The sequence below is a fragment of the Winogradskya consettensis genome, assembly GCF_018332715.1.
Lineage (GTDB): Bacteria > Actinomycetota > Actinomycetes > Mycobacteriales > Micromonosporaceae > Actinoplanes > Actinoplanes consettensis.
Map to the genome: position 1 here is coordinate 1 of NZ_BOQP01000070.1, position 53946 is coordinate 53946.

The 53946-nt window shown below is 70.0% G+C and carries 56 protein-coding genes and 1 pseudogene (1 of these 57 only partly in view); 34 read left to right on the forward strand and 23 right to left on the reverse strand.

What is annotated here, in order from left to right:
* Positions 1–366: 366 nt before the first annotated feature.
* The 3 genes from trpD to Aco04nite_RS46060 all read right to left on the reverse strand — a co-directional run bounded on the left by trpD (position 367) and on the right by Aco04nite_RS46060 (position 3050).
* Entirely contained in the window at positions 367–1431 is a 1065-nt protein-coding gene (trpD, locus tag Aco04nite_RS46050; RefSeq protein WP_213003509.1) for an anthranilate phosphoribosyltransferase, read from the reverse strand.
* Between the two features lie 69 nt (positions 1432–1500).
* Positions 1501–1947, reverse strand: a complete 447-nt coding sequence (locus tag Aco04nite_RS46055; RefSeq protein WP_203834946.1) for a hypothetical protein — start codon at positions 1945–1947, stop codon at positions 1501–1503.
* Between the two features lie 53 nt (positions 1948–2000).
* A complete protein-coding gene (locus Aco04nite_RS46060; protein ID WP_213003510.1) occupies positions 2001–3050 on the reverse strand; it encodes a cytochrome c oxidase assembly protein in 1050 nt (349 codons plus the stop codon).
* Between the two features lie 109 nt (positions 3051–3159).
* Between Aco04nite_RS46060 and ctaE the strand changes: the two genes are divergently transcribed.
* The 5 genes from ctaE (at position 3160) to Aco04nite_RS46085 (ending at position 7900) form a co-directional block, all read left to right on the forward strand.
* Positions 3160–3759 carry an aa3-type cytochrome oxidase subunit III gene (gene ctaE, locus Aco04nite_RS46065; protein ID WP_213003511.1) on the forward strand — a complete coding sequence of 200 codons (600 nt, stop codon included), beginning with the start codon at positions 3160–3162 and terminating at the stop codon, positions 3757–3759.
* A 51-nt stretch (positions 3760–3810) separates the two neighbouring features.
* On the forward strand, positions 3811–4659 hold the full coding sequence (gene qcrC / locus Aco04nite_RS46070) for a cytochrome bc1 complex diheme cytochrome c subunit (RefSeq protein WP_213003512.1): 849 nt from the start codon (positions 3811–3813) through the stop codon (positions 4657–4659).
* Complete coding sequence (qcrA, locus tag Aco04nite_RS46075; protein WP_213003513.1) at positions 4656–5759, forward strand: cytochrome bc1 complex Rieske iron-sulfur subunit; 1104 nt, start codon at positions 4656–4658, stop codon at positions 5757–5759. Before qcrC ends, qcrA begins: the two co-directional genes overlap by 4 nt.
* Positions 5756–7375 carry a cytochrome bc1 complex cytochrome b subunit gene (qcrB, locus tag Aco04nite_RS46080; protein WP_203834835.1) on the forward strand — a complete coding sequence of 540 codons (1620 nt, stop codon included), beginning with the start codon at positions 5756–5758 and terminating at the stop codon, positions 7373–7375. Before qcrA ends, qcrB begins: the two co-directional genes overlap by 4 nt.
* Positions 7376–7468: 93 nt before the next feature.
* Positions 7469–7900, forward strand: a complete 432-nt coding sequence (locus Aco04nite_RS46085) for a hypothetical protein (RefSeq protein WP_213003514.1) — start codon at positions 7469–7471, stop codon at positions 7898–7900.
* Between the two features lie 459 nt (positions 7901–8359).
* Here the strand turns inward: Aco04nite_RS46085 and Aco04nite_RS46090 are convergent, their stop codons facing one another.
* From Aco04nite_RS46090 to Aco04nite_RS46110, 5 genes are all read right to left on the reverse strand, one after another.
* Entirely contained in the window at positions 8360–8647 is a 288-nt protein-coding gene (locus Aco04nite_RS46090) for an Lrp/AsnC family transcriptional regulator (protein WP_203834833.1), read from the reverse strand.
* A 55-nt stretch (positions 8648–8702) separates the two neighbouring features.
* Positions 8703–9716 (reverse strand): sugar phosphate nucleotidyltransferase, encoded by a 1014-nt coding sequence (locus Aco04nite_RS46095; RefSeq protein ID WP_213003515.1) that lies wholly within the window; start codon positions 9714–9716, stop codon positions 8703–8705.
* The gene (locus tag Aco04nite_RS46100; protein ID WP_244876794.1) at positions 9713–10219 is read right to left on the reverse strand and encodes an NUDIX domain-containing protein; all 507 of its coding nucleotides are present in this window, start codon (positions 10217–10219) and stop codon (positions 9713–9715) included. Before Aco04nite_RS46100 ends, Aco04nite_RS46095 begins: the two co-directional genes overlap by 4 nt.
* 21 nt (positions 10220–10240) lie before the next feature.
* The gene (locus Aco04nite_RS46105) at positions 10241–12013 is read right to left on the reverse strand and encodes a RelA/SpoT family protein (RefSeq protein ID WP_203834831.1); all 1773 of its coding nucleotides are present in this window, start codon (positions 12011–12013) and stop codon (positions 10241–10243) included.
* Between the two features lie 82 nt (positions 12014–12095).
* Positions 12096–13895, reverse strand: a complete 1800-nt coding sequence (locus tag Aco04nite_RS46110) for a DEDD exonuclease domain-containing protein (RefSeq protein WP_213003516.1) — start codon at positions 13893–13895, stop codon at positions 12096–12098.
* Positions 13896–13999: 104 nt separating this feature from the next.
* Between Aco04nite_RS46110 and Aco04nite_RS46115 the strand changes: the two genes are divergently transcribed.
* From Aco04nite_RS46115 to Aco04nite_RS46155, 9 genes and pseudogenes are all read left to right on the forward strand, one after another.
* The gene (locus tag Aco04nite_RS46115) at positions 14000–15412 is read left to right on the forward strand and encodes an NYN domain-containing protein (protein ID WP_213003517.1); all 1413 of its coding nucleotides are present in this window, start codon (positions 14000–14002) and stop codon (positions 15410–15412) included.
* Between the two features lie 109 nt (positions 15413–15521).
* A complete protein-coding gene (locus Aco04nite_RS46120; RefSeq protein ID WP_213003518.1) occupies positions 15522–15746 on the forward strand; it encodes a hypothetical protein in 225 nt (74 codons plus the stop codon).
* A gap of 31 nt (positions 15747–15777) precedes the next feature.
* Positions 15778–17034, forward strand: a complete 1257-nt coding sequence (locus Aco04nite_RS46125; RefSeq protein ID WP_213003519.1) for a M48 family metalloprotease — start codon at positions 15778–15780, stop codon at positions 17032–17034.
* A complete protein-coding gene (locus tag Aco04nite_RS46130; protein ID WP_213003520.1) occupies positions 17034–18167 on the forward strand; it encodes a glycosyltransferase family 4 protein in 1134 nt (377 codons plus the stop codon). Before Aco04nite_RS46125 ends, Aco04nite_RS46130 begins: the two co-directional genes overlap by 1 nt.
* Positions 18168–18291: 124 nt before the next feature.
* Positions 18292–20178 carry an ABC transporter ATP-binding protein gene (locus Aco04nite_RS46135; protein WP_213003521.1) on the forward strand — a complete coding sequence of 629 codons (1887 nt, stop codon included), beginning with the start codon at positions 18292–18294 and terminating at the stop codon, positions 20176–20178.
* A gap of 389 nt (positions 20179–20567) precedes the next feature.
* Positions 20568–20903 carry a TlpA family protein disulfide reductase gene (locus tag Aco04nite_RS46140; RefSeq protein ID WP_213003522.1) on the forward strand — a complete coding sequence of 112 codons (336 nt, stop codon included), beginning with the start codon at positions 20568–20570 and terminating at the stop codon, positions 20901–20903.
* A 161-nt stretch (positions 20904–21064) separates the two neighbouring features.
* Positions 21065–21250 (forward strand): annotated as a pseudogene (locus Aco04nite_RS46145) (ester cyclase); the annotation flags it as partial.
* A gap of 76 nt (positions 21251–21326) precedes the next feature.
* Positions 21327–21740 (forward strand): DUF4395 domain-containing protein, encoded by a 414-nt coding sequence (locus Aco04nite_RS46150; protein ID WP_213003523.1) that lies wholly within the window; start codon positions 21327–21329, stop codon positions 21738–21740.
* A gap of 278 nt (positions 21741–22018) precedes the next feature.
* Positions 22019–22639, forward strand: coding sequence for an NADPH-dependent FMN reductase (locus tag Aco04nite_RS46155; RefSeq protein WP_213003524.1), 621 nt, complete (start codon positions 22019–22021; stop codon positions 22637–22639).
* A 112-nt stretch (positions 22640–22751) separates the two neighbouring features.
* On the opposite strand, the gene Aco04nite_RS46160 is transcribed toward Aco04nite_RS46155, so the two are convergent.
* Both Aco04nite_RS46160 and Aco04nite_RS46165 read right to left on the reverse strand, forming a co-directional pair.
* Positions 22752–23420 carry a response regulator transcription factor gene (locus Aco04nite_RS46160; protein ID WP_023359837.1) on the reverse strand — a complete coding sequence of 223 codons (669 nt, stop codon included), beginning with the start codon at positions 23418–23420 and terminating at the stop codon, positions 22752–22754.
* Positions 23421–23427: 7 nt separating this feature from the next.
* Positions 23428–25119 (reverse strand): sensor histidine kinase, encoded by a 1692-nt coding sequence (locus Aco04nite_RS46165; protein ID WP_213003525.1) that lies wholly within the window; start codon positions 25117–25119, stop codon positions 23428–23430.
* Between the two features lie 174 nt (positions 25120–25293).
* Between Aco04nite_RS46165 and Aco04nite_RS46170 the strand changes: the two genes are divergently transcribed.
* The 6 genes from Aco04nite_RS46170 to Aco04nite_RS46195 are packed head-to-tail and all read left to right on the forward strand — an operon-like array spanning position 25294 to position 30619.
* Positions 25294–25746 carry an SRPBCC family protein gene (locus Aco04nite_RS46170; RefSeq protein ID WP_213003526.1) on the forward strand — a complete coding sequence of 151 codons (453 nt, stop codon included), beginning with the start codon at positions 25294–25296 and terminating at the stop codon, positions 25744–25746.
* A 34-nt stretch (positions 25747–25780) separates the two neighbouring features.
* Positions 25781–26800, forward strand: a complete 1020-nt coding sequence (locus Aco04nite_RS46175) for a hypothetical protein (RefSeq protein WP_213003527.1) — start codon at positions 25781–25783, stop codon at positions 26798–26800.
* 59 nt (positions 26801–26859) lie between these two features.
* Positions 26860–27810 (forward strand): ROK family glucokinase, encoded by a 951-nt coding sequence (locus tag Aco04nite_RS46180; protein ID WP_203834818.1) that lies wholly within the window; start codon positions 26860–26862, stop codon positions 27808–27810.
* Between the two features lie 10 nt (positions 27811–27820).
* Positions 27821–28498 carry an endonuclease/exonuclease/phosphatase family protein gene (locus Aco04nite_RS46185; RefSeq protein WP_213003528.1) on the forward strand — a complete coding sequence of 226 codons (678 nt, stop codon included), beginning with the start codon at positions 27821–27823 and terminating at the stop codon, positions 28496–28498.
* A gap of 25 nt (positions 28499–28523) precedes the next feature.
* Positions 28524–29858 carry a flavin-containing monooxygenase gene (locus tag Aco04nite_RS46190; protein ID WP_213003529.1) on the forward strand — a complete coding sequence of 445 codons (1335 nt, stop codon included), beginning with the start codon at positions 28524–28526 and terminating at the stop codon, positions 29856–29858.
* Entirely contained in the window at positions 29855–30619 is a 765-nt protein-coding gene (locus Aco04nite_RS46195) for an alpha/beta hydrolase (RefSeq protein WP_213003530.1), read from the forward strand. The genes Aco04nite_RS46190 and Aco04nite_RS46195 overlap by 4 nt, the downstream gene beginning before the upstream one ends.
* 9 nt (positions 30620–30628) lie before the next feature.
* Here the strand turns inward: Aco04nite_RS46195 and Aco04nite_RS46200 are convergent, their stop codons facing one another.
* Both Aco04nite_RS46200 and Aco04nite_RS46205 read right to left on the reverse strand, forming a co-directional pair.
* Positions 30629–32044 carry an alpha,alpha-trehalose-phosphate synthase (UDP-forming) gene (locus Aco04nite_RS46200; protein ID WP_213003531.1) on the reverse strand — a complete coding sequence of 472 codons (1416 nt, stop codon included), beginning with the start codon at positions 32042–32044 and terminating at the stop codon, positions 30629–30631.
* Positions 32045–32113: 69 nt separating this feature from the next.
* On the reverse strand, positions 32114–32965 hold the full coding sequence (locus Aco04nite_RS46205) for a DUF308 domain-containing protein (protein ID WP_213003532.1): 852 nt from the start codon (positions 32963–32965) through the stop codon (positions 32114–32116).
* A gap of 149 nt (positions 32966–33114) precedes the next feature.
* Between Aco04nite_RS46205 and Aco04nite_RS46210 the strand changes: the two genes are divergently transcribed.
* The 3 genes from Aco04nite_RS46210 to Aco04nite_RS46220 are packed head-to-tail and all read left to right on the forward strand — an operon-like array spanning position 33115 to position 35074.
* Positions 33115–33804, forward strand: coding sequence for a lysophospholipid acyltransferase family protein (locus tag Aco04nite_RS46210; RefSeq protein WP_213003533.1), 690 nt, complete (start codon positions 33115–33117; stop codon positions 33802–33804).
* Entirely contained in the window at positions 33804–34631 is an 828-nt protein-coding gene (locus Aco04nite_RS46215; protein WP_344646509.1) for an oxygenase MpaB family protein, read from the forward strand. Before Aco04nite_RS46210 ends, Aco04nite_RS46215 begins: the two co-directional genes overlap by 1 nt.
* A gap of 5 nt (positions 34632–34636) precedes the next feature.
* Positions 34637–35074, forward strand: coding sequence for a MaoC/PaaZ C-terminal domain-containing protein (locus tag Aco04nite_RS46220; RefSeq protein WP_244876795.1), 438 nt, complete (start codon positions 34637–34639; stop codon positions 35072–35074).
* Here the strand turns inward: Aco04nite_RS46220 and Aco04nite_RS46225 are convergent.
* From Aco04nite_RS46225 to Aco04nite_RS46240, 4 genes are read right to left on the reverse strand one after another with little or no spacing between them, the layout of a single operon-like run.
* The gene (locus Aco04nite_RS46225; RefSeq protein WP_213003536.1) at positions 35071–35631 is read right to left on the reverse strand and encodes a DUF2087 domain-containing protein; all 561 of its coding nucleotides are present in this window, start codon (positions 35629–35631) and stop codon (positions 35071–35073) included. The two genes, Aco04nite_RS46220 and Aco04nite_RS46225, sit on opposite strands and share 4 nt — an antisense overlap.
* 41 nt (positions 35632–35672) lie before the next feature.
* A complete protein-coding gene (locus Aco04nite_RS46230) occupies positions 35673–36176 on the reverse strand; it encodes a hypothetical protein (RefSeq protein ID WP_213003537.1) in 504 nt (167 codons plus the stop codon).
* Positions 36177–36208: 32 nt separating this feature from the next.
* Positions 36209–36697, reverse strand: coding sequence for a polyadenylate-specific 3'-exoribonuclease AS (locus tag Aco04nite_RS46235; protein WP_203834807.1), 489 nt, complete (start codon positions 36695–36697; stop codon positions 36209–36211).
* Positions 36698–36713: 16 nt separating this feature from the next.
* The gene (locus Aco04nite_RS46240) at positions 36714–37616 is read right to left on the reverse strand and encodes a phosphotransferase enzyme family protein (RefSeq protein WP_213003538.1); all 903 of its coding nucleotides are present in this window, start codon (positions 37614–37616) and stop codon (positions 36714–36716) included.
* 192 nt (positions 37617–37808) lie between these two features.
* Here Aco04nite_RS46240 and Aco04nite_RS46245 point away from each other — a divergent pair, with 192 nt between their 5' ends.
* The 4 genes from Aco04nite_RS46245 to proC all read left to right on the forward strand — a co-directional run bounded on the left by Aco04nite_RS46245 (position 37809) and on the right by proC (position 41078).
* Positions 37809–38501, forward strand: a complete 693-nt coding sequence (locus Aco04nite_RS46245; RefSeq protein WP_203834805.1) for a Crp/Fnr family transcriptional regulator — start codon at positions 37809–37811, stop codon at positions 38499–38501.
* A 62-nt stretch (positions 38502–38563) separates the two neighbouring features.
* On the forward strand, positions 38564–39067 hold the full coding sequence (locus Aco04nite_RS46250) for a pyridoxamine 5'-phosphate oxidase family protein (protein ID WP_213003539.1): 504 nt from the start codon (positions 38564–38566) through the stop codon (positions 39065–39067).
* Between the two features lie 73 nt (positions 39068–39140).
* The gene (locus Aco04nite_RS46255) at positions 39141–40169 is read left to right on the forward strand and encodes a 6-phosphofructokinase (protein WP_203834803.1); all 1029 of its coding nucleotides are present in this window, start codon (positions 39141–39143) and stop codon (positions 40167–40169) included.
* A 102-nt stretch (positions 40170–40271) separates the two neighbouring features.
* Complete coding sequence (proC, locus tag Aco04nite_RS46260; RefSeq protein ID WP_213003540.1) at positions 40272–41078, forward strand: pyrroline-5-carboxylate reductase; 807 nt, start codon at positions 40272–40274, stop codon at positions 41076–41078.
* On the opposite strand, the gene Aco04nite_RS46265 is transcribed toward proC, so the two are convergent.
* A complete protein-coding gene (locus Aco04nite_RS46265) occupies positions 41079–41756 on the reverse strand; it encodes a DUF429 domain-containing protein (protein WP_213003541.1) in 678 nt (225 codons plus the stop codon). It abuts the gene before it with no gap.
* Between the two features lie 10 nt (positions 41757–41766).
* Entirely contained in the window at positions 41767–42237 is a 471-nt protein-coding gene (locus tag Aco04nite_RS46270) for a glutathione peroxidase (protein ID WP_213003542.1), read from the reverse strand.
* Positions 42238–42435: 198 nt separating this feature from the next.
* Here Aco04nite_RS46270 and Aco04nite_RS46275 point away from each other — a divergent pair, with 198 nt between their 5' ends.
* The 3 genes from Aco04nite_RS46275 (at position 42436) to Aco04nite_RS46285 (ending at position 46425) form a co-directional block, all read left to right on the forward strand.
* Entirely contained in the window at positions 42436–43923 is a 1488-nt protein-coding gene (locus Aco04nite_RS46275; RefSeq protein WP_213003543.1) for a glycosyl hydrolase family 18 protein, read from the forward strand.
* An 86-nt stretch (positions 43924–44009) separates the two neighbouring features.
* Entirely contained in the window at positions 44010–45416 is a 1407-nt protein-coding gene (locus Aco04nite_RS46280) for a class II 3-deoxy-7-phosphoheptulonate synthase (protein ID WP_213003544.1), read from the forward strand.
* Positions 45409–46425 (forward strand): threonine aldolase family protein, encoded by a 1017-nt coding sequence (locus Aco04nite_RS46285; protein WP_213003545.1) that lies wholly within the window; start codon positions 45409–45411, stop codon positions 46423–46425. Before Aco04nite_RS46280 ends, Aco04nite_RS46285 begins: the two co-directional genes overlap by 8 nt.
* Here Aco04nite_RS46285 and Aco04nite_RS46290 read toward each other — a convergent pair.
* Both Aco04nite_RS46290 and Aco04nite_RS46295 read right to left on the reverse strand, forming a co-directional pair.
* Entirely contained in the window at positions 46422–47075 is a 654-nt protein-coding gene (locus Aco04nite_RS46290; protein WP_213003546.1) for a hypothetical protein, read from the reverse strand. The genes Aco04nite_RS46285 and Aco04nite_RS46290 overlap by 4 nt on opposite strands.
* Positions 47076–47078: 3 nt before the next feature.
* Positions 47079–47744, reverse strand: coding sequence for a Panacea domain-containing protein (locus Aco04nite_RS46295; protein ID WP_213003547.1), 666 nt, complete (start codon positions 47742–47744; stop codon positions 47079–47081).
* A 204-nt stretch (positions 47745–47948) separates the two neighbouring features.
* On the opposite strand from Aco04nite_RS46295, the gene Aco04nite_RS46300 reads away from it, so the two are divergent.
* From Aco04nite_RS46300 to Aco04nite_RS46310, 3 genes are read left to right on the forward strand one after another with little or no spacing between them, the layout of a single operon-like run.
* The gene (locus tag Aco04nite_RS46300) at positions 47949–48545 is read left to right on the forward strand and encodes a hypothetical protein (RefSeq protein WP_213003548.1); all 597 of its coding nucleotides are present in this window, start codon (positions 47949–47951) and stop codon (positions 48543–48545) included.
* The gene (locus tag Aco04nite_RS46305; protein WP_213003549.1) at positions 48538–49086 is read left to right on the forward strand and encodes a TetR/AcrR family transcriptional regulator; all 549 of its coding nucleotides are present in this window, start codon (positions 48538–48540) and stop codon (positions 49084–49086) included. The genes Aco04nite_RS46300 and Aco04nite_RS46305 overlap by 8 nt, the downstream gene beginning before the upstream one ends.
* A gap of 21 nt (positions 49087–49107) precedes the next feature.
* Positions 49108–49500 (forward strand): DUF3224 domain-containing protein, encoded by a 393-nt coding sequence (locus Aco04nite_RS46310; protein ID WP_213003550.1) that lies wholly within the window; start codon positions 49108–49110, stop codon positions 49498–49500.
* Here the strand turns inward: Aco04nite_RS46310 and Aco04nite_RS46315 are convergent.
* A complete protein-coding gene (locus Aco04nite_RS46315; protein ID WP_213003551.1) occupies positions 49476–50162 on the reverse strand; it encodes a cytidylate kinase family protein in 687 nt (228 codons plus the stop codon). The genes Aco04nite_RS46310 and Aco04nite_RS46315 overlap by 25 nt on opposite strands.
* Positions 50163–50218: 56 nt before the next feature.
* Here Aco04nite_RS46315 and Aco04nite_RS46320 point away from each other — a divergent pair, with 56 nt between their 5' ends.
* Positions 50219–51427, forward strand: coding sequence for an NAD(P)H-binding protein (locus Aco04nite_RS46320; RefSeq protein ID WP_213003552.1), 1209 nt, complete (start codon positions 50219–50221; stop codon positions 51425–51427).
* Between the two features lie 9 nt (positions 51428–51436).
* Here Aco04nite_RS46320 and Aco04nite_RS46325 read toward each other — a convergent pair whose 3' ends face one another.
* Entirely contained in the window at positions 51437–52303 is an 867-nt protein-coding gene (locus tag Aco04nite_RS46325) for a deoxyribonuclease IV (RefSeq protein ID WP_213003553.1), read from the reverse strand.
* Positions 52294–53946, reverse strand: partial view of a Stk1 family PASTA domain-containing Ser/Thr kinase gene (pknB, locus tag Aco04nite_RS46330; protein ID WP_213003554.1) — the 3' portion only. It continues 336 nt past the right edge of the window; only the last 1653 of its 1989 coding nucleotides appear in the window; its start codon lies off the right edge, out of view — the gene reads right to left on this strand; it ends in the stop codon at positions 52294–52296. The genes Aco04nite_RS46325 and pknB overlap by 10 nt, the downstream gene beginning before the upstream one ends.

Here is a 53946-nt window from a genome sequence, read left to right on the forward strand (position 1 = left end):
TAGACACCCAGGCCTCCACCCGTCCACCGCAAGAATCAAGCGGCCCGTCGCTGCAAAGGAGCCACCCGCCCACCACCAGGACGAAGCCAAACCCGAATCTCCAACGGCGCAAGAATCTCAGCCGCACCACACCGGGTACACAACAGCTCGGGGCACTCGTCCTCATGCCCGTCGTCGCACGGAGGCGTCAAGAACGGGAGTTCCGTATCGCAGAGGACGCAGCGCAAATCGCGTTCCTTCACGGGTGGCTCCTCTTCGTCGGAAGGTGGAATTACCCGAATGTCATTCAAACGTTGTCATGACGGACGCGAGGAGCGTTGGAGGTGCGTCGGCGTGTTGTGCCGGGTTTCCGGGTGGGGCCGGGGGTCAGGGGAGCTCGGCGGCCTTGGCGGTCCTGGCGGCTTCGACCCAGCGGTTGAGCAGGGTTGTTGCTGCTCCTGAGTCCACTGTTTCGGCGGCGCGGGCGATGCCGGCGCGCATGGTGTCGGCGAAGGTGCCGGGGAAGCCCGCGTGGGCGGCGAAGGCGGCGGCTGCGTTGAGCAGGACCGCGTCGCGGATCGGGCCTTTGGCGCCGGCGAACATGTCGAGGGCGGCTGCGGCGTTGAAGGGGGCGTCGCCGCCGCGGAGGTCGCCGGGGGCGCTGCGGGGCAGGCCCAGGTCGACGGCGTCCACGACGGATTCGGTGACTGTGCCGTCCGACACGAGCCAGACGCGGGTGGGTGCGGCGGTGGTGAACTCGTCGAGGCCGTCCTCACCCCGCATGACCAGGGCGGAGTCGCCTCGGCGGGCGAAGACCTCGGCCATGACCGGGGCCATGCGCAGGTCGAAGCAGCCGACCGCGGCGTTACGGGGGCGGGCCGGGTTGGTGAGGGGGCCGAGGAAGTTGAAGAACGTGGGGTGGCCGAGCTCGCGGCGGGTGATCGCCGCGTGCCGCATGCCGGGGTGGTAGCGGGCCGCGAAGCAGAACGCGATGCCCGCCTCGGCGACCGTGGCGGCCACGCCGGCGGGGCCCAGGTCGAGCGGAATGCCGAAGTGTTCGAGCAGGTCGGCGGTGCCGCACGCGGAGGATGCCGCGCGGTTGCCGTGCTTGACGACCTTGACCCCGGCCGCCGCGGTGACGATCGCGGCCATCGTGGAGATGTTCACGGTGTGAGCCTGGTCGCCGCCGGTGCCCACGACGTCGACGGCGTCCTCGCGGATCCGCTCGGGCAGGTCGACGACGGTCGCGTTGGCGAGCATGGCCTCGACCAGGCCGGAGAGCTCACCGGGTGTCTCACCCTTGGCGCGCAGGGCGACGGCGAAACCGGCTACCTGTACGGGGGTGGCGTTGCCCGCCATGATCTCGCCCATCGCCCAGGCCGTGTCCTGCGCCGAGAGCTCCTCGGTGCGCAGCAGGGCGCTGAGCAGTTTGGGCCAGGTGCGTGCGCCCATGGGGGCCTCCGTTGTCGCTTGCCGGGATGAGGTGGGCCGGCCCCCGCTGAGGCCGGCCCGGGGGGATCATCAGCCCAGGGTGCCCATGGTGCCCAGTGCGACGGCGCCGCCGCGGCGGGCGCGGAGCATGCCGGCGATCGTCTGGCCCGTGGTCACCGGGTCGAGGGGGTAGATCAGCGTCTCGTCGACCTGGGCGAACGCGGCCAGCCACCGGTCCGCCGCGCGGGCGATCACGACGCAGGTGGGCGGCGGGTCGGCGTACTCGTCCTTGGTCTGGCGGGCGATGCCCAGGCCGCCGGCCGGGGATGCCTCGCCGTCGAGGACCATCAGGTCGATCTCGTAGTCGTCGAGCAGGCGACGGCACTCCTCCCAGGTGGAGGCGTCGGTGAACTCGACCTTCAGGTCGGCCGCGGGGCGTACGCCGATCGCGAGCCTGATCTTGTCGCGGACCGCGACGTCGTCGCTGTAGAGCAGGACCGTGTAGGTGTCCGGCTCGGGCTTGGTGCTGTCGCTCATGATCTGCCCCGGCTTTCCCAGCTCGTAGGTGCCCGCTGATGCTACCGAACCGGTCATTCGGCGTCGGTCCGCGGTCGTGCCGACGCGACCTCCGTTGTGATCTTGGTCGCCGCGTCCTCGGCGTCACCATTGTTACCGGCGTCACTGTCGGTCATGTCTCCGGGCGGGGGTGTCGCTGTGGCCGCCGCGGCAGCTGCCTCCTCCGCCTCCTGACGGTCCAGTGCACGGTCGATCCGTTTGGCCTCGCGTTCCGACTGACGGATCCACTGCAGCACCAGGATGCCGAGCATGGTGACGCTGACCAGTTCGCCGCCGGCCCAGAGGATGCCGCCCGCCGTGACCTGGTCGGATTCCGGGGTGACCCAGGTCAGGTGCAGGTTCGGGTACCAGTCGCCGCCGAGCAGGGTCTTGCTCTGCATGATCGTCAGGCCCAGGACCGTGTGGAACGGCACCGACAGGACCATGAGCAGGGCACGAGCAGGGTACGGCCACCTGTTCGGCAACGGGTCGAGCCCCAGCAGCGGCCAGAAGAACAGGCATCCGGTGACGATGAAGTGGATGTGGATGAACTCGTGCAGCCAGGCATGCGCGAGCGTCTCCCGGTAGAGACCCGTGAAGTAGAGGACGAACGGGTTCGCGATGAAGATGCCAAACGCGACCAGCGGAAACGTCAGCAGCCGGGCCGGGCCGCTGTGCACGATCGCGAGCACCACCTTGCGGCTCTGCTTCGGCAGTGTTCGCAGTGCCAGGGTCACCGGGGCGCCGAGCGCCAGGAAGATCGGGCCCACCATGGCAAGAACCATGTGTTGCACCATGTGCACGCTGAGCAGGGTTGTGTCGTACGCCTCGATGCCGGTCACGGTCACCAGGGCGATCGAACCGAGGCCACCGGCGACGAAGGCCACAGTCCGGCCCCGCGGCCAGTGGTCACCACGCTGCTTCAGGCGGTGCACGCCGTACAGGTAAAGGGCCGCCGCGATCAGCAGGAAGAGTGCGATCAGGCTGGTCAGACGGATCTGCGTGAAGATCTCGGCCGGGCTGAACGGCGGGGGGACAGTATCCTCCGCCGCCAGGACGCGGGCGGCCGTTTCAACGTGTTGCACCCCCCGAGGCTAGGCCTATGAGCTGCTTGCGCGTTCTACCGGGACCCGACACGTACCGGATTCGACCCCCCGCCACACGTTGAGGTGATCGCGGGGCAATAATGAGCCGGTGACAGCGGCCCCAGCCATCGACAAGAGCCGGATCCACTCGCTGACCAGACCCAACATGGTCAGCGTGGGAACCATCGTGTGGCTCTCCAGTGAGCTCATGTTCTTCGCGGCTTTGTTCGCCATGTACTTCGCGATCCGCGCGGCGGATTACAGCATGTGGGAAGAGCACACCAAAGAGCTCGACGTCCCCTACGCGACGACGTTCACGGTGATCCTCGTGCTCTCGTCGGTGACCTGCCAGCTCGGCGTGTTCGCGGCGGAGAAGGGTGATGTGCACGCGCTCCGGCGCTGGTTCACCATCACCTTCGTCATGGGCCTGATCTTCGTGCTCGGCCAGGCGAACGAATACCGCAACCTCGTCCACGAGGGCGTCAAGCTCAACGGCGACGGTTACGGCTCGATGTTCTACCTCACGACGGGGTTCCACGGCCTGCACGTGACCGGCGGTCTGATCGCCTTCATCGTCTACATGATCCGCACGACCATGGGCCGGTTCACGCCGGCTCAGGCCACGTCGGCGATCGTCGTGTCGTACTACTGGCACTTCGTCGATGTGGTGTGGATCGCGCTGTTCGCCATGATCTATTGGCTTCAGTAGATCCGCCGCCGTCCGTGAGTTCGAAGGTCACGACCCAGAGGGACACAACCCATGACTTCTGACACCCCCGCCGGACGGCGCTTCCGGGTGTTCAACCGGCGTCGGTCCGCGCCGAGCCGGGTGCGCAGGCGCCTCGGCGCCGCGGCCCGCATGCTTGCCGCGCTCGCCCTCGCCGGAGGCATCTACACCGCCTTCGCCCCGGGTGCGTTCGCCGAGGACGACACACAGTTGTCCACGGCGGCGCAGGAGGGCCAGGCACTCTTCAACAACAGCTGCGTCACCTGCCACGGCCTCAACGCTGAGGGTGTCGAGGGACGCGGACCGAGCCTGATCGGCGTCGGCTCCGCCTCGGTCGAGTTCCAGGTCGGCACGGGCCGCATGCCCATGACGCGCCAGGAAGCCCAGGCCGAGCAGAAGCGCCCGGTCTTCGACGAGACGCAGACCAAGCAGCTGGGTCAGTACATCCAGGAGCTCGGCGGCGGCCCGCAGATCCCGGCCGGCGACCTCACGGACAACGTGAAGACCAACCCGGAGGCGCTGGCCAAGGGCGGTGAGCTCTTCCGGCTCAACTGCGCCCAGTGCCACGGCAACGTCGGCGCCGGTGGCGCGCTCTCCTCCGGCAAGTTCGCGCCCAGCCTGCACGACGCGACACCCTCGCAGATCTACGGCGCCATGCTCACCGGCCCGCAGAACATGCCGGTGTTCGGCGACAACGAGCTGACGCCGGAGCAGAAGACCGAGATCATCACGTACATCAACACTCAGATCCAGAACGACAAGGACCCGGGCGGCATCTTCAACCTGGGTGGCTACGGTCCGGCGACCGAGGGTCTCGCGATCTTCGTGGTCGGCATCACCATCCTGGTGTTCACGTCGCTGTGGATTGCGGGGAAGTCATGACCGTTACGCAGGACGGGGCGCACGGGGCCGGCACCGAGCCGGTCGACGTGAACGACCCCAAGCTCTCCCGCTTCGACATCGTCCGTGAGGGCGCGCGGCGTGACGACATCGAGATCGTCACGTACGAGTCGCAGTTCCAGGGCACGAACTCCAAGGCGGAGAAGCGGGTCGTCCGCAACATCGCCCTGCTCTTCATGATCTCGGGTGTCGCGGCGGCGGCGTTCGTGGTGTTCTTCATCGTCTGGCCGTGGGAGTTCGAGCTCGGCCACACGATGAGCGACTACTACACGCCGATCCTGGGCATCTCGCTCGGCATCTCGCTCTTCGCGCTCGGCATCGCGATCCTGGCCTGGGCCAAGAAGCTGCTGCCGCACGAGGTCTCGATCCAGGACCGGCACAACAAGCCGTCCAGCGACGAGGACCGGCTCATCACCGGTCAGACCATGGCCTACCTGGTGGACGAGCTCGGCGTGCAGCGCCGGCCGCTGCTCAAGGGTGCGATCGCGCTCGGCCTGGCTCCGCTCGGGGTGGCCGCGGCCGCGCCGCTGCTCGGTGGCCTGATCGAGAACCCGCACAAGGACTCCGAGCCGTTCATGTACCACACCGGCTTCGACCCGGTGCCCAACAACGGCCAGCTGGTCCGCCTCACCCGTGAGGACGGCAGCCCGGTGCGGCCCGAGGACGTCAGTGTCGGCGGTCAGATCACCGTCTTCCCCGGCATCCCCGAGGGTGCGACCAACAAGTACGCCGACTCGCCCACGCTGCTGGTGCACCTGCGTGCCCAGGACGCCCAGGACGCCCGCGAGGCGACCGAGGCGGACAAGATCAACAAGGGCGGCATGTGGGGCAACTACGTGGCGTACTCGAAGATCTGCACGCACGCCGGCTGCCCGGCCAGCCTGTACGAGCAGCAGACCAACCGGCTGCTCTGCCCGTGTCACCAGTCGCAGTTCCTGATCACCGATAACGCGCGCCCGATCTTCGGACCGGCCAGCCGCCGCCTGCCCCTTCTGCCTCTCGAGGTGGACGACGAGGGCTTCTTCGTGGCAGCGTCTGACTATCCCGAGGTAATCGGACCCGACTTCTGGGAGCGGCCATGAAACGTCGAAGGCTGGACCTCGCTCAGGTCCCCGCTAACGTCGGTAAGGGTGTGGACGACCGTTACAAGGTCGCCACTCCGCTGCGCGGCCTGCTGAACAAGGTTTTCCCTGATCACTGGTCGTTCCTGCTCGGTGAGATCGCGCTCTTCTCCTTCGTCGTGCTGCTGCTGAGCGGCGTCTTCCTGACGCTGTTCTTCGACCCGTCGATGAAGGAAGTCACCTACGACGGCCCCTACACCGCCCTGCGCGGCGTGGACATGTCGGCGGCGTACGCGTCCTCGCTGCACATCTCGTTCGAGGTGCGCGGTGGTCTGTTCATGCGCCAGATGCACCACTGGGCAGCGCTGCTGTTCATGGCATCAATCGTCATCCACATGGCGCGGATCTTCTTCACCGGCGCGTTCCGCAAGCCGCGTGAGGCCAACTGGACCATCGGCATCATCCTGTTCCTGCTCGGGTTCTTCGCCGGCTTCACCGGCTACTCGCTCCCCGACGACGGACTCTCCGGCACCGGCCTGCGGATCGCCTCGGCGATCATGCTCTCCATCCCGGTCATCGGCACCTGGATGTCCGCGGCGGTCTTCGGCGGCGAGTACCCGGGCGAGTTCATCATCGGGCGCTTCTACATCGCGCACGTGCTGCTCATCCCCGGTGGCCTGCTCGCCCTGATCAGCGTCCACCTGGGCCTGGTCTTCGCGCAGAAGCACACCCAGTGGCCCGGCCCGCTGCGGACCAACGACAACGTCGTGGGCGAGCGCATGTTCCCGCGGTACGCCCTCAAGCAGGGCGGCTTCTTCATGGCCGTCTTCGGCACGATCGCGCTGCTCGCCGGCCTGTTCCAGATCAACCCGATCTGGCTCTTCGGCCCGTACCTCGCCTCGGCGGTCTCCTCCGCGAGCCAGCCCGACTGGTACGTCATGTTCATGGACGGCCTGGTCCGCCTCATGCCGGCCTGGCAGATCGACTTCCCGATCGGCGACGGCTACGTGCTGCCGCCGCTGTTCTGGCCCGCGGTGGTCGGCCTCGGCGCGCTGTTCACGCTGCCGATGCTCTACCCGACGATCGAAGCCCGGCGCACCAAGGACAAGGGCTCTCATCACCTGCTCCAGCGCCCGCGGGACGCGCCTGAGCGTACGGGTGTCGGCGCCATGGCCTTCACGTTCTTCACCATCGCGACGCTGTCCGGTGCCAACGACGTGATCGCCGACAAGTTCCACATCAGCCTCAACGCGATGACCTGGGCGGGCCGCATCGGTCTGCTGGTCCTCCCGCCGCTGGCCTACTACATCTCGGTCCGCGTCTGCCTCGGCCTGCAGCAGCACGACCGCGAGGTCCTGGCCCATGGCGTCGAGACGGGCATCATCCGGCGCAACCCGGACGGCCGTTTCGAAGAGGTCCACCAGCCCCTCGGCCCGGTCGACGACCACGGCCACCCCATCCCGCTCGACTACATCGGCTGGGTGGTCCCGAAGAAGATGAACAGGGTCGGCGCTCTCGCCCCGGCCATCAAGGGCTTCTTCTTCCCCGTCGAGACCCTGCCGGAGGCCCCGGTCTCCCCAGCCGTCCCGTCGGTGACCGGCCCCAGCGCCCGCGAGGAAATCACCTCCGGCCGCTGACCCAGAACCACGAAAAAGGGAGTCCCGCCCGGGGCTCCCTTTTTCGTGCGCTGATATCTCCCTCGCTGGTGGCCGGGTAGTACGTTCGCGGCCGTGCAGACACCCGAGGGAGCACGAGACACGACGATCCTGCGATGGGCTGCGCTGGGAATGCTCCTGTCCGCTGCCTTCATCGGGTCGGTCGTGTTCGTGCTCATCCAGCGGTTCTTCCGATACGGGACCTGCTACGACGTCCAGACACCCGAGGAAGAACTCACCTGCGACGACTACTCCGCGACCATCGCCACCGGGGAGCGGCTCATCCTGATCGTCGCGCTGGCCAGTGCGGCCGTGATGGCACTGCTCGGCGTGGTGGACGGTGCGCGGCGGCGGTTGGTCGCGCCGGGGTCGTCCTGGCCGGTGCTGCTTCTCATGGGCGGTAGTCCGCCGGGGTTGCTGGGATACCTGGTGGGGTGGCTGGCCGGGTGGGGCGTGCGCGGGCGCTATCGGCCGCCGGTCACCGCAGCAGGCGAGCGGGAAGGCTGACCAGCGACAGCGACGCACGGGTTGCCGCCGCAGCGAGGCTGCCCGCGCTCACAACCCGGGGACCTGGGGCGATTCCGCCTGCCATCGGTCACGGCCGGGGTTGGCGCTGCCTTCGATTGCGCGCGCTTATGGCCGGGGGACTGGTGGTGCCGTTCCGACTGGCCGCGGTCACGGCCGGGGTTGGCGCTGCCTTCGATTGCGCGCGCTTACGGCCGGGGGCTGGCGTCGCCGTCGCGACTGCCCGCGGTTGCGGCCGGGGCTGGCGTTGTCGTCGCGACTGGCCGCGGTCACGGCCGGGGTTGGCGCTGCCTTCGATTGCGCGCGCTTACGGCCGGGGGCTGGCGTCGCCGTCGCGACTGCCCGCGGTTGCGGCCGGGGCTGGCGTTGTCGTCCCGACTGCCCGCGGTTGCGGCCGGGGGCTGACGGTGCCTGCGGCTGCCCGCAGGGAGTCGGGGTGGGTCAGTCGGCGTCGGGGAGGCCGATGGCGAAGGCGTCTTCGAGGTCGTGGCGGGAGTAGGCGCGGAAGGCGATGTGGGATTCGGTGTTGAGGACGCCGGGGGTTTTGGAGATGCGGCCGGCGATGACTTCGGCGATGTCGTCGAAGTGGGGGACTCGGATGATGGCGATGAGGTCGACGTTGCCCGCTACGGAGTAGACCTCGCTGACGCCGGGGAGGGCTGCGAGGGCTTCCGCTACCTCTGGGATCGAGTCGGTGGCGCAGTCGATGTGCACGATTGCGGTGTTCACTCGGGGGCTCCTCTGGTCGGCGTCGCGGTTCATGCTAATCAGGGGGTGGTTCGGGTCAGGCGGCAACCGTCAGGTCTTTGCCCGCGCGGATGACGTCGGTCAGGGTTTCGCCTGCCGTCACGGTTGCGCCGGGCCAGATGACGCAGCGTGTCACGTCCCCGGACACCGTTGCGCCCGCGCCGATCACTGACTCGGTAACGCTGCCCGTAACGGTCGCCCCCGCGCCGATCAGAGACCCAGCGCTGACCGGAGACCCAGCGCTGACCGGAGACCCAGCGCTGACCGGAGACCCAGCGCTGACCGGAGACCCAGCGCCGACGAGAGACCCAGCGCTGACCGGAGAGTCGGCGCCGGTCAGGGAGGCGGGGGTCGGAGAGGCTGCGGTGTGGAGGTTGGTGGCCAGGGAGGCGGGGGCCGGAGAGGCCGCGGCGTGGAGGTTGGCGGACAGGTAGTCACGGGGGGTGCCGGTGTCGATGTAGGTGCCGGCGTACGGGATGAGGGTCAGGTGGCCGGCGGCCTCGGCGGGGCGCCAGACGGTGCGGACCAGGTCGGAGAAGGTGGGCGTCAGGTCTTTGACGTAGTGCCAGGGGAGCAGCGAGAGGCCGGCGAAGCAGGCGTCGCTGAATTCGCCGCGGCGGGTGGGGGTCGGGGCAGTGGTGAGCATGCGGACCGTGGTGCCGTCCCAGCCGTCCAGGAGGGCGGCGATGTCCTTGCCGGGCTCGCGGTCGGGGTCGGACAGGTAGGCGTCCGCGTTGCCGACGAGGACGCCGCGGCCGCTGATCCAGTCGCGCAGGTTGGCGACGCCGCCGGAGGTGCCGAGAGGGCCGCCCGGTTCGACGGAGAGGTGGGCTCGGGTGCCTACGTGGGACACGATCTGGTCGGCGAGGTAGGCGGCGTTGACGGCCACCGTGGACGGATCGCGGAAGCCCAGGGCGGACACGCGCTGGAGGGCGCGGTCGAGCAGGGCGATGTTGCCGACCGGGCACAGGGCCTTGGGGAGCAGGTTTGTGAGGGGTCGCAGGCGCCGGCCTTCGCCTGCGGCGAGGATGAGGGCGCAGATCTCGGTCATCGGGTCGCGTCGGGGCCGATGCCGTAGACGGCAAGGACGCGGGCGGTGTTCACCGAGAGCAGGGGGAGGTCGTCGTAGGGGAACCAGGCCGCTTCGAGGACTTCGCCGCCGTCGACGATCAGTTCCGTGGTGGAGGCGGGGACCTTGCCCATGAACATCATGTCGACCCAGCCCTTGGTGTGGACGATCGCGTTGGGGACCGCGGGGACGAGGTCGTCGGGGTCGAGGCGGACGCCGGATTCCTCGTGGAGCTCGCGGGCGGCGCCGACGTGCGGAGGCTCGGCCTTCTTCAGCAGGCCTGCGGGGAGGCCCCAGCCGGGGCGGCCGGGCTGGCGCAGGAGGAGGAGTCTGCCGGGGTCCTCGGCTTCGGCGTCGCTGATGATGCAGACCGCCCCGACGAGATATTTGGGGACGATGAGCCGGACGGCGCGGCGGCGCATCGCGTGCGGCATCCGGTAGAAAGCCTTGTACGCGGCACCGCGGATCCGCCGAGGAATTTTCACGCCCTCAAGGCTATCGGGGGCTCAGTCCGGGTGGTCGACGAGGGCGATGAGCTGTTCGACGACCTGGTCGGGCTCGAGGTTGCGCTCGGTGACCGCTACGAGCATGGTTTCGAGGTCGGGGTAGCCGAGCTCCTCGGCGAGGCGGCGCAGGGGCACCTCGCTGGCCAGGCCGCGGTCGTGCTTACGCAACGTGAGGCCGATGGTCGCGCGCCCGAGGCGTACCTTGTCCTGGATGCTGATGCCGGGCGCGTTGTCCTCGGCGAAGTAGCGGTTGATCTGCATCTGGGCCTGGGTCGACTTGACGAAGCCGAGCCATTCCTTGCGGGGGCCACGCGGGGCGGTGGATTCTTCCGGGTCGATCGGGCCGTCGCTCTCGGTGAAGATCTCGACGACGTCGCCGTCGCGGAGCTCGGAGCCGAGGGGGGCCAGCCGGCCGTTGATGGTCGCGGCGAGCGTCTGGTCGCCCTTGCCGGGGTTCAGCTCGTACGCGAGGTCGACCGGGGTGGACGCGGCGGGGAGCTCGAACGTCTGGCCCTTGGCGAAGACGGTGATCTGGGCCTCGGCGAGGTCGCAGCGCAGCGAGGCGAGGAACTGGCCGGCGTCGGTGGCGTCCTCCTGCCAGTCGAGCACCCGCTTGAGCCAGGTCAGCTGGTCCTGGCCGGGGGATTCCGCCTCGGACTTGGGGTAGCGGTAGCCGGTCGCGACGCCGAACTCGGCGCACCGGTGCATGGAGACCGTCCGGATGAGCACCTCGACCAGGCGGCCTTCCGGGCCGGTGACCGTCGTGTGCAGGGAACGGTAGAGGTTGTTCTTGGGAGAGGCGATGAAGTCCTTGAAGCGGCCGGCCACCGGGCGCCACTGGCCGTGGATCGCGCCGAGCGCGGCGTAACAGTCGGTCTCGGGGCCGTCGACCACGACCACGATCCGGGGCAGGTCGAACGGGACCTGATGGCCGCCGGCGACGGTGTCTTTCCAGATGGAGTAGTAGTGCCGGGGCCGGGGTTGCACGTCGCCGTAGACCTTCGTGCGGCGCAGTGCCCCGCGGGCCTTGCCGACGACCTCGTTGAGGTATTCGTTCCAGCCGGGGCGGTTCTTGACGTGCTCCTCGATGCGGGCGAAGGAGTCCGGCTCGAGGTGGTAGAGCACCACGTCGTCGAGGTCGCGCTTGAGGGCCTGGATGCCGAGCCGGTCGCAGAGCGGGACGAGCACGTCGAGCGTGGCCGTGGCGATGCGGGCGCGGGAGGCGGGGGAGCGGGCGCCGAGGGTCCGCATGTTGTGCAGCCGGTCGGCGAGCTTGATCACCAGGACCCGGACGTCCTTGCCGGCGGCGACGATCATCTTGCGGATGGTCTCGGCCTCGGCGACCTTGCCGTAGAACGCCTTGTCGAACTTGGTCACGCCGTCGACCAGGTGGGTCACCTCGGGGCCGAAGTCGCCGTTGAGCGTCTCCAGCGTGTAGCTGGTGTCCTCGACAGTGTCGTGCAGCAGCGCCGCGACCAGAGTCGTCGTGTCCATGCCCAGCTCGGCGCAGATCTGCGCGACCGCGAGCGGGTGGCTGATGTACGGATCGCCGCTCTTGCGGAACTGACCGCGGTGCATGTTCTCCGCGACCGCGTAGCTGCGGCGCAGGACGCCGGCGTCGGCCGAGGGATGGATCGCCCGATGGGTCCGGGTCAGAGTGGTGACGGGGTCGTCGTCGTTGCCCTGAAAGCTCAGGAGGGATCGCAACCGCTTAGCCAGCGGCATGGGCAGGGCACGCCCCAATGCGGCGCCGTGGCCGGCGTCGACATCCACTCGGACACCCCCTCACCGATCGGCAAAGACCACAGTAACCCGCCGCACCCGAACTTCTTCCATTCCGGATTCGCGGCGTGCCTTACAGCCTAAGCGAGCGAGCGTCATCCGAACGGTCAGTTACCGATGAGCGAACGGGTGACTCTCGACGGGACCCGGCCGCTTCGGCCCTGGTGAGGAGGGTAGTGAACCGCGCAGCGCCACGCGCCGGTGACACCCAGTCGCCGGAAGTTTCCACCAGCCGGGTGTCGGGCCGGTCGAGCCACGCCAGAATCCGCTCGGTCTCCTCCGCCGTCGCGGCCGGAATCGGTCCCGGTCCGGGTAGGACCGTCTCGGCGGTCGCCATCGCCAGGTCGAGGGTCGGGCGGGGATGCAGCCGCGGCGGCGAGGTCGCGGCGGCCGCCAACCGGCCGTGGCGGACGACGATGATCTCCCAGCCGTACTCGTCGTTGCGGCGCGCGGCGACCAGCTCGGCGATGCTCGTCACAGCCCGCAGCTTCTGCATGCGGACGATCGCCCGCAGCAGCGCCACGAGCCGGGACCGGACCACCGCGGCCTCCTCGTAGCGCTCGCGCTGCGAGAACGACTCGATCCGGGTCAGCAGGGCCTCGACGAGGGGCTCCGGGTCGCCGTACGTGGCGGTGCGGAAGGGATCGGCGGCGCTCACGGCGTACTGATCAGGGGTGATGTGGTGCTCGCAGGGTGCCGGGCATTTCCCCAGCTCAGCCAGCGCGCAGGCCGGCGTCTTGGTCTTGATCGACAGCTTGTGCGTGCACTGGCGCAACGGGACGGCGTCGTAGACCGCGGCCGCGGCCAGTTCGGCGGTCCGGCGCGAGGAGAACGGGCCGAGATAGGCCGCGTCGTCCTCCGCCAGCTGCCTGACCACCGAGAGTCTGGGGTAGGCCTCGGCGGTCAGCTTCAGCCAGACGACCCGTTCCGGATATTTCGACCTGCGGTTGTACGGCGGGGCGTGCGCCGCGATCAACCGCAGCTCCCGCACCTCGGCCTCGAGCGAATGCGCGCACTCGACGGCCTCCACCCGGGTCGCGGCGTTGATCATCTCGGACATCCGGGCGCGTTTCTCGCTCGCCGTGAAGTAGCTGCGCACCCGTTTCGCGATGTCGACCGAGGTGCCCACGTAGAGCGGGCGGTCGTCGGCGGCCCGGAACACGTAGACGCCCGGTGCGTGCGGCAGGTCGTCGGCCAGGTGCCGTTTGCGCCGCTGGGCCGGGGTGACCGCCTTGCCGAACTCGATCGCGTCGCCCAGCGAGTAGACCTTGAAGCTGCCCAGCCGCTCGATCAGCCCGTGCAGCACGTCGACGGTGGCCTTCGCGTCGTCGAGCGCGCGGTGCGTCGGCTGGACCGTGGCGCCGAAGAACTGGGCGAGCGTGCCCAGCTTGCGGTTGGGCACCTCGTCGCGGGTCAGCGCCCGCCGGGCCAGTGCGGCGGTGTCCACCACCCGCAGCTGCGGCCAGGCGTAGCCGTGCCGGGCGCACGCGGCCTTGAGGAAGCCCACGTCGTAGGGCGCGTTGTGGGCGACCAGCACCGCGCCGCGCAGGAACTCGAGCAGCGTGGGCAGCACCTGCTCGATCGGCGGCGCCGGGGCCAGCATCGCCTCGGTGATGCCGGTCAGCACGGTGATGAACGGCGGCAGCCGCTCACCCGGGTTGACCAGGGTGCCGAACTCGCCCAGCTGCTCCCCGGCGCGGACCTTGACCGCGCCGATCTCGGTGATCCCGCCGCCGTCCGGAGCCCCGCCGGCGGTCTCCAGGTCGAGGACCACGAATGTCGTGTCGCGCAGGGACAGCGCCGCGGGATCCACGGTGCCGTCCGCGCTCAGGAGGGTGTCCAGAGTGCCCTGCACATATGCCGGTTGTGCCACGGCGGGCAGATTAGAGCGGGGGTACGACATTCCCGTGGGCGGGGACTGAAAACATCACTTGCTACCGCAAGCTTTTAGGCTGCCCACGGTGGGAGAATGAAAAGATGTCCGCGCCGCACGAGTACGACGACCGGCCTGCCGAGGAGACAGCGCCGGTGGCTGCGGACGGGGCTTATCCGCCCGAATTATCGCTGAACGTCCCCTCCTTGGACGATCTCGAGCCTTCGCTGCCGGAGCAGGTGCGGCAGCGGATCACCACGCTGACGGCTGCCGCGCTGCCGGGGCTGCCCAACGAGGAGATCCCTTTCCCGCTGCGGAGGGTCGCGCGGTTCGCCCCCAACCGGCGCGCCAAGCTCGGTGGCCAGGCCCTCGCGGCGCAGTTGGCCTCGGACCCGCTCTTCCGGCAGCGCATCGGCGCCCGAGTCGTCACCGAGACCGGTGACCTGGGCGCGGCCGTCGCCGGCGGGATGGCCCCGGCCGCCGCCGACCCGGTCGAGGTCGCCGCGCTCGCCTACCTGGCCCGGCCCGACGGCTGGCGCGAGCTGATCGAGGCCGCCGGCGAGTCCGTGCGCGCCGAGGCCGACAGCGCCGCCGTCGCCAACCTCGTCCACGAGGCCGAGCAGCGTGCCGCCCGCGCCGAGCACGATCGCGCGGTCGCGAAGGTCGAGGCGGACAAGCTCCGCGACGAGCTCGCCCGGGTCCGTGAGGAGCTCGGTCAGCTGCGCGAGGAGGCCCGCTCCAGCTCCCGGGCCCTGCGTGAGGCGCAGGCCGCGGGCAAGCGGGCCAGTGACCTGCTGGCCACCGAGAAGGGGCGCACGGCCAAGGTCGCCGCGGACCACGACGCCGAGGTGCGCCGCCTGCGCACCCGCCTGGCCGAGGCCGAGGCCCTCGCCGCGACCGGCAAACAGAGCGTCAAGGACGCCCGGGCCGCCGGCGATGCCCGGCTCTGGCTCCTGCTGGAAACCATCGGGCAGGCGGCGAGCGGTCTGCGCCGCGAACTGTCCATCGGCCCCACCGACAAGCTGCCCGCCGATTTTGTGGCCGACGTCTCCGCCGACCGGCCGGGAGCGCTCGAGCGCTCCCGCCCCCGCGCGCAGGACACCGATGACCCGGGCCGCCTCGACCAGCTGCTCGCGCTGCCCCGCGCCCATCTGATCGTGGACGGATACAACGTCACGAAGCGCGGCTTCGCCGAGATGTCGCTGGAGCAGCAGCGCAAACGCCTGGTCACGGGGCTCGGCGGCATCGCTGCCCAGACCGGCGACGAGGTCACGGTGGTCTTCGACGGCGCCGAGCGGGTCCACGGGTTGCCGCCGGCTCCCCGTGGCGTGCGGGTGCTCTTCTCGCACAAGGGCGACACCGCCGACGAGCTGATCCGTCAGCTGGTCAGGGCCGAGCCCAGTGGCCGTCCGCTGGTGGTCATCTCGTCGGATCGGGAGGTCGCCGACGGGGTCCGGCGGCACGGTGCGTACCCGATGGGAGCGGATTCACTGCTGCGCCGGCTCGCCCGCGGCTGATTTTTGTCACACCCCCTGCTTAGCGTGACTGTCACGGATGGTGGCCGTTCCGCGACACGCACTTCCCCCGGATCCCGGCCCGGCCCACCTCCCGCACGAGGAGGAAGCGATGCTCATCGACTGCGGCCGCTGCCCCGGATGGGGGCGCGGATGTGAGGGATGCCTGATCAAGACGCTCGCCGAGACCCCCGAGGAGATCGGCGACCTGACCCCGGGCGAGCTGCGCGCCATCGAGATGTTCGAGCTGGCCGGCTTTGACGTGGAGCTTCTCGAGACCCCGGAGCCGCCGGTCTCGGTGCCGCTCTACCGTCAGCCACGCGGCCACGTGGCGTGATCAAAAAGAGGCCCACCCTAGGATGGGCCCGGTGACGCCTCGGATGTGGGCTGCGGGCACGCTGGCGGTGCTCGTGGCCGGGCTGGTTGTGTACGCCGCCGTCGTGGTGCCCTGGCACCGGCCGCCGGCGCCACGCGCCGACCAGATCGCCGCGCTGAAGGAATTCCCGGCCGGTCAGTTGGCGCGGGCGCGGGCGTTCCACGAGGCGCTGCGGCCCGCGGGGTACGCCTCGATGGCGATCGGGCTCGTCGGGGCGCTCCTGCTCGGGCTGACGCCGCTCGGGGCGCGGCTCGTGACGCTGGCCGGGCGGCCGTTCGGCGGGCACTGGATCGCGCAGGCCGTGCTCGGCGGGCTGATCGTGGTGCTGGTGGTCGAGGTGGTCACGCTGCCGCTGGCGGCGTGGCGGCACCGGGTGGTCGTCGAGTACGGCATCTCCACGCAGACGTGGGGGGCCTGGGCTGTCGATCTCGTCAAGTCGTACGCCGTGGGTGCCGTGATCGGTGGTCTGGCCCTGCTCGGCTTCTTCGCGGTGACGAGGGCGGCGCCGCGATGGTGGTGGGCGTTCGGGGCCGCGGGGGCGGCGCTCGTGGTCGTGCTGCTGTCGTTCGTGCTGCCCGTGGTCGTCGAGCCGATCTTCAACAAGTTCACGCCGATGGCCGACGGGCCGCTGCGGACCGAGCTGATGCAGTTGGCGGCGCGGGACGGCGTGCCGGTCAAGGATGTTCTGGTTGCTGACGCCTCGCGGCGGACCCGGGCGGTCAATGCCTACGTCTCGGGGTTCGGGCCGACACGGCGGATCGTGGTCTACGACACGATGCTGACCGAGGCCACGCCCGACGAGGTGGTGTCCGTGGCAGCGCACGAGCTGGGGCACGCCGAGCGCGGCGACGTGCTCACCGGCACGATAATCGGCGCGCTGGGGGCGGCCGCCGCGGTGATCGCGCTCTATCTGCTCGGCTCGCTGGGGTGGCTGCTGCGCTGGGCCGGCACCGATTCCATGGGGGATCCGCGGGCCATCGCGCTGCTGATCGCCCTGGTCACGATCGCCGGGCTGGCCGGCGGTCCGGTGCAGGCCCTGGTGTCGCGCCGCATCGAGTCCCGCGCGGACGCGCACGCCCTGGAGCTGACCGGCGACGCGGCGACGTTCGAGGCGATGCAGCGCCGGCTCGGCACGGTCAACCTCTCCGACCCCGACCCGCCGGCCTGGGAGTACGTGATGTCCGCCTCGCACCCGTCCACCGTGGAGCGCATCGCCGCGGCGCGCGCCTATGCCAGGGGAGAGCGCTGATGGGCCGGACGTTGCTGGTCACCAACGACTTTCCCCCGCGGCCCGGGGGGATTCAGCAGTTCGTGCACAATCTGGCCGTACGCCAGCCGGAAGGGTCCGTGGTCGTCTACGCGTCGACCTGGCGCGGGTCCGAGCAGTTCGACGCCGAGCAGCCGTTCGAGGTGATCCGCGAGCGCACCGGCGTGCTGCTGCCCACCCCGGCGGTCGCCAGGCGGGCCGCGGAGATCGCCAGGGCGCACGGCTGCGACAGCGTGTGGTTCGGGGCCGCCGCGCCGCTCGGGTTGCTCGCCGACGGGTTGCGCAGGCACGCCGGCATCGAGCGCGCCGTCTCGCTCACCCATGGTCACGAGATCGGCTGGGCCGCCCTGCCGGGCGCGCGGCAACTGCTTCAGCGGATCGCCACCGGCAATGACGTGGTCACCTTTCTGACCGAATTTCAGCGGGTACGGCTGGAGCGCGCGCTGCACGGCCGCACCGAGCTCGAACGCCTCACGCCCGGCGTCGACGTGGACGTCTACCACCCCGGCGTGGACGGCGCCGAGGTCCGCGCGCGGCACGGGCTGAGCGACCGCCCGGTTGTCGTCTGCGTCTCGCGGCTGGTTTCGCGCAAGGGGCAGGACATGCTGATCCGGGCGCTGCCTGAGATCCGGCGTCGGGTGCCGGGCGCGGCGTTGCTCGTGGTCGGCGGGGGGCCGTACCGCAAGAAACTCACGGCCCTGGCCCGCGACCAGGGTGTCGAATCCGATGTGGTCTTCACCGGGACAGTGCCCTGGGCGGACCTTCCCGCCCATTACGCCGCGGGCGACGTTTACGCCATGCCGTGCCGCACCCGCAGCGCCGGCCTCGACGTCGAGGGCCTCGGCATCGTCTACCTGGAGGCGTCGGCGATCGGGCTGCCTGTCGTCGCCGGCGACTCCGGGGGAGCGCCCGACGCCGTCCTCGAGGGCGAGACCGGCTATGTCGTCGGCGGGCGTGACGTGGCGGCGATCGCGGACCGGGTCGCGGGGCTGCTCGGCGATCCCGGGCGAGCCAGGCAGATGGGTGCCGCGGGGCGGGCGTGGGTCGAGAAGGAGTGGCGCTGGGAGACCAAGGCGGCGCGGCTGACTGACCTGCTTCGTGCCACATCGGCCTGAAATCGCCATCACTCCCGGAATATATATAGACACGCTTCGTAGTCAGAGGTAGGAACGGCGTAGGCCGTGTCCGGTCGCCGTTATCGGCGGGACACGGCCTTGACCCCATGGGACGGGAGCCGTGATGGAAGACGCCCCTGAGCAGGACGACGCGGAAGACGAACTGGTTCTTCCCTACTGGCTCACCAGCACCGAAGAGGCCGCCAACACCAGTTTCCTGCGGATGTTCCGGCGGCTGCCGCGACTGCTCAGCTCCGCGTGGGCGCTGGCGTGGCAGGCGAGCCCCGGAACCACGCTGTCGGTGGTCGTCCTGCACCTGCTCGGCGGTGTTGCCAGCGCCGTCGGGCTGATCAGCGTCGTCGGCGTCTTCGACGGGCTGCTGCGTGAAGTGCCGACTCCGGACAGGGTCCGGGCCGCGGTCCCGTCACTGCTGCTGCTCGTGGGCGCGATGGTCGTACGCGGTGCGCTGACCTCCGCGGCCGCAGCTGCCAACGGGAGGCTGTCGCCGCAGGTCTACCAGGCCGCCGAGATGCGCCTGCTCGACCTGACCACCGGCGTCGACCTGGCCACGTTCGACGACCCGAGCTGGCGCGACGCCATGGAACGGGCCCGGGACCGGGGGATCTTCGCCGCCCAGAACCTCGTCGACCGGGCCATCGAGTTCGGCACCAACCTGATCGGGCTGGTCGCGGCCGCGGGTGTGCTCGCCGTGCTGCACCCGCTGCTGCTGCCGTTGCTGGTGCTCGCCGTCGTGCCGATCGCCTGGTCGGCGGTGCGCTCGGCCCGGCTCGGCTACCGCCAGCGGCTGCGGTACATCGCCGTGTGGCGGCGACAGCGGATGCTCGCGGAACTGCTCGCCGCTCGCGAACCGGCGGCGGAGGTTCGGGCCTTCACCGTACGCAAATATCTGCTCGCGGAGATCGAACGGCTGCTCGCGGCGGCCACACGGGAGGAGGTTCTGCTGTCGACGCGGCAGGTCCGGACCGCGCTGATCGGGAACACGCTCAGCGGCATCGTCACCGGTCTCACGTACCTGCTGCTGCTCTGGCTGCTCTGGACCGGGCGGATGGAGCTGGCGGCGGGTGGGGCGGCCGCGTACGCGATCGGCATGGGCATCGGCAAGCTGACCGAACTCGCCTACAGCGCCAACCGCGTCTTCGAACAGGGCCTGTACTTCTCGGACTTCCAGGGCTTCTGCGACCTGTCCCTGGCCCGCACCGAACCGGTCACCGGCCGCGACGCCCCGGAGAGCTTCACCGAGATCCGCCTCGACAACGTGACGTTCAGCTACCCCGACGCCGAACGCCCCGCCGTCCGCGACGTCACCATGAAACTGCGCCGAGGCGAGATCGTCGCCCTCGTCGGCGAGAACGGTTCGGGCAAATCGACGCTGGCCAGCGTGCTCGCGGGGCTCTACCGCCCGCAGTCCGGGCTCATCCGCTGGGACGGCCGCGACCTCGCCACCATCGACCCGGAATCGGTCCGTCGCCGCGTCGCGGTCGTCATGCAGGAACCAACCCGATGGCCACTCCCGGCCCGAGCCACCATCTCCATCGGACGGTACGAACGCCGCGCCCGAATGCCCGAAGTCGAGCGCGCCGCCCGGGCCGGTGACGCGCACGACTTCGTCATGGAGCTGCCCCGGCAGTACGACACGCTGCTGTCGCGGCACTTCACCGATGGCGCTGATCTGTCGGGCGGGCAGTGGCAGCGGCTTGCGGTCAGCCGGGCCTTCTATCGCGACGCCCCGCTGTTGATCTGCGACGAACCTACGGCGAATCTCGACGCGCGGGCTGAGCATGATGTCTACACCAGGCTGCGGGAGTTGGCGGCTGGGCGGACGGTCGTGCTGATCACGCATCGGATGGCCAGTGTGCGGGAGGCCGACCGGATCTATGTGCTCGACCATGGCTCGGTGATCGAGCAGGGGGATCACGCGGAGCTGATGGCTCGCGGGGGGACGTACGCGCAGATGTTCTCGCTGCAGGCCGAGGCATATCAGTCTGCGTGAGGCTGTGCCCGGCCTGGCTTCGTGAACCTGTACCCGTGGGGCGCGGTGCAGCTCACAGGGCGGTTGGGGGTGGGGCGTGGGATTGTTGGCGGGTGGATGTGACCGGGCTGATCGTGGTGGTGGCGGTGCTGCTCGTCGGCGTGGCCGCCGGGCTGTGGCGGCGTCGCACCGACGGCCGGCTGCGGTCTGTCGGTGCCCGCCCTGCTCCCGCCCGGTCCGGCTCGGCCGGGTCTGGGCCGGCTGGCTCTGGGCCGGCTGGCTCTGGGCTGGCGGGCTCTGGGCTGGCTGGCTCTGGGCTGGCTGGGTCTGGGCTGGCTGGCTCTGGGCTGGCTGGCTCTGGGCTGGCTGGCTCTGGTTTGGCTGGGTCCGGTTCGGGCGAGGGGGGTTCGATGGGTGGGGACGGCGAGCGGATCGATGCGGGGTTGCTGGCTGAGCTCGGGGTGGGGCCGGCTGACGCGACGCTGTTGCAGTTCTCGACGGCGTTCTGTTCGCCGTGCCGGGCTGTTCGGCGGGTAAGCGCGGAGGTCGCGGAGCTGCTGCCGGGCGTGCGCCACGTCGAGGTCGACGCCGAGAGCCACCTGGACGCCGTGCGCGCCCTCGACATCTGGCGCACCCCGACGCTGCTGGTCCTCGACGGCGAAGGCCGGGTCACCAAACGCGCCACCGGCGTGCCCTCAAAACCACAGCTGATCGCCGCCCTCGGAAACGTCCTGCCGTCCCGCTGAGCGCCGCCCTTGCTGGGATCGCCTGAGCTGCTGCACCCTTGTTCCTAGCGCCGCTAGCCAAGCTGTCGACGACATGCTGACGTTGATCACGTTTCTGGCGCTGCTGGACAACGCAGCCGAGGACTGGCGCAAGGTTCCGCTCGCACCCGGTCAGAAACACGGCCAGCGGCACTCGCAAGTGTGCCGTCAGGGGACACGCGCCCACCGGCCGGCGGATCGACATGCGCACGATGGACATCCACGAGATCCGGAACGACCGCATCGTCCCGACTTGGCACCTCGAAGACTTCACGGGCCTGATGGCGCAACTCTCCGCCCCGGCCGACACCCCCATGCAGACAGCCTGAGCTGGGAATTCTTCACCTAGAGCGCGGTGATGCGACTCACCGTAACCATGGCGCCGGGTTGTGCGACAGTCCTGGGATGCAGCTCGACCCCCGCGGTCCCCGGTTCGCCGCGGCACTGACCACCGTCGTCCTCGTCATCGTCCTGGCGACCGGCTCGGGATGGCTCGCGCTCGCCCAGACCATCGTCTTCGCGATCACAGCAGCCTCTCCGCGAAGCGGCCCCTACGCGCTGATCTACCGCTACCTGATCGCGCCCCGGCTCGGCCCGACGGCGGAGCGCGAGGACGCGGCGCCGGTCCGGTTCGCGCAAGTGGTCGGCTTCGTCTTCCTCGCCGTCGCCTCCATCGGCTATCTGTCCGGCGCCACGACGCTGGGCCTGATCTTCGCGGCGTTCGGCTTGCTCGCCGCCTTCCTCAACGCGGCGTTCGGCCTCTGCCTCGGCTGCGAGGCCTACCTGGCCTTCCGCCGTCTCACCACCCGGGCCGCCTGACCTCCGGACGCCGTCCGATTTCCCAGGCCTTGCTGTCCGCCGCCCCGTGCTGCCTGTCTCGGTCGCGTTGCCCTGGCTACCGCCCGTCTCGCGGACTTGCCCGCCTCGCCTCGCCTCGCCACGCCTCGCCCGCCCGTCTCGCCCGCCCGTCTCGCCCGCCCGTCTCGCCCGCCCGTCTCGCCCGCCCGCCTCGCCCGCCTCGCCGGGTGGGCTGGGGATGGAAGAAGCGGGGCGCTGGTTGCACGGGATGGCGCGCGCTGAGCTTTAAAGTCGCGGGCATGACTCGCATCCTGCTGATCTCGGGGAGCACCCGCGAGGCCTCCCTCCACACTGCTGCGCTGCGGACGGCGGCGATGGTCGCGCCCGGGAGCGTGATCGCGGGGCTTTACGACGGGCTGCGGGGGCTTCCCGCGTACGCGCCGGGGGAGCAGCATGATGCAGTGACCTTGTTGCGGCATATGGCCGGGACGGCGCAGGGCATTGTGTTCAGTACGCCGGAGATCGCGGGGTCGCTGCCGGGGAGTCTGAAGAATCTGCTGGACTGGCTCGTGGAGGGTGCCGAGCTCTGGGACAAGCCGGTGGCCTGGGTTTCCGTCGCGAACCCGGGGGATGACCACGGTGCACTTTCGACGTTGGAGACGGTGCTGGGGCACGGGAATGCGCGGGTGCTGCGGTCGGCGATCATCCGGCTGCCGATGGGTAAGGAGGCGGTCGGGGCGGACGGGCTGATTGCCGACGCGAGGTTGCATCAGGCAATGCGCGACATGTTCCACGCTTTCGAGCGGGCGGTGGCGCCGAAGCCGGAGGAGACGCCGTCGTGGCAGGTGCAGTCGAGTCTTTATCCGATGGTGCCTCAGCTTCAGGCCGGCGCGGCCCGTCACCGGCGAAGTGGCAGCTAAAGTCGGGACGCGCCGAAAATGTCCGTCCTGTGTGCTGACGGAGGGTTTCACAAACGCCACCGCCCGCATCCGTTCCCTGTGACGGGGACGGTGCGGGCGGTGGGGTGAGCGGTCAGAACTTGGGTGCGTCCGGGGCTTCGAGGAGGCCGAGGCGCAGGGCTGTCATCAGCGCCTGGGCACGGTTGGCGGCGCCCAGCTTCTCGTAGAGCTTCGAGATGTGGGTCTTGGCGGTGGACTCCGACACGAACAGTTGCTTGGCGATTCCGGCCACGCTCATGCCGTCGGCGAGCAGGCGCAGGACCTGGCCCTCGCGCGGGGAGAGCTGGGGGCCCGAGGGTGCCAGGCGGCGCTTCATGGCCTCGGCCAGGTCGGCCGCGGTGAAGGCGCTGGGTGCCGAGGCGGCGTGCCGGGCAGCCGCCACGACCTCGTCGGCGGGGGCGGTCTTGGGCACGAATGCGCTGGCCCCGGCCTCGAGAGCACCGAACAGCTGGTCATCGCCGGCGTACATCGTGAGCACCACGATGCCCATGTTGGCGTTGTTCTTGCGCAGCGCGCGGGTGGCTTCGAGGCCACTGCCGTCGGGCAGGCGCAGGTCCATGATGACCACGTCGGGCTGGAGCGCACCGGCCTGGCGGACGGCCTCGGCGGCGGTGGCAGCCTCGCCGACCACCTCGAACTGCCGGTCCCGCTCGAACGCGTGCCGCAGCCCCTTACGGATCAGGTCGTGATCGTCGACGAGAAGCACCTTGGTGCGGGTCGTCGGCATCGGACTGGTCGACATGCTCGGGTTACTCCCCTTCTGGTGCGGAAACGCTATCCCGCACGCTATCGCGCCGGGCGGAGGTTCCGAGCACTACCGCAACGGTTGTCCCGCTGGGGTGTCGCGGCCGGATCTCCAGACGGCCCCGGATACGTTCCGCTCTCTCGGCCATGATCGCAAGGCCGTAGCGTCCGTCCGGGCGGTCGTCGGCGAATCCCTTCCCGTCGTCCGAGACCTCGATCTCCGCGTACGGAGGGTCGACGGTGCACGTGACCCACAGGTTGGACGCACCGGCGTGCTTGCGGGCGTTGGTGATCGCCTCCTGGGCGATGCGCAGGAGCTCCGCCTCGGTTGCCGCGGGCAGCCGGGCGGTGGACTCGTCGAACGTGAAGTGCACGCGCAGCCCGGCGGAGGTGCCGAGGGTCCGCGCGTACTCCGCGATCGCCGCCGCCAGCCCGCCGTTGCGGTCCACCTCGGAACGCAGCTCGAACAGGCTCAGCCGCAGCTCGGTGATGACGCGGGTGACCTCGCCGCGCAGCGTACGCAGCTCCTCGGCGGTCTCTTCGGCGCCCTCGGGGAGGGTGGCCTGCGCGTTGTCGATGCCGTAGCCGACCATGACGAGCTCCTGCGCGACCCCGTCGTGGATCTCGCGGGCGAGTCGCTGACGCTCCTCATTGGTCGCGAGCGAGCGCACCTCGTCGAAGAGCAGGGCGGCTTCCAGCCGGAGGGCGGCAGGGCCGGTCACCTCGGTCACCCTCGAGATCACTGCCGACGGGTACGCGCTGGAGACGTCGGCTTCCAGGATCACCAGCCCGATCGTACGCACACCCGCGACCAGCGGTACGACCAGCGAAGACGTGTCCCCACCGACGGGCGTGCGGGCCTGGGACCGCGAGGCCGTCTGCGCCTGCTGCGTCGCCCAGGCGTCGGCGATCGCGGAGTCGTTGTCGAGGGTGACCTCCCAGTCGACCCGCTCGGCGCCCGACTGGGCGAGCACCACGAGCCGCCCGCCGCCACTGGCCGAGAGCACCGCGGTCCGTTCGGCGGGGGCCACCGTACGCAGCTCCTCCAGCAGGTGCTCAGAAATGCCACCCGGGTCGAGCGTCGCACCGGGCAGCGAGCGGGCGACGCTCCGCAGCTGGGTCAACAGCCGAGTTGCCTCCGCGTACGGCTGCGGCGTGACCTCCGTCGGCGTCATCAGCTGGCGCATAGTGTCGGCGGCGAACGTGACGATCGCGCCCAGCACCAGCCACTGCCCGCCCGCGGCGAGATAACCCGGCTGGGTGATGACCGCGGTGCCCTCCTCGACGATCACCCCGCCGATGACCATCGCGACCGCCGCGACGCCCAGCAGCGCGGCACCCTCGGTGGGCCGCCGCCGCAGTGCCGCCGTGAGCAGGGGAACGGCCAGGTAGGGGAGCACTGCCTCGGCCCCGAACCCGGCATCGACGGTGCCGAGGCTGTTCGCGGCGGCGGCGACGGAACCGGCGGCCAGCCCGGTGACGGCGACCTCGGCCAGCCGGCCCAGCGGCGCGGCGATGCGGTGGTCCGGCGCGAAGAACGAGGGCAGGGCCGCTACCAGCAGCAACGCGATCCACCGCAGCTCGGCCGGCTCCCGCGTCGCGATCAGGGTCAGCGCGGCCACGAGAGCGAGCATGACGAGACGCGCGGCAACCACGAGCGGATGGATGCGCACAGGAACGCTGGCTGAGGCGGGCACGTGACGGATGGTAGCCGTAGCGCCCCGATCCGGCCCAGTGGTGCGGCCGGGCGTTGGCGTGCGGCCGTGCGGGCGCCGCCGGGCCCGTGGTGCGGCTGGGCGTCGCGGCGGGCGGGCCCGTGGTGCGGCTGGGCGTCGCGGGCGGGCGGGCAGGCGCACGGTAGCCTGCCTGCCATGGCGGACAGCTCGACTCAGTCGATCCTGGTGCAGGCGCCTCTCGCCGAGGTAGCCGCGGTGATCTGCGATTTTCCCCGATATCCCGAGTGGGCGGATGCGGTGAAACTCGCCGAGGTCGTCGAGGCGTACGAGGACGGGTACGCCGCGCTGGTGCGTTTCGTGCTCGATGCCGGCCCTCTCGCCGACGACTATCAGCTCGAATACGCGTATTCGGATGATGCGTCCCGGGTCGAGTGGCACCTGGCCGCGCCCTCGAAGATGCAAAAAGTGTTGAACGGCTCGTATGACCTCGTCGAGGACGGTGGCGGAAACACGACCGTCACGTACACCCTTGAGGTGGAGCTCACCGTCGGGATGCTGGGCATGTTCAAACGCAAGGCCGAGAAAATGATCATGGACACGGCCCTGAAGGAGCTCAAGCGCCGCGTCGAGAGTCTCGCCAAGGCGTAACGGTTCTTCCGCTTGCGGGCACAGGGGGCACACGATGACAGGGACCACGGGATCGGCACGCGAAGAGGCCGAGCGCCTCGTCGCCACGGTGCTGGCCAGGGCTTCACAGGCCGCGGGGGGCTCGTCCGGCCCTGGTGGGCTGGGTGCTCTGGGCGGGCTCCTCGGCGGGGTCGTCGGCTCGGTCCTCGGTAAGAAGGACGAGAAGAGCGCCGCCGCCCACCTCGCATCGGGCGTCGGCGACATCGCCACCGGCGTGGCCAGCGTGCTGCGCGCCGCCTCCATGGCCGCCAGCGAGGCCACCCGCACCCGCCCGGCCGCGACCGGCTCGACGACAAGAAGCTCAACGGCGACCGGCTCGACGGCGCGGCCTGAGCCGACCCCCGATCAGTCGTGGTCCGCTGCGACACGTGCGCCCGCTAAAACGGAAAAATCTGGCAGGACGGAAAAGTCCGAAGAGCTGGATGAGCCCACGATCGAGGAAAGCTCCGACCCGTGGACAGCAGCGACCCGCGAGGACGGCCGTGCCGCCCGCCGAGAGGCCGCGGCAAAGGCAGAGCAGGCCCGCCAGGCCGCCGCCGAGAAGGTCGAGCAGGCCCGCCAGGCCGCACAGACCCGCCGGGCCGCCGCCGAGGAGGCCGAGCAGAGCCGCCGTGCCGCCGCGGACCGAGCCGAAGAGGCCAGCCGTGCCGCCGCGGGAGAGGCCGGCCCGGCCGCCGCGGACCGAGCCGAGGAGTCCGGCCCGGCTAATGCCGGCCGAGCCAAGGAGGCCCGCCAGGTCGCTGTGGACCTGACCGCGGCGCGCGGCACAGGGCCGGGCGACGATGGAGAGGCCGCGGCCGCTCGAAGCGGGTCAGGGCCTGGTGCGGTTGTGGGTGCCGAAACGCGTACTGAAAAATGGGAAAAGGGCGTGACGCGCCCCACGGACCCCTGGGCTGCGGCGGTCGCGAACTACGCAAATGATGACTCACCGCCTGAAACCGGCGTGGCGGGAAGCGTCGGCGTAGATCATGATGTGGCGGCACCGAGCGACACAAGCGACAGCTCCGCCGACTGATCAGTCCGGGTTGGGACCCAGCGGGGGCGGAGTGACACGAACATGAGGGGACGGGCAGCGTGGCGCTGACCATCGGGATCGACGTCGGTGGCACGAAGGTGGCCGGCGGGGTGGTCGACGAGAAGGGGACCGTTGTCGCGCAGACGCGGCGGGAGACCCCGGCGGACGATCCGGCCGGCACGCGGGACACGATCGTTGCCGTGGCGACCGAGTTGGCGGCGCAGTATCCCGAGGCGAACGCGGTCGGTATCGGCGCGGCTGCCTGGATCGACGCCGCTGGGTCGACGGTGCTGTTCGCGCCGAACCTGGCGTGGCGGGACGAGCCCGTGCGGGACATCGTGGCGAAGGCGGTCGGGTTGCCGACCGTGCTGGAGAACGATGCGAACGTGGCCGCGTGGGCGGAGTTCCGGTTCGGGGCGGGGCGGCAGGCCGATGACTCCATGGTGATGATCACCGTGGGGACGGGGATCGGTGGCGGCATCGTGATCAACGGGGGGCTGTGGCGCGGGGCGAACGGGATCGCCGGTGAGCTGGGGCATATCCAGTCGGTCAACAACGGGCATCCGTGCGGCTGCGGGCGGCTCGGGTGTCTCGAGCAGTACGCGAGCGGTAAGGCGCTGGTGCGGTTCGCGCGGGCGGGGGCGCGGCAGGAGCCGGATCGGGCGGCGCTGCTGCTGGAGCTGGCCGGCGGGGACCCGCTGGAGATCACCGGGCGGCAGATCACCGAGGCGGCGCGGTCCGGGGACGGCGTGGCGCGGGATGCGTTCGCGCAGATCGGCTACTGGCTCGGGGTGGCGCTGACCGACCTGGCGCAGGCCTTCGACCCGCAGGTGTTCGTGCTCGGCGGCGGGGTCATCGACGCGGGTGACCTGCTGATGGGTCCGGTCGAGGCGACCTACCGCAAGGAGCTCACCAACCGCGGGCGGTTCCCGGTCGCGGAGATCCGGGCCGCGGAGACCGGTAACACCGCGGGTGTGCTCGGCGCGGCCGACCTGGCCCGCCGGATCTGAGGGGGACGACGTGTCCGGGGTTCCGCTGCGGGTGCTCAGCTACAACGTGCACGGCCTGCGTGACGATCGGGCGGCGCTGACCGGCCTGGTCCGCGATCTCGCCCCGGACGTCGTCATCGTGCAGGAGGCGCCGCGGCGGTTCCGGTGGCGGCACAAGTGCGCCGCGCTGGCGGACGATTTCGGCATGGTCGTGGCCGAGGGCGGGCTGCCCGCCCTCGGCAACCTGCTGCTGGTCAGCATGCGGGTCCGGGTGCACGAGACGTGGTGCCTGCGTTATCCGCTGACGCCGGGGCGGCATCTGCGCGGGGCGGCGTTCGCGCGATGTTCGGTGAAGGGCGCCCGGTTCACGATCTCCGGGTCGCACCTGGCGACCGATCCGGCGGAGCGACCGGCGCAGGCGGCCCTCTGGAAAGAGGCGCTCGGCGACATCGAGGGCACGCTGGTGGCGGGCTGCGACCTGAACGAGGGGCCCGGCGGCGGTGCCTGGCGCACGGTCGCCGACGGCTTCCAGCAGGGCGGGAGCAGGGTGCTCACCTTCCCGGCGACGCTGCCCCGGATGGAGCTCGACGCGCTGTTCGTCTCGCCCGGTGTGGAGGTCGCGCGCTACGAGGTCGTGGACAACGACGCGGCCCGCCGAGCCAGTGATCATCTTCCCGTTCTCGCGGATATTCTCCTACCTTCCGAGTAAGCGTCACGTCTGCGAGGATTCCCGGGTGCAAGACACCCCGGACATCGCCGACCGTCACGACGCGGTCTGTGTGATCGGTGCCGGGGCCAGCGGCCTCGCCACCATCAAGAGCCTGCGTGAGCAGGGATTCTCCGTCGACTGCTACGAGCGCGAGACCTCGGTCGGCGGCGCCTGGAACTGGCGTCACGACCGCAGCCCGGTCTACTCCACCGCGCATCTCGTCTCGTCGCGGCCATTGACGGAGTTCCCAGACTTCCCGATGCCCGACGACTGGCCCGACTACCCCCATCACAGCCAGCTGCTCGGCTATCTCGAGCGCTACAGCGAGCACTTCGGCCTGCGGGACGACATCTGGTTCGGCACCGAGGTTGTCTCGGTGACGCCGGCCGGTGACGGGCGGTGGGACGTGACCACGCGCAGCGTCGGCGGCGGTGCCGAGCGGGTGCAGCGCTACGCGGCCGTCATCGCCGCGAACGGGCACAACTGGGCGCCGAAGCCGTTCACCGTCGACACGTCGGAGTTCCGGGGGCGGGTGATGCACGCTTCGGCGTACAAGGATCCGGCGCAGTTGCGGGGCCGTAAGGTCCTGGTGATCGGCGGCGGCAACACGGGCTGCGACATCGCGGTCGAGGCCGCCCAGCAGGCCGAGAAGGTGTGGCACTCGACCCGCCGCGGCTACTGGTTCGCCCCGAAATACCTCTTCGGCCGTCCCGCCGATCAGATGCTCCCGCCGCGACTTCCCCTGCGCTTCAGGCAGAAGCTCTACCGATGGATGGTACGGCTGACAGCCGGCGATCTGACCCGTTACGGACTCCCCGCACCCGACCACCGGCCGTACGAGAGCCACCCGGTCGTCAACAGCCAGCTCGCCTACTACCTGGGCCACGGCCGCATCACCGCCGTTGGCGACGTCGCGAGCATGGAGGGTTCCACCGTGGAGCTCAGCGACGGCAAGCGCATCGAGCCCGACCTGGTCATCACGGCGACCGGCTACCTGCCGCGCTTCGAGTTCCTGGCTCCGGAGCTGCTCGACGTCGACGAGGACGGCCGTCCCGATCTGCACCTGCACGCGTTCGCCCGGCGGCACCCGACGCTCGCCGTGATCGGGTTGCTGCAGCCCGACGCCGGGCTCCTCCCGCTGGCCCACTGGCAGAGCGTCGCCGTGGCCCGCTGGCTGCGGCTGCGCATCGACGACCCGGCGAAGGCCGCCGCGGTGCAGCAGAAGGAGTCGGTGCGGCCGGTGCGCAGCTGGAGCCGGCTGCGGGTGGTGCCGTCGTCGCGGCACTGGTTCGAGGTCGGCCACACCGATTACCTGCGTGCGGTCGAGGACCTGCTCAAGCACATGGAGCCCGCGTCATGAGTTCGCAGCTGCTGCGGTTCGAGGACTGGACCGCGCCGGTTCCGGCGGTGCGCCGCGAGGTGCTGAGCGCCCTGCCCCATCCCGACGAGAAGAACCCGCCGCTGCTCTTCGTCCCGGGGCTCGGTCACGGCGCGTGGGCCTTCCGGGAGCACTGGCTCGGCCATGCGGCCTCCCGGGGTTTCTCCGCGTACGCCCTGAGCCCCCGCGCCGCCGGATCGTTACGGGCGTACGTGCACGACGTGGTCCAGGTCGCCGCCGGTCTCCCGCGGCAGACCGTCCTCATCGGTCACGGGGTCGGCGCACTCGTCGTCTCGCATGCCCTCGCCCGCTACCCCGCGAAGGCGGCGGTTCTTGCCGCCCCGGTGCTGGACGGCTGGCCGGCGCTCGGCGCGGCCCTGCGTACCAATCCGTTCGGCACCCTGCCCGCGTTCTTCGGCGGCGGTCTCGGGCTGAGCCGTAAGCAGCTCTACAGCCCCGGCTGCACGTACGAACGGAAACTCACCCGCGAGCCGACGGCCGTCTACCGCTCGGTGCTGACCGCCTCCCGCCCGGCAGCCCCGGTGGGCTCGCCTCCGATGCTGGTGGTGGGCAGCCCCGACGACAAGATCGTCACCCGCAAGGCCCTGGACCGTACGGCGGCCCGCTTCGGTGGCGCCCCGCTGCTGTTTCCGGGGATGGGTCACGACCTGATGCTCGACACCGACTGGCAGGAGCCGATCGACGCCGTCATCGACTGGCTGGAGAAGGAGCTGCTCGCCTAGGCGCAGCCGTTATTTTCTCAGCCCCGCGGCTACCCGGCCGGTGCGGTCCAGCGTCGTGAGGTAGGCGCGGGCCCACGCGACGATGTCGTGGCCGACGAGATGCGAACGCATGGCGGTCATCCGGCGTTCCAGGTCCGCCGGGTCGGCCTCCATGGCGCGCAGCAGCGTCTCCTTGAGCCCGTCGACGTCGTGCGGATTGACCAGGAACGCGTCCTCGAGCTCGTCGGCCGCCCCGGCGAACTCGCTGAGCACGAGCGCACCCGAGGCGTCGGCCCGCGCGGCCACGTACTCCTTGGCCACCAGGTTCATCCCGTCCCGCAGCGGGGTGACCACCATGACGTCCGCGGTCTGGTAGAGCGCCGCCAGCTCGGCGCGGTCGAACGGCTGGATCAGGTAGTGGATGGCGGGCTCGCCGACCCGGCCGTGCTCGCCGTTGATCCGCCCGACCTCGCCCTCGATGCGGTGCCGCAGCGCCCGGTAGCTGTCCACGCGCTCCCGGCTGGGGACCGCCACCTGCACCATCACGGTGTCGCGGACCTTGACCCGGCCGTCACGCAGCAGTTCGCTGTACGCGGTCAACCGGTGCTCGATCCCCTTGATGTAGTCGAGCCGGTCGACGCTGAGCAGCACCCGCCGCGGCCGGCCCAGGTCGGAGCGGAGCTGCGCGGCCCGCTCCCGGACGTCGCGGCGAGCGGCGAGCGCCTGCATCTCGGCGACGTCGATCGACATCGGGAACGCGCCGGTGCGGATGGCCCGCCCGTCGAGGGTGATCTGGTCGTCGCCGGTGACCCGCGCGCCGAGCAGCTTCACCGCGAGCTGCGCGATGTTGTGCGCGGCCTGCGGGCGCTGGAACCCGACCAGGTCCGCGCCGAGCATCCCGCGCAGCAGGTCGAGCCGCCGCGGCAGCTGCATGAACAGCTCCGGCGGGGGGAACGGCACGTGCAGGAAGAAGCCGATGAGCACGTCGGGCCGCAGCTCGCGGATCATCTGGGGCACGAGTTGCAGGTGGTAGTCCTGCACCCAGACCGTGCCGCCGGGCTCGACAGCCTCGGCCGCGGCCCGGGCGAAGCGCTGGTTCACCGCTCTGTACGTCTCCCACCAGCCCCGGTCGAACACGGGCGGCAGGACGGCGTCGTGGTAGAGCGGCCACAGCGTCGAGTTGGCGAACCCCTCGTAGTAGCCGCTGTGCTCCTCGCTCGTCAGCCCCATCGGTCGCATCCGCAGGCTGCCGATGTCGGGCAGGGCCGGCGCGTCCCCGACCTTCCCGCCCCAGCCGACCCAGGTGGCCGGGGTCCGGTCGAGGATCGCGTGCAGGGCACCGGCCAGCCCGCCGGGGCTGCGCCGCCATTCACACGCGCCGTCGGGAGCGACGCTGTCGTCGATCGGGAGACGGTTGGACACGACCACGAGCGAGCTCTGGCGCATTCACGAGAGGTTATCGGATGGCTACCCAGAGGTACAGGTCTATGTTCTCAGACCACGGCCCCGTCGTGCTCAGACCACGGCCCCGTCGTCGAAGTCGTCGTCATCGTCGCCCGAGCGCAGCCGCCAGACCAGGGTCACCGCGCCGGCCACGATCGCGGTGAAGCCGATCAGGGTCACGAAGTTGCGCTGGATCGGCAGCAGCCACGGGAAGAGGAAGAGCACGAAGCCCAGCACCACCCCGAGCACCCCGGCGACCGCGTACTTCGAGATGTGCGGCAGCGGCGGCGGGGGCGGCGGCACATACCGGTCCTCGTCCTCGTCGTCCGGCAGGCCGGCGCCGAACGTGTCGAGCCCGTCCAGCAGCGAGGACTCGCCGGTGGGGCCGGTGGGCTCCGGGCGGTCGGTGCGGCGCCGGTTGTGCGGGGCCGGCTCGTCCGTGGGCAGCGTCACCGGGCCCGGCTGCGGGTTGCTGTTGGGGTCGAGCCCCTCGGCCTTGGGCCACGGCTCGGCAAGCGGATCGACGGCGGTGTGGAAGCCCGCAACGATTTTGGCCCACTCGGCGTCGACGTCGCTCTGGGCGGCCGAGCTCTGGGCACCTGAGCTCTGGGCCGGCGGTGCCTCCGTCTTGGCCGGGGCCGGTGTGGGGCCGAGACCGCCGGTCAGCTTCTGCAGGTGCTCCTTGGCGGTGTCGAGGTGCTCGCGGTCGACGAACAGCCGGTCCGTCGGGCGCGCCGGCAGCGTCGTGGCCCGCAGGACCGGATTGAGGTCGGCGGAAGGTTGCAGGTAGGCAGCTATGCCACCGGCCGCCAGCACGTCGAGCAGGTGCTCGCCCACGCGTGGATCCACGTCGCCCGCAGCCGCATAATCGGCCGCGTCGAGCCCGTTGTCCCGCCGCCCTCGACGGGCGCCACCCGCAGACACCCTTTTACGCTCCTCGCCCCCGCGCTCCTCGCGCGCGTGCCTTGAATGGTGACACGCCAGGTGCCGCTTGCGGGAGTGCGTTGTGGCGTGCCGCTCCCGCTTCGTACTCTTTTCCTGCCCCCGGCCCGGGTGCGTGGGAAAGGACACCGGTGTTCTACTGGCTACTGAAGTACGTGTTTCTAGGACCTGTCCTGAAATGCCTCTTCCGCCCCGATGTGCGGGGTCTGGACCATATTCCGGAGACAGGTCCGGTGATTATCGCCTGTAATCACCTGTCCTTCTCCGATTCGATCTTCACACCCCTGGTGCTGAAACGCAGGGTGACGTTCGTCGCCAAAGCGGAGTACTTCACCGGGAAGGGGGTCAAAGGCTGGCTCATGCGCCAGTTCTTCGTCGGCACCGGGACGATCCCGGTCGACCGTTCCGGCGGGAAGGCCGCCCGCGCGGCCCTCGACACCCAGCTGCGCGTCCTCAACGCCGGAAACGTCGCCGGCATCTACCCGGAGGGCACCCGCTCCCCGGACGGCCGGCTCTACCGTGGCAAGACCGGCGTGGCCCGCCTGGCCCTGGAGAGCGGCGCGGTCGTCGTCCCGGTCGCCCTGCTCAACACCGACGAGATCCAGCCGACCGGCACCCTCATCCGCGCGATCAAGCGCGTCCGGATGCGCATCGGCCGCCCCCTGGACTTCTCCCGCTACGAGATCGCCGGCACCCCCGCCGCAGGCGACCGCTTCGTCGAACGAGCGGTCACCGACGAGATCATGTACGAACTCATGACCCTCTCCGGCCGCGAATACGTCGACGTCTACGCCGCCAGCCTCAAGAACCCGGCCCCGTGATGCGCACCCGCTACGACCGCCTCGCCGAGCTCCGCGGGCTCGACCCGGTCGCCGACCACCACCGGATCTACCGCACGACCGCGGCGTACGAGTTCCCCCTCGACCTGCGCCTGGGGCTGGTGCTGGCGTTCTGGCGTACGTTCGCGGTCCCGTCGATCGCCACCCTGCTCGTCGCCACCGGCGAGACCACCGAGCGCACCGAGCGCCGCACCGACGACACCGGCATCCTGATGTACACGCTGATCGCCCACGGCCTGGACAGCCCCGAGGGCCGGACGGCCACCCGCCGCCTCAACCAGCTCCACCGCCGCTTCACGATCAGCAACGACGACTACCTCTACGTCCTCGGCACGTTCATCTTCTCGCCGGCCCGCTGGATCGACGCCCACGGCTGGCGCGAGCTCTGCTGCCACGAACGCACGGCGATGCTGACCTTCTACTCCACGCTCGGGCGCCGCATGAACATCACCGGCATCCCGGCGACCTGGGAGAGCTTCGAACACTTCTACGACGCGTACGAGGCGGAGCACTTCGCGTACACCCCGGCAGCGGAACAACTGATGACCGCGACGCGGAGCCTCCTCCCGCTCGACCCCCGGCTCACCGCCGCCCTCCTCGACCGCCCGCTCCGGGAGGCCACCGGCATCGCGGAACCCCCGAGGTGGGCCCGCGCGCTCCTGAGCACGACCCTCACCGCCCGCAACACCTGGCTGCGCCACGCCGCCGGACCACGCACCCGCACCTGGCTGGAAGACGGCGTTGTCGGCCGCACCTACCCCGACGGCTACGACCTCGCGACGATCGGGCCTGAGAAGGTGGAGGGGTGACGACGATGTGGTTCGAGGACTTCCAGCCCGGTCAGATCTTCCGTACGCAGGGCCGCACGATCACCGAGGCAGACGTAACCGCCTTCGCGAACCTCACGTGGGACACCAACCCGGTGCACACCGACGCGGAGTTCGGGGCCGCCGGGCGGTTCGGGCAGCGGATCGCGCACGGCATGCTCGGGGCATCCTTCGTCCTGGGCCTGGCGAGCCGGCTCGGGGTCTTCGAGGGCAGCTCGATCGCCCTGCTCGGCGTCACGGACTGGCGCTTCCTCGCGCCGGTCCTGATCGGCGACACCCTCACCTGCCAGGTCGAGATCCGCGCGACCCGGCTCACCAGCAAGGGCACCAGCGGCATCCTCGACCGCTGGTTCACCCTGACCGACCAGCACGGCACGGTCGTCCAGGAGGGCCGCATTGACCTCATGGTCGCGCTCAGGCCCTAGGCGACGGGCAACGGCCGCCCGGGACCGTACGTGGTGCCGGCGCGGTCGCGTTCCAGCCAGCCCGACTCGACGAGCAGGCGGCGGGCGCCGGCGACGTCGTCGGTCACCACGGCGAGCCGGCGGTTGATCGTGTCCTCGTCGCAGAGCTCGTCGAGGGCCAGGTAGCGGGCCAGTAACTCACCCATCAGCGGGTAGCGGTCGCTCAGCGTCGGCGGGAGACTGGTCACGCGACCGTGCGAAAAACAAGATCGAAGCTTGGGGTACGCCGTGAGCAGCGCACTGATCGGCTGCAGCGTATCGACGGCGGCGGCTGCGTCGCGGAGCTGACCCGGATGGGCTCGGTAGACACCGTTGCCCGTACCCGTGACGATCCCGGCAGCCACCAGGCGTGCGCAGGCGTCGCCGACCTCGGGGATCGACAGGTCGAGGGGGTACGCCAGCTCGGCCATCGTGGCACCCTCCGCGCCCCGGCGGACGAGGTCGGCGAAGACCCGCAGCCGGACGGGAACGGCGAGCTGGGTCAGGATTTCGGCAGCCTGGGCGGCATCAGCGGACATCTCGACACCGTAGGTCCGGGGCCGCCGCCGGTGCATCCGGTTTACCAGCGGTGGTAGGCCCAGGCCCAGGTGCCGGCGATCGCCACGGCCAGGGCGACGTTGACCCAGCGGATCCGCCAGGCGACGAGCCCGTCGTCGGGGCGGGGACCGATCTCGCCGAGGGTGTCGATGAGCCACCGCGGGCCACCTGCGAGGGCAGCCATCCCGAAGCTGAGCCCGGACGGCTCGAAGGCGGAGATGCTGATCGGCCGCCGGCCCCGCACGGTCAGTTCGTCCTTCGACCAGGAGTTCGCATCCGGGTACGTGATCAAGCTGCGGGCGACGTGCCAGCTGTGGAAACTATTGCGGACGACGAGCTTGTCCGGGGTGACCACGATGCTGGTGCACGGCCCCATCAGGTAGACGACGACCACCACCGGGGCGAAACCGACGCTGCCGGGGAAGGGGGAGAACCAGGCCAGGAAGACCTCGCAGGCGACTGTGAGCACCAGGAGCGCTCGGGCCTGCAGGTCGTTCTGATGGTGCACCCGCCGGTCCCTTGCCATGGGGGCAGGGTAGCGACGGGTGTCCACAAGGGTCAGCCGCCCATGGCCTTCCATCGGGCCAGGTTGTGCTTCGCGTCGACCAGGGCGTCGTGGCGGCCCTGGGCGGTCGGCAGGGGTGGTTTGCCCTTGTCGTCCCAGAGCTGGCGCAGGTCCTTGGTGAAGCGGGGGATCTCGCGGGGCAGCGCCGGCATGGCACCCCAGAGCTGGGCAAGGGCGACGTGGTCGTAGGCCGCATACCAGGCCCAGAGCTCGATCTGCTCGTCGCGGCCCTTGACCGGTTCCGTGAGGAACGCGTGCAGGTCGTCACGGATGCGTTCCCGTGAGCGCCAGGCCGGGTCGGCGGGGGACGGCAGTTTGTCGAGCACGTTGCGGCGGACCCAGGGGATCGCCTTCGACTCGTCGAACTGGGTGGAAACGGCGTAGAACTCGCGCCCGAACTCGTCGACCATGCCGATGGACACCAGGTCGACCGTCAGGCCGTCCTCGATGAACTCGCAGTCGTAGAAATAGCGGTAGACCATCGCGGACCATCCTTGCCTACTCCTCCGGAGCATGTTCGGTCAGGGCCTCCCGGGCGTGGCGCAGCGCGTCGTGGTCGCCGCGCCGGGCCGCCCAGTCCGCCTGCACCGCCCACCGGAAACGCAGCATCACCGGCAGTGCGGCGTGCAGCTCGTCCTCGTTGACCGGCGCGGCGGCGAGATATCCGTCGAGCAGTTCCGCGGAGGTTTCCTCCCCGCCCGCGTAGACGACGGCGGCCGCCACGTCGTAGAGCAGCGGACCGGTCCCGCTGGCGCCGCAGTCGAGCAGTCCGGCCCGGCCGGTGGCGGGGTCTACCAGGAAGATTTCCGGCGCCGGGTCGCCGTGCAGGACGCCGTAGGTGAGCCGGTCGGTGACGGTGAGCCGGGTCATCGCGGTGATAGCCCCGGTCACCGCCGTCCGCAGCCACGGCTCGAGGGCCAGGTGGGCGGCGTCCGCGTCGAGCTGGTTCCAGCGGCCCAGCCCCGGATGGTGGAAGCGTTGCAGGGCGCGGTGCACGGCGCCGAGCCGGTCACCCCAGAACTGCTGGTCGACGGGGTCGCGGCCGTCGAGCGTACGGCCGGGGGCGCGGCGCAGCACCGCCATGGGCCCGCAGCGTGTCTCGGCGGTGAGCGCGCCGCCGAGCGTACGGACAGGTTGTCCGGCTTCTATGCCTGTGGTCCGCAGATGCTCGGCCGCGGCGAGACCGGCCTCGACCGGCTGGCGTGCGGTAGGGGCGGCGAGGCGGGCCACGAAGCGTTCGCCGCCCGCGGTCACGTCCCAGCCGTGCGAGAGCAGGCCTCCGGGCAGCGCCGAGATCTCGGCGGGCAGCAGGTGCCACTGGTCGCGCAGCGTCGATCGAAGGAGGTCGTCATCCGGCACGGCGGCGATTATCTCGGTACTGAGGGTGACGACAACGGACACCGTGGGCGACAGTCACAGGGGGCGATTGGAGGGTTTACAGAAAGCAACATCCGCGAAATGATCGAACGGCATGCGCGGGAGGTATCAAATGGCGTTGATGACGCTCTTCATGCTAAGAGTGATCGTTCGCGTCGAGGGGCCGACGCCGGACAGCAGTGCCGACGGTGGTCCCGACCGGGGGAAGGACTGACCGTGGATCATCGGCTGCCGGAGCCGGGTGACGCGCTGACAGGTGTGGAAATGTTCGCTGGGCTGGAGCCTGACGTGCGCCAACGTGTCATCGCCGCGGCGGTGCCCCGCACCTACCGCAAGGGCCAGATTCTGTTTGTGGAGCATGACCCCGGGGATTCCCTCATCGTCCTGCGCCGCGGTGCCATCGCGGTCTTCCGCACCGCACCGACGGGTGAACGTGCGGTCCTGACCGTCGTCCGCCCGCCCGACGTTCTGGGTGAAGTGTCCCTCCTGGACGCTTCCACCCGATCGGCGAGCGCGGAGGCTATCGAGGACTGTCAGGCGCTGGCGCTGTCCCGGGTGGCCTTCATGGACCTCGTGCACTCCAACCCGCGCATCCTCGACGCGGTGATGCGCTCTGTCGGCGGCCTCATCCGCCGCCTCACCGAGCAGAACGCCGACCACGTCTTCCTCGACCTGCCGGGCCGGGTCGCCAAGACCCTCGTGCGGCTCGCGGGTGACAGCCAGGCGCCGATGATCACCATCGAGCTGAACCAGAGCCAGCTCGCGGAGATGGCCGGCGGTTCCCGGCAGAGCGTCAACCAGGCCATCGGGTCCTTCGCGACCCGGGGCTGGCTGCGCACCGAGGGCCGCCGCATAGTCGTCACCGACGTGGGAGCGCTCCGCCGCCGGGCGGGCATGGCTGATCGCTGACGGGCTGTTTCGTCGGTGGTTTCCCGGGAAGTCGAGGGGGACCACCGACGAAAGGAACTGCCATGTCCGAGCAGAAGACCGAGCAGGAGAAGCGCGAGACGCTCAAGGAGCTGGTGAAGGCCGCGCGGATCGGCATGCTGACCACGATGACCGTGGACGGCCGGCACGTGAGCCGCCCGATGGGGCTGCAGGAGGTCGAGTTCGACGGCGACCTCTGGTTCTTCACCTACTCCGACGCCGACCTGGTCGCCCAGATCAAGGTCAACCCGCAGGTGAACGTCTCGTTCAGCGACGACAAGCAGCACTCGTGGACCTCGGTCTCCGGCACCGCCGTGCAGGTCGACGACCGGGCCAAAGCCGAGCAGCTGTGGAACCCGATGCTCAAGGCGTGGTTCCCGGAGGGGCTCGAGACGCCCACGCTCACGCTGGTCAAGGTGAACGCCGAGACAGCCGAGTACTGGGAGGCCGCGCACAGCTCCAAGGTGGTCACCCTGCTCGGGGCCGTGAAGGCCGCCGTAACGGGAAAGACGCCGGACGCGGGGGAGAACGAAACCGTCGTTTTGTAGCGAGGCGCGCTGGTCCGTCCGCTGTGGGACGACTACAGTGCGCAGCGAAACCCGACAGGGAGGACGAGCAAATATGCGTATCGGTGTGCTCACCGGCGGCGGCGACTGCCCCGGACTGAACGCGGTGATCCGGGCGGTGGTCCGCAAGGGCGTAGCCACCTACGGACACGAGTTCGTCGGGTTCCGCGACGGCTGGAAGGGCCCCCTGGAGGGCCTGACGAAGCCGCTCGGTATCGCCGAGGTCCGGGGGATCCTGCCGCGCGGCGGCACCATCCTCGGCTCGTCCCGCACCAACCCGTTCAAGATCGACGGCGGGGTCGAGCGGATCAAGGCGAACCTCGCCGAGCAGGGCGTCGACGCGCTGGTCGCGATCGGCGGCGAGGACACCCTCGGCGTCGCCACCCAGCTCACCGATCTCGGCGTCAAGGTCGTCGGGGTGCCGAAGACGATCGACAACGATCTCAACGCCACCGACTACACGTTCGGCTTCGACACCGCGGTCAACATCGCGATGGAGGCCATCGACCGGCTGCACACCACCGCCGAGTCGCACCACCGCACCCTGGTCGTCGAGGTCATGGGCCGGCACGCCGGCTGGATCGCGCTGCACGCCGGGCTCGCCGGCGGCGCCAACGTCATCCTGCTGCCCGAGCGCAAATTCGACGTGGAGCAGGTCGCCACGTACGTCACCAAGCGCTTCCAGGTCGAGTACGCCCCGATCGTGGTCGTCGCCGAGGGCGCCGAGCCCCTGGAAGGCCAGATGGTCACCCAGAACAAGGAGCTCGACGCGTTCGGCCACGTCCGCCTCGGCGGCATCGGCCAGTGGCTCGCCGAGACCCTCGAGGAGAAGACCGGCAAGGAGGCCCGCACGGTCGTCCTCGGTCACATCCAGCGCGGCGGCACCCCGACCGCGTTCGACCGCGTCCTGGCGACCCGGTTCGGGCTGCAGGCCATCGACGCCGTCAACGAGGGCGACTTCGGCAAGATGATGGCTCTGCGCGGCACCGACATCGTCCGCGTGCCGCTCGCTGACGGGACCGCCGAGCTCAAGACCGTACCCCTCGAGCGTTATGAAGAGGCCGAGGTCTTCTTCGGCAGCTGAACCACCGCCGTATTGTCAGGACAGGCTCTGCTGCTACCCAAGCCGGACTATCAGTCGGCGGAGCAGGGCCTGTCCTGATTTCTTTGAGCCCGGGAGTTGTGCATGTCCGTCGTCGCCGTCATCGGCACCGGCAAGATCGGTGAACTGGTCGTCTCCGGACTGCTGCGCGCGGGCCGCCCGGCCGGCCAGATCCTCGTGACGGCCCGCCGCCCGGAACGCGGCGCCGAGCTGGCGGAGCGCTACGGCGTGCGGTCGGTCGACAACATCACCGCCGTCACCGAGGCGGACATCCTGGCGATCGCGGTCAAACCGCAGGACGCCGGCACGCTGCTCGACGAGATCCGCGCCAAGGTCCCGGCCGACAAGCTGATCGTCTCGCTCTGCGCGGGCCTGCCCACGAGCTTCTTCGCGGCCCGGCTGCCCGAGGGCGCCCCCGTCGTCCGCGTCATGACGAACACCCCGGCCCTGGTCGACGAGGCCATGACCGCCATCTCCGCCGGCCCGCACGCCACCGCCGAGCACCTGGCGATCGCGGAGGAGATGTTCAAGCCGCTCGGCTCGACGATCCGGGTCCCCGAGTCGCAACAGGACGCCGTCACGGCACTGTCCGGCTCGGGTCCCGCGTACTTCTACCTGCTCGTCGAGGCGATGATCGACGCCGGCATCCTGCTCGGCCTGCCCCGCCAGGTCGCCCACGAGCTGATCGTGCAGACGGCCATCGGCTCGGCGGTCATGCTCCGCGACTCCGGCGAACACCCGGTCAAACTCCGCGAAGCCGTCACCAGCCCGGCGGGCACGACCATCTCCGCGATCCGCGAGCTCGAGAACCACGGCGTCCGCGCCGCGCTGCTCGCCGCCCTCGAAGCCGCCCGCGACCGCGCCCGCGAGATCGCCGCCCAGAGCGCCTAACTAGTACCAGATCGCGATGGCGGCACCGTCGTTCTCTTCCGGGGGGCTGGGGTGGCTGTGGGCGGTGCCGGTGGCCATGCGGTGGGCGCTCCACGCCACCGCGGCGGCGTCGAGGATGTCGTCGGGTGGGGCCTGGCCGGCGGGGCCGAGGTGGTCGGGCAGGACGATGCCGTGCCGGGCGAGGAGTTCGCGGCGGCGGGCCTGGCCGGTCCAGGTCTTTTTCGCGTACGCGAGGGGCTCGCCGGACATCTCGCGGAACGACACCTCGGGGTGGGCCTCGAAGAGCAGCCCCGGGTGTCTTTCCCAGATGGCGTTGGCCTCGAGCAGTTTCGGGCGCAGCGCCCACGACTGGCGGCTGAGCCCGGCCCCGGTCATCTCGCGGCAGACGCGGTTGGCCGCGGCGAAGTCGGCCTCCTGCCAGACGGCGCGGGGTGGGACCCGGAAGACGCTGCTGCGCCGCGGGCCGAGCTGGTCGGCGGCGAGGGAGTCGGCGGCCCGCCAGCGGTCGGGGAGCATGCCGAGCGGGATGTCGACACCGATGACGGCGGCGCCGGAGCTGCCGGCGACGATCTCGTAGAGGGTGGAGGCGAGCATCGCCCGCCCGAACTGCCCGTCGCGCAGCTCGACGCCCACCCAGCCGAGGGCGTACGCGTCGACGCCGATCACATGGATGCTCATCGCCGTCGGCTCAGCGGGGCAGCAGCTTCTCGATGGCGGCGAGGATCTGTTCGTCCTGCGGCTCGGTCCGGGGGCTGAACCGTGCCTGCACGGCGCCGCCCGGGGCGACGATGAACTTCTCGAAGTTCCACTGGATGTCCTCGCCGTCGCCGATGAGTTCACGGTAGAGCGGGTGCCGGCCGGGACCGTTGACGTCGGCCTTCGCCGTGATGGGGAAGGTCACGCCATAGTTGACCTGGCAGAACTCCTCGATCTCGGCGGCCGTTCCCGGTTCCTGGCCGGCGAACTGGTTGCACGGGACACCGAGGACGACGAGGCCGCGGTCGGCGTACTTGCCGTAGAGCGCTTCCAGGCCTTCGTACTGGGGGGTGAGGCCACATTTGGAGGCCACATTGACCACCAGGACGACGTTTTCGCGGTAGCGCGCCAGGTCGGCGGAACCGCCGGTAAGGGTGTCGATGTCGACGTCGTAGATGGTCATGACGGCAGACTACGCGCTGTGCGTAGTTGAGTGCACGCCGTGGCGCCGACTCTGGACAAGTTACAACCCTGGGTAAACCGGCGTGACTTTCTTGACTCACCTTCATTGATGTGACTACGGTCTCCACAACTTCCCTTTGGAAAGTTTCCTAACTATCCCCCCTCTGTATTGGTCCTCTATCCCCGTTGAGGAGCCTGCGTGAAGAAATCCCTCCGCCGCGTCCTGTGGGCCGGGGCGATCGTCGCGGTCACCACCGCGTCGCTGCCCGTGGTCCAGGCGTCCGCCGCCGTCGCGTGTGCGTCCCCGTGGAGCGCCACGGCGGTCTACACCGGTGGCATGTCGTCGTCGCAGTCCGGTCACAACTACAACGCCAAGTGGTGGACCCAGAACGAGAGCCCGGCGACCCACAGCGGTCAATGGGACGTCTGGGCCGACCAGGGCGCCTGTGACGGTGGCGGCACGACCCCGCCGACCACCGCCCCGCCGACGACGACCCCGCCGACCACGACACCCCCCACCACCACGCCGCCGACCACGACCCCGCCGACCACCACTCCCCCCGGCACCGGTGGCAAGAACGTCGTCGGTTACTTCGCGGAGTGGGGCGTCTACGGCCGCAACTACCACGTCAAGAACCTCGTGACGAGCGGCTCGGCCAGCAAGCTCACCCACATCCTGTATGCGTTCGGCAACACGTCGAACGGCCAGTGCTCGATCGGTGACTCGTACGCCGACTACGACCGCGCGTACACCGCTGCCGAGAGCGTGGACGGCGTCGCCGACACCTGGGACACCGGCGCGCTGCGTGGCTCGTTCAACCAGCTGCGCAAGCTCAAGAAGCAGTACCCGAACCTCAAGGTGATCTGGTCGTTCGGCGGCTGGACCTGGTCCGGTGGCTTCACCCAGGCCGCCGCGAACCCGACGGCGTTCGCGAACTCCTGCTACAACCTGGTCAAGGACTCCCGCTGGTCGGACGTGTTCGACGGCATCGACGTCGACTGGGAGTACCCGAACGCCTGTGGCCTGTCCTGCGACGCGAGCGGGCCGGCCTCGTACAACAACGTCATCACCGCGCTGCGCAACAAGTTCGGCTCGAGCTTCCTGGTCACCTCGGCGATCTCCGCTGACGGCTCCAACGGTGGCAAGCTGGACGTCGCCGACTACGCGTCCGGCATCTCGAAGCTGAACCTGGTCTTCCCGATGACGTACGACTACTACGGCGCCTTCGCCGCGCAGGGCCCGACGGCTCCGCACTCGCCGCTCACCTCGTACGACGGCATCCCGACCCAGGGGTTCTGGTCCGACGCGGCGATCCAGAAGCTGAAGAGCAAGGGCGTACCGGCCAGCAAGATGCTGCTCGGCATCGGCTTCTACGGCCGCGGCTGGACCGGCGTCACGCAGACCGCACCGGGTGGCAGCGCGACCGGCGCGGCGCCCGGCACGTACGAGGCGGGCATCGAGGACTACAAGGTCCTCAAGACCAGCTGCCCGGCCACCGGCACCGTCGGCGGCACCGCGTACGCCAAGTGCGGCAACAACTGGTGGGGCTACGACACCCCCGCCACGATCGGCACGAAGATGACGTACGCCAAGAACCAGGGTCTCGGCGGCGCCTTCTTCTGGGAGTTCTCCGGCGACACCAGCAACGGCGAACTGATCACGGCCATCAAGAACGGCCTCAACTGATCTTTTCCCGTTGATCTTTTCCCACTGATCGGGGCGCCGGGTATCCTCCCGGCGCCCCTTTCGTGACTCTGGATAGGCTTCCTGTCATGCAGCGTGAGTGGCATCAGCTCAGTCATCCCGGTCTCGGCGCAACGGCACTGCAGACCTCCCGCCCGTCCACCGACTCCGCCGAGGACGCGGCGCTCGGCCTGGACCGCTGGCGCGAGCTGCCGCGGCTGCAGATGCCGCCGTGGGAGGACATGGGCGAGGTCGCCGAGGTCTGCAAGGTGCTCGACGTCGTGCCGTCGATCGTGGCGCCCTACGAGGTCGACCAGCTGCGGCACCGGCTCGCCGAGGTGTGCGAGGGCCGGGCGTTCCTGCTGCAGGGCGGCGACTGCGCCGAGACGTTCGCCGACAACACCGAGAGCCACCTGCTCGCCAACGCGCGGACGCTGCTGCAGATGGCGGTCGTGCTCACGTACGGCGCGTCGATGCCGGTGGTCAAGGTCGCCCGGGTCGCCGGTCAGTACACGAAGCCACGGTCGTCGGCGAAGGACTCGCTGGGGCTCCCCGCGTACCGTGGGGATCTGATCAACTCTCTCGAGCCCAACGAGGCCGCGCGGGTGGCGGACCCGCAGCGCATGATCCGGGCTTACGCGAACAGTGCGGCCGCGATGAACATGCTCCGCGCGTACCTGGCGGGTGGCCTTGCCGATCTTTCCGGCCTGCACACCTGGAACAAGGACTTCGTGCGCACCTCACCCGCCGGCGAGCGTTACGAGGCCATCGCCCGCGAGATCGACCGGGCCCTCGACTTCATCCGCGCGTGCGGGATGACCGACGACGAGGCGCTGCGTACGGTCAGCCTGTACTGCTCGCACGAGGCGCTGGCGCTGGAGTACGACCGCTCGCTGACCCGGGTCTCCGACGGCAAGGCGTACGGGCTCTCCGGCCACTTCCTCTGGATCGGCGAACGGACCCGCCAGCTCGACCACGCGCACATCGACTTCATCAGCCGCATCGCCAACCCGATCGGCGTCAAGCTCGGCCCCGGCACCTCCCCGGAGACCGCGATCGAACTGTGCGAGAAGCTCAACCCGGACAACATCCCCGGCCGGCTCACCCTGATCAGCCGCATGGGCAATGGGAAGGTACGCGACGCGCTGCCGGCCATCGTCGAGAAGGTCACCGCCGCCGGCGCCAAGGTCGTGTGGCAGTGCGACCCCATGCACGGCAACACCCACGAGTCGTCCAACGGCTACAAGACCCGCCACTTCGACCGCATCGTCGACGAGGTGCTCGGCTACTTCGAGGTGCACCGCGGGCTCGGCACCCACCCGGGCGGCATCCACATCGAGCTCACCGGCGAGGACGTCACCGAGTGCCTCGGCGGCGCGCAGAACATCGAGGACCTCGACCTGCCGGGCCGCTACGAGACCGCCTGCGACCCGCGCCTCAACACCCAGCAGAGCCTCGAGCTCGCCTTCCTCGTAGCGGAGATGCTCCGTGGCTGACCTGCGTTCCGACACCGTCACCAAGCCCACCCCCGGGATGCGCGAGGCGATGGCCTCCGCCGAGGTGGGCGACGACGTCTTCGGCGACGACCCGACGGTCAACGCCCTCGAAGCCCATGTCGCCGAGCTGTTCGGGCACGAGGCCGCGCTGTTCTGCCCCTCCGGCACGATGGCCAACCAGATCGCCCTGCAGCTCGTGGTCCCGCCCGGCGGCGAACTCCTGGCCGGTTCGGACGCACACGTCGTCACGTACGAGCTGGGCGCAGCCGCCGCGCTCGGCGGCATCTCCACCCGCACCTGGCCGTCCTGGGGCGCCGCCCTGGACACCGACGCGATCCTCGCCATGATCCGCCCGCCGGGCTATCCGTCGGTCCCCACCAGGGCGATCGCCGTCGAACAGACCCACAACCTGGGCGGCGGCGGCGTGATCCCCCTCGCAGCCCTGCACCGCCTGCGCGAGGCGACGTTCGCGGACGTCGCCCTGCACTGCGACGGCGCCCGCATCTGGCACGCCCACGTCGCCGACGGCGTGCCACTGTTCACCTACGGGCAGCTCTTCGACACCCTCTCGGTCTGCCTCTCCAAGGGCCTCGGCGCCCCGGTCGGCTCCCTGGTCGTGGGCTCCCGCGACCGCATCGCCCAGGCCCGCACCATCCGCAAACGCCTCGGCGGCGGCATGCGCCAGGCCGGCATCCTCGCCGCAGCCGGCCGCTACGCCCTCGACCACCACGTCAAACGCCTCTCCCAGGACCACACCCGAGCCCGCCGCCTGGCCGAAGCCCTGGAACCCTTCGGCGTCGTCGAAGTCGGCGCCGTCCGGACGAACCTCGTGCCGCTCGACCTGACCAAATCCCGCCTCGACGCCCCCTCGCTCGCCGCAGCGGCCAAGGAACACGGCGTCCTGATCTCAGCGATGCTGCCCCGCACCGCCCGCCTGGTCACCCACCTCGACCTCACCGACGACGACATCGACCACACCATCACCGTCCTGCGCAGCCTGCTCACCTAACCGCGCGGCTTGGGAATCCTGTCGAGCGCATTCATCCTGTATTCCTTCCTGCCCAAATCCACAAACTTTCCAGGCGGCATTACGCGGCTGTGGCCGCCCAGCCCGCCATTTTCGTAGGCGGCCAGGAATCCGCGGTCACGGGTGACGCAATAAACTTTCGCCAACGGGTCGTCGCCGGCTAGAACTCGGCAAGCCCCGTAGACCATTCCATCCTCATGGTCGAGCGGTGGGTTTCCATCGGGACGGTATCCTTCAACGATTCCGCCACCAGACTCGATGACCAGTTCATGAATGAGGTCGTCGACGATTCCCTGCGCCGCCTGTCTGCTCCAGCCAAGGCCGGAATAGTCACCAGGTCGTTCAGGGATCGCGGCTCGTTCCGCCATGTTCCGAACGGTCTCGTCGATGTGGCGGGAGGTCCAGACCTCAAGTACCCCAGCGCCGAACTCGCCAAAACGCGCGTAGTTCATGGCCTGCAGGGAGTCGAGGGCGCGATCGCGCGGATGAGGCGATTTTCCATGCGCCAGATCCGCTAGAACAGCTTGCACTTTACTCCAGGCAAAGGGCTCATCGAAAAGCCGTGCCGCATCGAGATAAATGTTGCAGTCGAACACAACTACATTCCGGGTGATCTCACCATCGATGTTCAACGGTCAGGCTCCGGCATCAGTCGGACGACGGTCCTCTTTTCTGTCGTCTGGTCGGTAAAATTCGCCGTTGAAATCGAGGTTGGCGCTGGGCCACCGGTCGTCACCCGGGTCATCAAATTCAGGGCCGAGTGATGCGAGGACGCTGTCGACATCCATGGGCTCCGGGGTGTAGTAAGCCCGGGCGTGGATGCCGACAATACTCAGGTACCCCGCTTCGTGGCCCTGGAGCCGGCGGTGGTTGCGGAAGAAGTCGGCCATTGAGTCTTCGCTGATCAGGGTGGTGCTCGGGGCGAATTCGGGGAGGTTGCCGCGGGCTTCTCGCCAGGGCATCTCGACCCTGGTCAGGGCGGCGAGTTCGTCGTCGCCGAGGGAGCCGTAGGTGCGGACGACCAGCTCGATGAGGCTGATGATTTCGTCGTCGAGGTCGACCTGGGCTGCTTCGCGGCGGATTGCTCGACGGGCTATGCGGGGCTGGCGGGCGTGGAGGACCTCGGGGAGGACGGGGCCCTCCGGCCAGGCTTCGAAGCGGCCCTCGAAGAGGGGCTTGCCCTTGATGGCCAGGTGCCAGGCCTGCACGTAGTACAGAAACTTCTGCAGGCTCATCGCGTCGAGCCAGGGGCGGCCCAGGCGCGAGCTGATCACCGCGGCCACGTCGTTGGCCTCGGGCATGTGATCACCTCTTACGGCTGGACGGACAAGCTCCACAAGCATCGCATGCTCCCCAGTTAGACAGGGGCCGCCGAGGATCGGCGGCACCGTACTCACTGGACAAGATGTTAGTAGTCATCTTGCGCACTGACTATCCCTGCGGGGTGCCAACTTTGCGGGCGACCAGTTGTTGTCGTTTTTGCAATACGATCGTATTGTCAAGCGATGGGATTGCTCCGGACCGAGGGCCTCATGTGGCGCAGCCTTTACCGCTGGCTGCGGCGCAGGCCGCTCGTGCTTGCAGACGGGGAGACGGCGTTCGGCTATCTGGGGGTGGTGAAGCCGATTCTCGGGGTGTTCATCGGGCTGTCGGTGGTCGAGACGCCGATCTTCGACCTGATCGTGCGCAAGGTGGTGCCGTGGGAGCCGGCTCGGTGGATCATGCTGGTGCTGAGTGTGTGGGGGGTGCTGTGGATGATCGGGTTCGCGGCGGGGCTCAGTCAGAATCCGCATGTGGTCGGTCGCGGGGGCATTCGCGTACGCATGGGATCGGGTCTCGACTTCATCGTGCCGTGGGAGAACGTCGAAAGCGTGAGCAAGCGCTACCGTTCCATGCCGAGCTCCAAGTCGGTGCAGATCGAGGAGGAGGCCGGGCGGCGGGTGCTGCACGTCGTGGTCGGCAGCCAGACCAGCATCGACATCCGGCTCTGCGCGCCGATGTCCTTCGAGGTGCCCAAGGGGCGCACGGAACCGGTCGACGAGGTACGCGTCTATGCCGACGACGCCGATGGAATGCGTAAGGAGGCCAGGGCGTATGCCTAAGCGGGTCGACGTCCGGGAACGGCGCACGCTCATCGCCGATGCGCTCATGCGGGTCGCCGCCGCGCAGGGGCTCGAGGCCGTCAGTGTCCGGCATGTCGCCGCCGCGGCCGGGGTTTCGGTGGGGATGGTGCAGCACTACTTCCGTACCAGGGACGAGATGATGGTGTTCGCGCTGGATGTGGTGCGCGACCGCAATCAGGCCCGGGTCACGGCCGCGCTGTCCGCGCTGGGTCCCGACCCGCAGCCGCGTGCGATGCTGCGGACGCTGCTCGTCACGGTCCTGCCCCTCGACGAGCAGTCCCGCGCCGACGGGCTGGTGGCGCTGGCGTTCCTCGCGTACACAGCGGTGCGGCCTGCTGGTGTGAAGAGCGACGACACCGCGCAGATGCTCGGTTTCATCGCGAGCCTGCTGCCGGACCCGGACGCTGCCGTCGGCGTGCTGGCCCTCATGGAAGGCCTCGGCATGTACGTTCTGGGTGGCCAGTACACCGCCGAACAGGCGCTGAAGGCCCTCGACGCCCAGCTCGACCTGCTTTTCTAAACGCTTCACGGGGAGTTCCACATGGGCCAGCGCGCCACCGGTACGTTCACCACCACGTTCGAGCCGCTCGACTCCGGCGATCCGGCGCTCGGCCGGATGATCGTCGAGAAGACCATCGAGGGCGGCCTGACGGGCTCGGGCCGTGCTCAGATGCTCTCGGTCGGCACCGCGGTCGACGGATCCGCGGGCTACGTGGCCATTGACCGGATCACCGGGACGCTGCACGGGCGGCGGGGCACGTTCGTCCTGCAGCATTTCGGGCTGATGGACCGTGGCGCCGGCACGCTCACCGTCCAGGTGGTGCCGGATTCGGGGACCGACGAGCTGCTCGGACTCAGCGGCACGTTCCAGATCGACAACACCGGCGGCGATCACACGTACGTCTTCGACTACGACCTCGCCGGAGTGTCCTGACCGTCCCAGACCGGCCGCTGCGGGTCGTCGTTGTGGATGATGATGTCGGCGTGGCCGGCCGGGTGGACCCTTGCCCGGTAGAGCTCCTGTGAAGGCCCGTAGCGCCGGCGGAACCGCTGCTCGACCTCGTCGACGGAGCCGTACGCCGCGAGGTCCCGGGTCCGGGCGCGCGAGAGGGTCTCCTCGAAGTCCGCTGACACGAGCACGCGCAGGTCCCATCGGTCGACCAGTTCGGGGCGCATCAGGAAGACGCCGTCGAAGAGCAGCACGGCGTCGGCGGAGGCGGCGATGACCGGCGGGGTCAGCTCGGCGTCCGTGAGGCGGTCCCGGACAGCCGTGCGGACCTTGCGATCGCCGCCCGGGCCCAGGGGATCGAGCAGCACCCCGAAGAGCGCGTCGAAGTCGAAACCGTCGTGATAGTTGGCTTCGGCCGAGAACTTGCCGTTCCGGTAGCGCTCGGATCGCGGACGCAGGAAGTCGTCGATGCAGGCGCGGATGACCTCGCGGCCCCGCGCGCGCAGGATGACGGCGAGCTCGTCGGCCAGCGTGGTCTTGCCCACGGCGGGAGCTCCGTCGATGGCGACCCGCACCGGGTGCGGGGCCGTGACGCCCTCGACAGCCCTGGTCAGGTGGTCGAGGAGCTTGCTGCGGGTGCCGTTCATGGGCCGGAGTTTACGGTGCTTGACCTCAGGTGCGGTTGAGGTTCCAGCATGGACGGATGAGCGACATCAAGCAGGCCCTCGTGATCGGCGCGACCGGGAACATCGGTGCGCATGTGGTGGCGATGCTGGCGGAGCGCGGTGTCTCGGTGCGGGCTCTGGCCCGTGATCCGGCCGGCCTTCCGGAGGGTGTCACGGCTGTCCGCGCCGACGTGCGGGATCTCGACTCTCTGCGGGTGGCGGTCGAGGGCACGGACGCGGTCTTTCTGCTCTGGCCGTTCATGAGCGCTGACGGGATCGACGAGGTCGCTGCGATTCTCGGGTCGGAACCGGCCCGGCGGGTGGTCTACGTGTCCGCGATGAGTGTGCGTGACGACCTGCCGGTGGTGCAGAACGGCGTGTGGGGGCAGGTCGAGGACGCCGTCCGGCGGGGCGGAGCATCGTGGACGTTCCTGCGGGCGAGCGGGTTCGCCACCAACACGCTCGCCTGGGCGCGGGCGATCAGCGTGGGTCAGCCGGTCCGGATCCCGTATCCGGAGGCGGCGCGGTCACTGATCCACGAACGGGACATCGCCGCGGTCGCGGTGCGAGTGCTGACAGAGCCGGGTCATGAGGGTACGGCGTACGCGCTGACCGGCCCGGCGGCTATCACCCAGCGCGAGCAGGCCCACCTCATCGGAGCGGCCGCGGGGGCGCCGGTCCCGGTGGAGGAGGCGTCCCGTGACGAGGCCCGCGCGGAAATGCTGCAGTGGGCCGATCCCGCGTTCGCCGACGGCGCCCTCGACTACTGGGCCTCCCTCGTCGACACCCCCGAACCCGTGACGCAGACCGTCGCCGAGCTGACGGGCGAGCCCGCGCTGTCGTTCGCGCAGTGGGCACAGGACCATGCCGCCGACTTCCGCCCGTCGTCCACCGCGGTGGTCGCCGAGCGGTTCGTGCGCGCGTTCCGGGCCGGGCGGATGGACCTTGCCTATCAGCTGGCCGCGCCGGGCCTGGTGCGGGTCGCGCCGGTCGAGGGCACCGAACTGCACGGGCTCGCCGAGATCCTGGCGAACGGCGAGCGGCTGACCCGTGACCTGCAGATCCATGGTGTCGCGGTGCAGGGCCCGCTGATCGGCGACGAGGGCCGGTTCGCGGTCCGTTTCGTCGTCGACCAGACCCACGTCCCGACCGGACGCCGGGCCACCACCGCGAAGATCAGCCTCTACACGGTGACCGGGGGCGAGATCATCCGTGAAGAGGTGCACTACTTCGATTTGCCGCTGTGAGCTGCGGCGTCAGCCTTTGACTCTGAGCTCTTTCAAGAGTGCGATGTCGGCTGCGTGGCCTTCGTGTTCCTTGCTGGGCGTCTCGACGATGACCGGGATGCCGGCGGTGGCGGGGTGAGCCATGAGCTCGGCGAAGGGTGCGGCGCCGATGGTGCCTGCGCCGATTGTCTCGTGGCGGTCGCGGGTGGAGCCGCAGGCGTCCTTGGAGTCGTTGGCGTGCATCAGCTGGAGGCGGTCCGGGCCGATCGTGGCGATCAGGGAATCCAGGGTGGCCGTCATGCCGCCGGGGGTGGCGAGGTCGTGGCCGGCGGCCCAGGCGTGGCAGGTGTCGAAGCAGACGCCCATCCAGGGGTGATTTTCGACGGCCTGGAGGTAGGGGCCCAGGTCCTCGACCTTGGAGGCCAGGCTGCGGCCGCCGCCCGCGCTCGGCTCGACCAGGAGTTTCGGGAGGTCCTCGGCGGCCGCCAGGTCGAGGAGGGGGAGCAGTGCCTCGTGGAGCTGGTGGAAGGCCTTGTCGTCGTGGGCCGGGTCGACCGAGCTGCCCGCGTGGTAGACCACCGCGGTGGCGCCGATGGCCTTGCCACGGCGCAGGGCGTGGGTGAGCGTGTCGACGGAGCGTTCGACGGTCAGCTCGGTCGGAGAACCCAGATTCACCAGCAGTGAGGCATGGATGTACGCCGGGAGCCCGCGTTCCCCGCACCCGTCGCGGAACAGCGTGTCCTGCTTGGGGTCACCGGCAGGGAGCGCCCAGCCACGGGAGTTGGAGACGTAGACCTGCACAGCCTCCGAGCCGGCCGCGTCGGCGTAGGGGAGCGCCGCCTTGGCCAGCCCGCCGGAGGTCTTGGTGTGGGATCCGACGGGGCGGGTCACAGACAATTCAGCGTTACCTCGGTCTGGGCCGGGACCTGGGTGCCGCCGCCGGGGCTCTGCTGGCGGACCAGGCCGTTCGGGTTGAACTGGATCTTGGCTCGCAGGTTCATGCCCTGCAGTGTCTGCTGGGCCTGCTGGCACGGCTGGTTGCTGAGGTCCGGGACGCTGATCAGCGGCGGGCCCTGGCTGACCTCGAGCTTGATCTCGGCGTCCTTCTCCACGCCGACACCGGCCTTGGGGGTCTGGCCCAGGATCGTGCCGGCCGGCTGGTCGCTCTCCTTGAGCTGCTCGACGACCTGCAGGCCGAGGCCCTGGAGCTGACCGCGGGCGTCGTTGATGTTCTGACCGACGACGTTCGGGACGCTGATCGGGGCCTCGCCCTTGCTCAGGACGACGGTGACGGTCTCGCCGGGTTTGAGCGACTCGTCGGCCTTGGGGTCGCTGGAGATGACCACGCCCTCGGCGACGTCGTCGCTGTACTGGGCGGTGCCCTCCTTGTAGACGAGGTGGTTCTGCTCGAGCAGGCCCTTCGCCGCGGCCTTCTCCTGGTTGACCAGGTCGGGCACCGTGACGCGCTCGGGGCCGAGCGACAGGGTCAGCGTCAGCGTGCCGTCCTTGGCGACCTTCTTGCCGGCGGGCGGGTCCTGGGAGATGACCACGCCCTTGGGGACGCTCTCGTCGTAGCGGCCCGCGTCGAAGCGCACCTCGAAGCCGCGGGTCCTGCCCTCCTGCTCCGCGATCTGCTGGGTGGAATTCACCAGCTGGGGCGCGTTGGTGTAGCGGCCCAGCGTCAGGTAGTAGGTCGTGCCCGCGACGAGCAGCACGACCAGGGCCACCGCGGCCAGGATGATCAGCCGGCGGCGGTCGTTCGGGTGGTGGGCGTGGTCGTCGTCCTGGGCGCCGCGTCGGCGCTGACCGCCACCGCCACCGCCGTAGGTGCGCGGGCCCTGCTCGGGCAGGCGCGCCCAGCCGGGGCGGTTGGGGCCCGCGCCTGCGGGGCCGCCGCTCTGGGGGAACGTGGACGTGATCGCCGGGACGATCGTGGTCGCGTCGGCGGCCGGTGGGCGGGCGGGGACCTGGCGCAGCAGCGCGGTCTCGACGTTCGCCGCGCCCAAATCGTCGCGGACCACCTGAACCTCGGCCAGCAGTGCGCCGGCGTCGGTGGGGCGGGCGCCGGGGTCGCGGCGGGTGGCTCGGGCGACCAGGTCGTCGAGCGCCTTCGGCAGGCCCTTGACGATGCTGGACGGTGGGGGCACGTCGTTGTCCACGTGCCGCCAGGCGATCTCGACCGGCTCGCCGCCGTCGTAGGGGACCCGGCCGGTGAGCATCTCGAACAGCACGATGCCGGCGGAGTAGACGTCGGAGCGGGCGTCCGAGCGCCCGTCGGTGACCAGCTCCGGCGCCACGTAGGCGACGGTGGCCATGAGCTGGCCGGAGTCGTCGGAGGAGCTGGCCTCGACGGCGCGGGCCAGGCCGAAGTCGGCCACCTTGACCACGCTGTCGACCAGGTTGGCGATGCCGCCGCTGGGCGCCTCGGCCACCAGGACGTTCTCGGGCTTGACGTCGCGGTGCACCAGGCCGGCGCGGTGCGCGGCGGCGATCGCGGCGAGCATCTGCTCCAGGATGGCCAGTGCCTCGACCGGGTTGAC

What these genes read in the sequence shown, in the direction of transcription:
- Aco04nite_RS46170 (WP_213003526.1), top strand. Translation starts at nt 25,294, where the DNA reads ATGGCGGACAGCTCGACTCAGTCGATCCTGGTGCAGGCGCCTCTCGCC.
- Aco04nite_RS46230 (WP_213003537.1), bottom strand. Translation starts at nt 36,176, where the DNA reads ATGGCAAGGGACCGGCGGGTGCACCATCAGAACGACCTGCAGGCCCGA.
- Aco04nite_RS46160 (WP_023359837.1), bottom strand. Translation starts at nt 23,420, where the DNA reads ATGTCGACCAGTCCGATGCCGACGACCCGCACCAAGGTGCTTCTCGTC.
- qcrA (WP_213003513.1), top strand. Translation starts at nt 4,656, where the DNA reads ATGACCGTTACGCAGGACGGGGCGCACGGGGCCGGCACCGAGCCGGTC.
- Aco04nite_RS46175 (WP_213003527.1), top strand. Translation starts at nt 25,781, where the DNA reads ATGACAGGGACCACGGGATCGGCACGCGAAGAGGCCGAGCGCCTCGTC.
- Aco04nite_RS46135 (WP_213003521.1), top strand. Translation starts at nt 18,292, where the DNA reads ATGGAAGACGCCCCTGAGCAGGACGACGCGGAAGACGAACTGGTTCTT.
- Aco04nite_RS46250 (WP_213003539.1), top strand. Translation starts at nt 38,564, where the DNA reads ATGTCCGAGCAGAAGACCGAGCAGGAGAAGCGCGAGACGCTCAAGGAG.
- Aco04nite_RS46280 (WP_213003544.1), top strand. Translation starts at nt 44,010, where the DNA reads ATGCAGCGTGAGTGGCATCAGCTCAGTCATCCCGGTCTCGGCGCAACG.
- qcrC (WP_213003512.1), top strand. Translation starts at nt 3,811, where the DNA reads ATGACTTCTGACACCCCCGCCGGACGGCGCTTCCGGGTGTTCAACCGG.
- Aco04nite_RS46295 (WP_213003547.1), bottom strand. Translation starts at nt 47,744, where the DNA reads ATGCCCGAGGCCAACGACGTGGCCGCGGTGATCAGCTCGCGCCTGGGC.
- Aco04nite_RS46055 (WP_203834946.1), bottom strand. Translation starts at nt 1,947, where the DNA reads ATGAGCGACAGCACCAAGCCCGAGCCGGACACCTACACGGTCCTGCTC.
- Aco04nite_RS46235 (WP_203834807.1), bottom strand. Translation starts at nt 36,697, where the DNA reads ATGGTCTACCGCTATTTCTACGACTGCGAGTTCATCGAGGACGGCCTG.
- Aco04nite_RS46220 (WP_244876795.1), top strand. Translation starts at nt 34,637, where the DNA reads ATGTGGTTCGAGGACTTCCAGCCCGGTCAGATCTTCCGTACGCAGGGC.
- Aco04nite_RS46155 (WP_213003524.1), top strand. Translation starts at nt 22,019, where the DNA reads ATGACTCGCATCCTGCTGATCTCGGGGAGCACCCGCGAGGCCTCCCTC.
- Aco04nite_RS46265 (WP_213003541.1), bottom strand. Translation starts at nt 41,756, where the DNA reads ATGAGCATCCATGTGATCGGCGTCGACGCGTACGCCCTCGGCTGGGTG.
- Aco04nite_RS46320 (WP_213003552.1), top strand. Translation starts at nt 50,219, where the DNA reads ATGAGCGACATCAAGCAGGCCCTCGTGATCGGCGCGACCGGGAACATC.
- Aco04nite_RS46130 (WP_213003520.1), top strand. Translation starts at nt 17,034, where the DNA reads ATGGGCCGGACGTTGCTGGTCACCAACGACTTTCCCCCGCGGCCCGGG.
- Aco04nite_RS46305 (WP_213003549.1), top strand. Translation starts at nt 48,538, where the DNA reads ATGCCTAAGCGGGTCGACGTCCGGGAACGGCGCACGCTCATCGCCGAT.
- Aco04nite_RS46270 (WP_213003542.1), bottom strand. Translation starts at nt 42,237, where the DNA reads ATGACCATCTACGACGTCGACATCGACACCCTTACCGGCGGTTCCGCC.
- Aco04nite_RS46215 (WP_344646509.1), top strand. Translation starts at nt 33,804, where the DNA reads ATGCGCACCCGCTACGACCGCCTCGCCGAGCTCCGCGGGCTCGACCCG.
- Aco04nite_RS46200 (WP_213003531.1), bottom strand. Translation starts at nt 32,044, where the DNA reads ATGCGCCAGAGCTCGCTCGTGGTCGTGTCCAACCGTCTCCCGATCGAC.
- Aco04nite_RS46120 (WP_213003518.1), top strand. Translation starts at nt 15,522, where the DNA reads ATGCTCATCGACTGCGGCCGCTGCCCCGGATGGGGGCGCGGATGTGAG.
- Aco04nite_RS46225 (WP_213003536.1), bottom strand. Translation starts at nt 35,631, where the DNA reads ATGTCCGCTGATGCCGCCCAGGCTGCCGAAATCCTGACCCAGCTCGCC.
- qcrB (WP_203834835.1), top strand. Translation starts at nt 5,756, where the DNA reads ATGAAACGTCGAAGGCTGGACCTCGCTCAGGTCCCCGCTAACGTCGGT.
- Aco04nite_RS46300 (WP_213003548.1), top strand. Translation starts at nt 47,949, where the DNA reads ATGGGATTGCTCCGGACCGAGGGCCTCATGTGGCGCAGCCTTTACCGC.
- Aco04nite_RS46315 (WP_213003551.1), bottom strand. Translation starts at nt 50,162, where the DNA reads ATGAACGGCACCCGCAGCAAGCTCCTCGACCACCTGACCAGGGCTGTC.
- Aco04nite_RS46115 (WP_213003517.1), top strand. Translation starts at nt 14,000, where the DNA reads ATGTCCGCGCCGCACGAGTACGACGACCGGCCTGCCGAGGAGACAGCG.
- trpD (WP_213003509.1), bottom strand. Translation starts at nt 1,431, where the DNA reads ATGGGCGCACGCACCTGGCCCAAACTGCTCAGCGCCCTGCTGCGCACC.
- Aco04nite_RS46095 (WP_213003515.1), bottom strand. Translation starts at nt 9,716, where the DNA reads ATGACCGAGATCTGCGCCCTCATCCTCGCCGCAGGCGAAGGCCGGCGC.
- Aco04nite_RS46195 (WP_213003530.1), top strand. Translation starts at nt 29,855, where the DNA reads ATGAGTTCGCAGCTGCTGCGGTTCGAGGACTGGACCGCGCCGGTTCCG.
- Aco04nite_RS46310 (WP_213003550.1), top strand. Translation starts at nt 49,108, where the DNA reads ATGGGCCAGCGCGCCACCGGTACGTTCACCACCACGTTCGAGCCGCTC.
- Aco04nite_RS46140 (WP_213003522.1), top strand. Translation starts at nt 20,568, where the DNA reads ATGGGTGGGGACGGCGAGCGGATCGATGCGGGGTTGCTGGCTGAGCTC.
- Aco04nite_RS46255 (WP_203834803.1), top strand. Translation starts at nt 39,141, where the DNA reads ATGCGTATCGGTGTGCTCACCGGCGGCGGCGACTGCCCCGGACTGAAC.
- Aco04nite_RS46150 (WP_213003523.1), top strand. Translation starts at nt 21,327, where the DNA reads ATGCAGCTCGACCCCCGCGGTCCCCGGTTCGCCGCGGCACTGACCACC.
- proC (WP_213003540.1), top strand. Translation starts at nt 40,272, where the DNA reads ATGTCCGTCGTCGCCGTCATCGGCACCGGCAAGATCGGTGAACTGGTC.